This is a genomic window from Simplicispira sp. 125, from assembly GCF_003096555.1.
GTDB lineage: Bacteria > Pseudomonadota > Gammaproteobacteria > Burkholderiales > Burkholderiaceae_C > Simplicispira.
This window is the reverse complement of the sequence record NZ_QEKM01000001.1, coordinates 1,318,436-1,374,195: the sequence shown is the minus strand read 5'-3', so window position 1 is coordinate 1,374,195 and position 55,760 is coordinate 1,318,436. Positions and strand designations below refer to the sequence as shown.

Genomic DNA, 55,760 nt, shown 5'->3' with positions numbered 1-55,760 from the left:
CCGTGATCGACAAGGTATTCCCCTTTGAGTCCACCAACGAGGCACTGGTCCATGTGGACTCAGGGCGTGCCAAGGGCAAAGTGGTCATTCAGGTTCGGTAGGCCTGTTTCCCAGCATCCAAATTGTGGAAGTGTTCATGAAGACCGGTCACGCGTTGGTGCCCCTTTCCGGTGCCTCCTTTTACGCCCTTGTAACACCACACATTCTCTTAAGGCACCTGATATGAATCAACGCAGCTCCTGGTTTTTCGTCTCGGTGGCGGCGGCGATTCTCATGATCACCATGGGTTCGCGTCAGTCGCTGGGCCTGTTTCTCTCGCCGCTGAACACGCAAACCGGTCTGGGCGTTGCGAAGATCAGCTTTGCCATGGCGATTGGGCAACTGGTCTGGGGCGCCGTGCAGCCGGTGTTTGGTGCGGTGGCTGATCGTTGGGGACCGGGCCGGGTAATTGTGCTGGGCGCCGTGCTGCTCGCTGCAGGTTCGGCCATCACCACCCAGGTCACCAGCCAGTGGGGCCTCATCTTTGCCTTGGGTATTCTGAGCGCAGCAGGTGCGGGCGCGGGCAGTTTCTCAATCCTTATCGGTGCGACGGCGCAACATATTCCCGCCGAAAAGCGCTCGTTCGCCAGTGGCGTCATCAACGCCGGTGGCAGCATGGGGCAATTTGTTTTTGCGCCGCTTAACCAGGCGGTGATGTCGGCATTCGGATGGATGCACGCGATGTGGATGATGGCGATTTTGGCCCTCACCACGGCGCCCATGGCCTGGTGGCTTCGCGGCTCGCCAAAACAATCCTTTGCCAGTGCGGGCGGCGAGACCGGACTGACTTTGCGAGAGCAGCTGCGCATTGCCTCACGCAACAAAAGCTACTGGTGCCTGCACGCCGGATTTTTCACCTGTGGGTTTCACATTGCATTCCTGGTCACCCACATGCCCGGCGAGGTGAATTTGTGTGGGCTGAGCGCGAATGTGGCGTCGACCTCGCTGGCCATCATCGGTCTGGCCAATGTGGCTGGAAGTCTGGTGGCGGGGGCGCTTGGCACGCGGGTGCGCATGAAGATGATCCTGTTCTGGATGTACGCCTCGCGGGTGGTTGCCATCCTGCTCTACATGGCCGCGCCGAAAGAGCCTTGGACGTTTTATATCTTTGCCGCCGTGCTGGGTGCAACGTGGCTCGCAACGGTACCGCCCACGGCCGGTTTGACCGCCAAACTATTTGGCACCCGTTACCTCGCTACGTTGTTTGGCTTGACCCTGCTGAGCCACCAGATAGGTGGGTTTTTTGGCGCCTGGCTGGGCGGCGTGACCGTGGTGAACACGGGCAGCTATGAATGGATGTGGTGGACTGACGCTGCTCTGGCCCTTGTGGCGGCTTTGGTGAACTTGCCAATTCAGGAAGAGCGACCTGCGCGAGGAATGGCATTCTCATAAGCCAGAGGGAACCATTGCAACTGGCCAATGGCGTGAGGACAAGGCGGCGCCCGAGTGCTGACGTTTGGTGTACCGACCAACGCGGGTTTGTGGCGCCCCCCGTGGAGACACGGTCTCGGCAGACTCCTGCTCAAACGAAGTCAAAGCCCGCTTTAGGCCGACAGCGCTAGTCGTGTCGCTCGCTATACCCAACCGCCAAGTTCGACATGGGCGCTAACCCGCTGTCAGCCCTTCGCGGTATCCACACCCAAATACCCCTGCAACCTCGCGCTGCTGGTCGTGTACTCCAGCGGCAGCTTGTGCCCCGCCAGCCATTCCGCCGCGCCGAAGGCGGCCAGGGTGGCTTCGTGGAAGCCGCTCAGGATGAGCTTGCGCTTGCCGGGGTAGGTGATGGCGTCGCCCACGGCGTAGATGCCGGGCACGTTGGTGGCGAAGGTGGCGGGGTCCACCACGAGCTGTTTGCGCTCCAGTGCCAGGCCCCATTCGGCGACAGGGCCCAGGCGGGGTACCAGGCCCAGGCGCACGAGCAGCAGGTCCAGCGGCAGGCGCAGCGGCGTGCCCTCGGGGGTGGCCAGCTCCAGTGCAGTGAGGTGCCCGGCTTCTTCCACGATGCTGTTGGCCATGCCGATGGCGACCTCAATGCGGCCCGCTGCGCGCAGGGCTTGCAGTTGCTCCAGCAGGGCGGGTGGGGCGTCAAAAACGTCGCGGCGGTGCTGTAGCGTGGTGTGGGCGGGGCGCTGCGCCTCGGGGGCGGTGGCGCAGGCAATGGCTTGCTGCACAGCGGGCTCGTCGCCCCCGTGCACCACCACGCGCTGCCCGGCAAGGCGGGTGCTTTCGTCCAGGCGGTAGAGCAGTTGGCCGCCCTCGTAAGCGTCCAGCCCCGGCAGTTTGAGGGTGCGCGGCACGAAGGCGCCCACGCCGGTGGCAATGAACACGGCACGCGCCTGCAGTTGTGTGCCCTGTGCTGTGCCAACGCGCAAGCCGCCGGTGGGCAGGGCTTGCACGGTATCGACCTGCTGGCCCAGGTGCCAGTGGGGTGCGAAGGGGCTGATCTGGCCCAGCAGACGCTCGGTCAGCTCCTGGCCGGTGCAGACCTGGATGCCGGGGATGTCGTAGATGGGTTTGTCTGCGTACAACTCGGCGCACTGGCCGCCGGGGTGGGGCAGTGCGTCGATGAGGTGGGCGCGCAGGCCCTGCAGGCCGAGCTGGAAGACCTGGAACAGGCCGACCGGCCCCGCGCCTATGACGACGGCATCGGTGTGCAGGAGCGCAGGCGGGGTGGACAAGGCGGTGCGGGGTGCGCCGTGTGGCAGCGGGGTACCGTCGACCGCAGCAGCCATCAGCGGATAATGTCTTTGATCTTGCCGGGCTGGCCGTTCCACTCGTCGGCGCCCTCCAGCGCGGTCTTGCGCTTGGTGATGGGCTTCCAGCCGGGGGCGTTGGTCAGCTCGGCGTTGATCTTGATGAAGGCCAGCTCGGTGGGGGGCAGGTCTTCTTCGGCAAAGATGGCGTTGGCCGGGCATTCAGGCACGCAGACGGCGCAGTCGATGCACTCGTCCGGGTTGATGACCAGCATGTTCGGGCCTTCGACGAAGCAGTCGACGGGACACACGTCCACACAATCGGTGTATTTGCACTTGATGCAGTTTTCGGAAACGACGTGGGTCATGGCAATGCTTTGTGGGAATCAGGGAACACCCTCGATTTTAGAGGGTGTGGCAGGGGAACCGGGTGGCAGCCCCTGCCAATCAAATGGAAAACGTGACTAAGGTCAATTGACAAGCACGGCGCCAGCGGTTGCGTGGCTGGCCGTGTCCACCAAAATCAGCGAGCCTAGCACCCGGGCCTGGCCAAACGGTGCGGTGGGCAGGGGCTCTTGCAGCAGCAGTTCGACATGGCCGATGGCGTTGGGCTCGAGTTGGCTGGCGTCTTCTTCGGCCAGGGTGTTGATGTCCAGGCGGTGCACCACACGCTTGACCTTGGCCTTGACCCAGCGGTGGCCGTGCAGCGCCCAGTACACGCGGCCTGCCACCAGGGGTTCGTTGTCCATCCAGGCCACGGTGGTGTGCAGTTCGCGGCGACCGGGCCAGGCAGGCACCGTGGCGGGCGTGTCGAAGTCGTCTTCGGCCGGGGCGGCCTGCGTGGGGGCGGCCACGATCCAGTCGCCGCGCGAGACATCGACCTCGCGGTCGAGCACGATGCCGGCGCTTTGGCCCGCATCTACGCCGATGGGGCGGCGTGCGTGGTCGAGCACCTGGGCCACGGTGGCGGTCTGGCCACTGGGGAAGACTTGCACGGGCGTACCGGCTGCCACATGGCCAGCGGCGACCCGGCCCCAGAACACGCGGCGGCCCTGGGTGGTGTCGGCAGACGACGAGAACTTTTCGACCCACTGCACCGGGAAGGCCAGCGGCAGGCCGGTGTCGGCGGGCGTGTTGGGCAGCAGTTCGAGGATTTGCAGCAGGCTCGGGCCTTCGTAGCCGCACCAGCCGGGGTGGGCATCGACCACGTTCCAGCCCTTGAGGGCCGAGACGGGCACGGTGGCGCGCACCGCAATGCCGGCCTGTTGGGCAAAGCGCGCGAGCGCCGCGCTGATGTGCTGCCAGGCCCGTTCAGGGTGGGCCACGGCATCGAGTTTGTTCACGGCAAACACCAGCGAATGCACACGCAGCAGGTGCACCAGCAGGCTGTGGCGGCGCGTTTGCGGCAGCAGCGTGAGCTGTGGGTTCTCCCAGTCGAGCTTGGTGGCATCGACCAGCACGACAGCGGCATCGGCGCTGCTGGCCGCTGTGACCATGTTGCGCGTGTACTGCTCGTGGCCCGGTGCGTCGCCAATGATGAACTTGCGCGTTTCGGTGGCGAAGTAGCGGTAGGCCACGTCGATGGTGATGCCTTGTTCGCGCTCTGCAGAGAGGCCGTCGGTCAGCAGGGCCAGATCGGTTTCGCCCGCGCGCTGCACGCCCGCCAGATGGTCTTGCAGCACGGACTTGCTGTCCACCAGCAGGCGGCCAATGAGGGTGCTTTTGCCATCGTCCACGCTGCCGCAGGTGATGAACTTGAGGGCCGATATATGGTTATTTTGGACTGCAGCGCCTGATGGTATTGCGCTGGCAGCTATCGAATGAATAGTATTTGTCATTGGATTGATCTCAGTAATCCAGAGTGCTACGCACCGCTCGCATTGTTGGATAGGGCGCGGCCCAGGCTAGCGACCGCCGCGCAAGGGCCGCCCCGCCGCGCTGGCGGTGTCCCCCTTCCCGCGCGAAGCGCGAGAGAAGGGGGAAGGCGCGCAGCGACGCAGGGGGTTGCATTAAAAATACCCGTCTTTCTTGCGCTTTTCCATTGAAGCGTCAGAGGTTTTGTCGTCCATGCGTGTGGCTCCGCGTTCGCTCACGTCGGCGGCCAATGTCTCGATCACGATCTCGGCCGCGGTGGCGGCCAGGCTTTCGACCGGGCAGGTGCAGGTGATGTCGCCCAGGGTGCGAAACCGCACGTCGCGTGTTTCCAGCTGCTCGCCGCTGCGCAGCGGCGTGAGGGGCGTCACGGGCACCAGCAGGCCCTTGCGCTCGACGATCTCGCGCTGGTGTGTGTAATACAGCGACGGCAGGGCGATCTGCTCGCGTTCGATGTATTGCCACACATCGAGCTCGGTCCAGTTGCTGATGGGAAATACGCGAAAGTGCTCGCCCGGCTGCAGGCGGGTGTTGAACAGTGTCCACAGCTCGGGCCGCTGGGCCTTGGGCTGCCATTGGCCGAAGCTGTCGCGGTGGCTGAAGATGCGCTCTTTGGCGCGGGCCTTGTCTTCGTCGCGGCGCGCGCCGCCCATCAGCGCGTCAAAACGAAACTCTTCAATCGCTTCGAGCAGCGTGACCGACTGGTGCACGTTGCGCGGCTCACCGGGGTGCGCCAGGCGCACGGTGCCGCGTGCCATCGAGTCTTCGACATTGCGCACGATGAGCTCGGCGCCCAGTTCCTTGGCCCGCAAATCACGGAAATCCGTCACCTCGGGGAAGTTATGGCCCGTGTCGATCATGAGCAGGGGGTAAGGGATGCGGCCCACGCCGAAAGCTTTTTCAGCGCACTTGAGCATGACCAGCGAATCCTTGCCGCCCGAGAACAGCAGGGCGGGGCGCTCGAAGGCGGCGGCCACCTCGCGCAGGATGAAGATGGTTTCTTCTTCCAGCGCGTCGAGGTGGCGGTTGCTGAGGTGGTTCAGCACGGAGGTGTCAACGCGGGCGTTCATTGTTTATTCCATTCAAATCGGGCTGTAACGCTGATGGGGATTGCGCTGGCAGCTATAGGTTTCAGTGCGCCAGGTGCAAGCCGCACTCGCGGTTGTCTTCGCCCTTGGTCGGGTCCACGTAGTCGAAGTTGTTGGGCAGGCCGTGCTTGACGCAGTATTCGTGCAGGTCCTTGGACGACCAGTGCAGCAGCGGCGCCACCTTGATCAGGCCGTCGGGGTTGATGCTCACGGGCTCCATCTGCGCGCGTACGGCGGTGTCGGTGGCGCGCAGGGCGGTGAACCACACCTTGGGCGCCGTCTCGCGCAGGGCGCGGGCAAAGGGCTCCAACTTCACTTCTGCGGTGAAGGCCGCGTGGCGCGGGTCATCCAGCGTGGGCGTCAACCCTTCCACGGCTTCGCGGTGCGCGCGCGAGCGGCGCGGCAGGTAGATGTGCAGGTTCAGCCCCAGCTGCTTCGTCACTTCGTCGGCAAAGCGGTAGGTGGCCTCGGTGTTGTAGCCGTTGTCCATCCAGACGACCGGCACGTCGGGGTTGACCTGTGTGACCAGGTGCAGGATCACGGCCTCGAACGGGCGGAAGTTGGTGGTGACGATGGAAGCCTCGCCCAGGCCCAGCGCCCAGGTGACGAGGCCGGATGCGTCGTGGCCGAGTGTGGCGTTGACGTGTGCGAGGTCCAGCGCGGGGTTGGGAGTCAGTACGGCGCTCATGCCGACTCCAGCGCTGCATCGCGGGCGAACAGAGGGCGCGGCTCGTTCACGTCGCCCTGGTAGAAGGCGCCAAAGCGCGCAAACTGGCGCTCAGCAGCGGCGGCGTCTACACCCTCGGCCAGCACGGCGCTGCTGAAACCGCTGCGGTGCATGTGCACCAGCTGGTCGATCAGCACATCGCCCGTGGCGCGGATGTCGCCCGCAAATTTATAGCGTCGGCGCAGCAGCAGGGCCTGGCTGTAGGCGCGGCCGTCGGTAAATTTGGGGAACTGCAGTTCTACGCGCTGCACGCCTTCCAGCGCGCCGCTGGCGACCAGTTCGGCCAGTTCGGCATCGTTGGCAATTTGCAAGGTTTTTTCGGTATCAGCGCCCGTGAATAAAGCGCTAGCAGCTATTATTTTCATAGTCTTCAATCGCGGTCAGTCTTGTTCTGCCAGGGCTTCCTGGTCGGCCTTGGGGCGGCGGGCAGCGTTGGCGGCCTGCTTGAACGGGTCGTGGCCCAGGCGGCGCAGTGCGTCGATAAAGAACTCGCCGGGCTTGCGCAGCGCGCGGAAGGTGGCGAGCAGCGCCTCGATCACATCGGGCACTTCGGCTGCGGTGAACGAGGGGCCGACCACCTTGCCGCCAATCGCGGGGCCAGACAGATCGGTGCCGTCAGACCCGCCCAGCGTGATCTGGTACCACTCCTTGCCGTCCTTGTCCACGCCCAGGATGCCGATGTGGCCGCTGTGGTGGTGGCCGCAGGAGTTGATGCAGCCGCTCATGTGCAGGTCGATGGGGCCGAGGTCAAACAGCTCGTCCAAATCTTGATAACGGTCGGTCACGGCGGCGCCAATGTGCAAAGAGCGCGCATTGGCCAGCGAGCAGAAGTCTCCGCCGGGGCAGATGATCATGTCGGTCAGCAGGCCGATGTTGGGTTGTGCCAAGCCCAGAGCGCGGGCCGCTTCGTACAGCGCCGGCAGGTCGCCCTCATGCACCCAGGGCAGCATCAGGTTTTGCTCGTGCGTCAGGCGCGCCTCACCAGCGCTGAACTGCTCGGCCAGTTGGGCCAGGGCTTCCAGGGTGTCGGCGTCGGCATCGCCGGTGGCAAAGCCGGGGCGCTTGAACGACAGGGTGACGGTCTTGAGGCCGGGCAGCTTGTGGCCGCGCACGTTTTGCTGCAACCAGCGCTGGTACAACTGGCCTTGTGTATTCACCTTGGAGGGCAGGTTGGTGGCCTTCAGCTCGGGCACCACGAAATGGCTTGTGACCCGGTCAAGCTCTGCCTGCGTGATGGTGTGGGGCGCGCCGTCGAGGTTGACGATGTCCTGGTATTCCTTCTCCACCGCGTCGATGAACTTCTGGCCTTCGCTCTTGACCAAAATTTTGATGCGCGCCTTCCACTTGTTGTCGCGCCGGCCGTAGCTGTTGTAGGTGCGCACCACGGCTTCGATGTAGTTGAGCAACTGGTCCCAGGGCAGAAATTCGCGCACCACGCTGCCAATGATGGGTGTGCGGCCCATGCCGCCGCCCACTTTCATGGTGAAGCCCACGCTGCCGTCTTCGGCCCGGCGCGCTTGCAAGCCAATGTCGTACCAGCCAATGGCGGCGCGGTCTTCTTCGGCGCCGTTGAAGGCGATCTTGAACTTGCGCGGCAGGTAGGAGAACTCGGGGTGCAGCGAGCTCCACTGGCGCGTGATCTCGGCGAACGGCCGCGTATCGACGATGCTGTCCTCGGCGATACCCTCCAGCGCGTCGCAGGTGATGTTGCGGATGTCGTTGCCGCTGGTCTGGATGCCGTGCATGGAGACACTGGCCAGCAGGTCCATCACGTCGGCCGCGCGGTGGAGGGGAATCCAGTTGAATTGCACATTGGTGCGCGTGGTGAAGTGGCCGTAGCCGTAGCGCAGCGGCGGTGCGGCCAGCGTTGCGCCGGGCTGCGCGTCCTGCAATGCGTCTTGTGTGGCCTGGGCGTGTGCCAGCAGTTCAGGTGCGGGCTTGTCGTACTCGCGCGCAATGTGGGCCAGCGTGCGCAGTTGCGTGCTGCTGATTTCGCCATAGGGCACGGCAATGCGCGCCATGGGCGCGTAGCGCTGGATGTACCAGCCGTTTTGCAGGCGCAGTGGCAAAAGCTGTTCGTCGGTCAGTTCACCACGCTCCCAGCGCTCAAGCTGGTCGCGGAACTGCTCGGCGCGCAGCTGAACGAATTTCTTGTCGAAGTCGGTGTATTGGTACATGGGGCAACGAGCCTCTTAAATCAAAACAAGTTTGGCGCCCGCCCAGGCGAGCAGCAACGAAAGGGCAGAGCGGATCAGCCGCTCTGGGGTGCGGGTGACTAGGCGCGAGCCCAGCCAGATACCCGGCAATGAACCGGCCAGCAACTGCGCCAGCAAGGCCCAGTCGACCGAACCCAGCGATGCGTGGCCCATGCCGGCCACCAGTGTCAGCGGCACGGCGTAGGCAATGTCGGCGGCAATGATGCGCGGCAGCGGCAGGTGCGGAAAGACGAGCAGCAGCACGGTGACGCCAATGGCCCCTGCGCCCACCGAGGTAAAGGTGACCAGCGTGCCGATGACCGCGCCCAGCAGCACCGGCAGGCTCCAATGGCGCGGCTGCGTGGCGGCGGCGCCGCTGCCCTGGCGTGCGGCCTGTTCGGCGGCCTGGCGCTGGGCCGAAAACACCACCACCTTGTACAGCATGGCGGCGGCGGTGAGCAGCAGGGCCGCGCCCAGGGTTGTGGTCATGAGGTGCTGCACCTGCTCGCTGGCCGGGCCCAGGTGCTGCAGCAGCCACAGCGACGCCAGCGCCGCCGGAATGCTGCCCGCGCACAGCAGGCCCACCACGCTCCAGGGCACCAGCCGCTGACGGGCCAGACCGACCGTGCCGCCCATCTTGGTAAAGGCGGCAAACAGCAGGTCGGTGCCGATGGCCAGGTGGGGTTTTACGCCGAAAAAGAAGATCAGCACCGGCGTCATGAGCGAGCCGCCGCCCACCCCCGTCAACCCCACGATGAGGCCTACGGCAAAACCAGCGAAAACGAATGCAAATTCAGGCATGGCCGCGAATGTAGAGGGCCTGCTTATGAAAACAAACGATTGTTTTGTGCTTCCTATATGCGAATAAGCTTATTCCGCAGTCGGTGTGGGGTCCAAGCGTTCGGTGCCCATGGCACGGGCCAGGCGCGCATCCAGCGGCAGGGGCTCCCCTTGCAGGCGCGCCGCCAGTAGTTCGCCGCACAGCACGGCACGGGTCAGCCCGCGGGCGCCCATGGCCGTGCACACCCACAGCCCGGGCAGGCGGGCGGGGGCTACCGGGCCGACGATGGGCAGGCGGTCGATAGCGGTGCAGCGCACGCTGGCCCAGGCGTGCAGGCTGTTGGCTGCGCTGCCTTCAAACGCCGGGCGCAGTGCCGGGGTGGCGGCGGGTACCAGGGCCTGCAGGCGCTGCCAGTTGGTGGCGTGGGCGGCGGTCTGTTCTTCGGGTGGCAGGGGCAGCTGTTCCACATCGCGGTCAAAAGTGGAGCCCATGTGCCAGGCCATGCCGTTTTCGTGCGGCACATGCGCCACCAGGCCACCGTTGCCATTGACGGGGAACGGCGGCAGCCCGGTGGCGCCCGGTGGTTGCGGCCCCCAGGACAGCTGGCCGCGCACGGGCTGCAGGGGGAGTGCGGGGGCTTGCACCGTGGCCAGCAAGGTGTTGCAGGCGGGGCCTGCGGCCAGCACCACCACGTCGGCTTCAGCCAGGGGCTGGCCTGCGCTATCGAGCGCCTGCCAGGTGCCATGGGCGGTGCGCTGCAGCGTGGCTACTTGGCTGTGGGGCTGCCAGGTGATGCCCGGCTGGGCCAGCAGCTTTTGTACCAGGCGCGCGGGCCGCACCCAGCCACCGCGCGCATGCCAGCAGGCGGTGCTGTCTTCGGGCAGGCCCGCCGCGTGCAGGATTTGCGGGCTGGCGGGCAGGCCCCAGTCGGCGCCGGGGCCGTGCTCCCAGCCGCTGGGCAGGCCCAGGTTGTCGGGCGGGCGGCACTCCAGCACGCCGCCGGGGTTCCAGTCCAGGCCCGGCTGCAGCAGGGCGTGGGATTGCTGCAGCATGGCGCGCACGCCGCTGCGCGAAACGCGCGAAAAAATGTTGTCGTCGGGCGAGAGGTGGGGCGCAAACAGCCCCACGGGCAGGCCCGATGCGCCGCTGGCAGGTGCGGCGGCAGCATCCAGCACCTGCACGCTCCAGCCGCGCCGTGCCAGGCTGGCGGCGCTGGCGGCACCCGCCAGGCCCGCGCCAATGACCATGCAGCGCGCCGGGGTCGGGTGCTCGGCCGTGGTTTCGCTCGTGCGGCTGGTGCGTGGCTCCCACGCGGGGTTGAAGGTGGCGTGCAGGTTGTCGCGTTTGGGCGGCACGCCCGGCACTTTTTTCACGACAAAGCCGCATTGGGTGAGGGCGTCGCGCACCGCGCGGGCAATGGTCCAGGTGGCCAGGCGGGTGCCGCGGTGACAGCAGCGCGCCACGGCCTTGAGGGTGTGCAGGCTCCATATTTCGGGGTTGGCCTGCGGGCTGAAACCGTCGAGGTAGATCGAATCCACCTCCCAGTGCTGCTGGCGCAGCAAGGCCTGTGCGTCGCCGATGCACAGCGTGAGCAGCACGCGCCCGCCATCGAACCACAGGCGGTGCACACCCGGCAGCAGGCCCCAGTATTGCGCGCACAGTTCCTGTGCCAGCGGCTGTAGCTCGGGGTGGCGCGCGGCGGCGCGCAGCAGGTCGTCGGTGGACACGGGCCAGGCTTCGAGCGAGACAAAGTGCAGCAGCGTGGGCTGCTGCGGGTCGGCACGCCAGGCGGCCCAGGTGGTGAGGAAGTTCAGCCCAAAGCCAAAGCCCGTTTCCAGAATGCGCCACTGCGTCGCCCCGGCCCAGGCCTGCGGCAGACCGCAGCCGTGCAAAAAGACATCGCGCGCCTGCGCCATGCCGCCGTGCTCACTGTGGTAACGGTCGCCAAAGCGCGGGCTGTAGGGGGTTCCGTCGTCGAGCCAATCAATGCGTTCGGCCATGGTGGGGTGCTGCGCGTTCAAAAAATCAATGCAAAAAGGCGCCACGAAGGGCGCCGGAGTGTCTGCGCAAGCCGTTTTTCAGGCGCTGGGCGGCACGTAACCTTGCACTGCGTCGGCGCCGCCGCCAAAGAAATGCTGTTCCATCTGGCGTGCCAGGTATTGGCGCGCACGGGCGTCGGCCAGGTTCAAGCGGTTCTCGTTCACCAGCATGGTCTGGTGCTTGAGCCAGCCGGCCCAGGCCTCTTTGCTCACGCTTTGCCAGATGCGCTTGCCCAGGTCGCCAGGGTAGGGGGGAAAGTCGAGGCCTTCGGCTTCCTTGCCGAGTTTGATGCAGTGGACGGTACGTGCCATGAAAATTCCTTGTGGGTTGGTTCTATGCTTTTGGGTATAAAGAACTGAAATTTTATTCGTTTCAGTTTTTAAGATGGCCTTGCAGAATGCATTGCACCGGTGGCTTGCACCGTTTCCAACATTCTTCCGAGGCCCCCATGCAACTTCGCCGCCACTTTATCAAGTTTCCTTTTGCCACCGCCCTGGCCAGCGCCTTGGCCCTGACGGCATTGCCGTCGTTTGCCCAATCCGTGACCTTGCTCAATGTGTCCTACGACCCGACGCGGGAGCTGTATGTGCAGTTCAACCAGGCCTTTGCCCGCCACTGGAAGGCCACGAGCGGGCAGGACGTGGCCATCCAGCAGTCGCACGGCGGCTCGGGCAAGCAGGCGCGCTCGGTGATCGATGGCATCAGCGCCGACGTGGTGACGCTGGGCCTGGCGCCGGACATCGATGCGCTGGTGAAACACGGTGCGCTGGTGGCGCCGGACTGGCAAAAGCGCCTGCCGCACAACTCGGCACCCTACACCTCGACCATCGTCTTTCTGGTCAAGAAGGGCAATCCCAAGGCCATCCAGGACTGGGGCGATCTGGTCAAACCCGGCGTCGCCGTGATCACACCCAACCCCAAGACCTCGGCCGGCGCGCAGTGGAACTACCTGGCCGCCTGGGAATACGGCAAGCGCCAGGGCGGCGGCAGCGAGGCCAGCGCCAAGGACTTTGTCGCCCGCCTGTACAAGAACGTGCCCGTGCTGGACACCGGCGCGCGCGGCGCCACCATCACCTTTGCGCAGCGCGCCATGGGCGATGTGCTGCTGGCCTGGGAGAACGAGGCCTATCTGGTGCTCAAGGAATTTGGCGCCGAGAAGTTCGAAATCGTCGTGCCCTCCATCAGCATCCTGGCCGAGCCCGTGGTGGCGGTGGTCGACAAGAACGTGGACAAAAAAGGCACGCGCAAGGTGGCGCAAGCCTATCTGGCGTATTTGTATTCGGACGAAGGCCAGGACATCGCCGGCAAGAACTTCTACCGCCCCACGGGCGAGAAGGCCCGCGCCAAGTACGCGGCGCAGTTTCCCCAGTTGTCGCTGTTCACCATCGACCAGGCCTTTGGCGGCTGGGCGAACGTGAGCAAACTGCACTTTGCCGATGGCGGCCTGTTCGACCAAATTTATGCCAAAAAGTAAGGCCGTGCCGGCCCCCGCCGCACCCGCGGCCCCGGCGCCGCTGCAGCGCCTGCTGGGCACCACGGCCGCCGCCTGGCGGCTGCGTTGGCCCTTGGGCCGCACGCAACTTGTTGCAGTGCGCCATAATTGAGCCCCTGCAGCTTTTAGAGCCTAAACAGGCTCTAAGGCAATAACAGCAAGCGCTGACAGCTATGAAAAGCATAGTTGACAACCGCCGCCTGCCGTGTGCCCAGTGCTGCATCCTCTTTTTTTATACCTATTTATCCACGGGTTTTCGCAGCGCAGCCGGCGTGCGAGAGCCTGTTTTTCCCATGATCGAGTTACGGGGACTTTCCCAGACCTACCCGGGCCCTACGGGCCCCGTCGAAGCCCTGCGCGGCATCGACCTGCACATTCCGCCAGGCGAGGTGTTCGGCATAATCGGCAAGAGCGGCGCGGGCAAAAGCTCGCTGGTGCGCACCATCAACCTGCTCAACCGCCCCACCGCTGGCGCTGTCATCGTCAATGGCCGCGACCTGACCCAGCTGAACGACGCCAAGCTGCGCGCCGCGCGCCGCGACATCGGCATGGTGTTCCAGCATTTCAACCTGCTGTCTTCGCGCACCGTGTTCGACAACGCCGCGCTGCCGCTCGAACTCGCGGGCATGTCCAGGGACGAAATCCGCCGGCGCGTGGACCCGCTGCTCGAACTGGTCGGCCTCACCGCCCTGGCCGAGCGCTACCCGGCGCAGATCAGCGGCGGGCAAAAGCAGCGCGTGGGCATTGCGCGCGCGCTCGCCAGCCGGCCCAAGGTGCTGCTGAGCGACGAGGCGACCTCGGCGCTCGACCCCGAAACCACACGCTCCATTCTGGATTTGCTGCGCAAGGTGAACAAGGAGATGGGCCTCACGGTGGTGCTCATCACGCACCAGATGCAGGTCATCAAGCAGGTGGCCGACCGTGTGGCCGTGATCGACGCCGGCCGCATCGTCGAGCAGGGCCGGGTGCTGGACGTGTTCACGCGCCCGCAGCAGGCCATCACCAAGAGCCTGATCGACGAGATCGTGCCGCAGGAGCTGCCCGCCAGCGTGATGGCGCGCGTGCGCCAGCTCTCGGCCGGGCTCAGCGGCGGCGTCGGCCAGCTGCTGCGCCTGTCGTATGCGGGCGAGAGCGCCTACCAGCCCATCCTGTCGCACCTGATCCGCGACCTGGGGCTGGAGCTGTCCATCCTGCACGGCCAGATCGACGAGATCCAGGACCAGCCCTTCGGGTCGCTGGCGGTGTTTGCCAGCGGCGCGGCCGAACAGATTCAAAGTGCCGTTGCGCACCTGCGCCAGCATGGCGTGCAGGTCGAAGAAGTGCCGAGCAAGGATTGAGCGATGTTTGAAAATTTCTCTGAAATGATGCTGGAGCTGTTTGCCACCTCGCTGTGGGAAACCATCGTCATGGTCGGCATCTCGGGCGTCGTCGGCGCGCTCATCGGCATCCCGCTGGGCGTGTTCCTGCGCCTGACCGACCAGGGCGGCGTGCTCGAAAACAGCCCGCTCAACAAGACCGTGGGCTGGATCGTGAACGCCGTGCGCTCGACGCCGTTCATCATCCTGCTGGTGGCCATCATCCCGTTCACGCGCTTCATCACGGGCTCGTCGATCGGCACGGGCGCCGCCGTGGTGCCGCTGACGCTGGCGGCCGCGCCCTTCATCGCGCGCCTGGTCGAGACCGCGCTGCGCGAGGTCGACAACGGCCTGGTCGAGGCCGCCCAGTCGATGGGCGCGACCACCGGCCAGATCGTCTGGAAGATTTTGCTGCCCGAGGCGCTGCCTGGCATCGTCGCCGGCCTGACCATCAGCTTCGTGAGCCTGACCGGCTACTCGGCCATGGCCGGCGCGATCGGCGGCGGCGGCCTGGGCGACCTGGGCATCCGCTACGGCTACCAGCGCTTTCTGCCCGACATCATGCTGGCCGTGGTGGTGGTGCTGATCTTTTTCGTGCAGGCCATCCAGAGCCTGGGCGACTGGGCCGTGCGCCGCCTGAGCCACCGCTGAAACCCCTGTTTTGATAGCTGCTGGCGCTTGACGGATAAGCCCCAGAGGCTGATTTGGCCCTTGTTTTGCACGGCACCGCCGGAAAGAAAAGCAGCCGGCAAAAACGCAGCCTGATCCCGGCGCTGTGCGCCGAGGGCTGGCCCGGTGCGCGCGCGGCGGGTTGCTGGCTTGACCGGCCTGGTCCATGGGGGGAAGATGAAAATTCTTTTCACACCGAAAGCGGGGCGCACCATGGAAAAACCAGTCTGGGCGGTAGTGGCCAATGGTTCGAAAGCCCGTGTGCTGGAGCAGGACTCCACCAAACCAGGGCGCTGGACGGAAGTGGAGTGCTTGCTGCATCCGCAAAGCCGCTTGCACGGCGCCGACGCCGGCCATGAGCCGGCCGGGCATGCGATTGCCGGCCGCTCGGGTCTGGCGCCGCGCAGCAGTCCCCAGGAGCATGAACGCCGCATCTTTGCGCAGCAGATTGCCGATGCCGTCGGCGCGGCGGTCGCCGAGCAGCGTGTCGGAAGCATCGTGGTGTTCGCCTCCAACCCCTTTCTGGGCGAGTTGCTGGCGCACCTGGACAGTGGGTCCCGCCAACGGGTGGCGGACAGCCATGCGCTGGACCTGACCAGCCTGGGTCTGCAAGAACTTGCGCAGCGCCTGCACAGCGACTTCCAGCTTTGAAACGCCGCGGGTGACCACCATGACCGGGCCTGTGACCATGCGCGCCATGGTGCTGGAGCAAACGGGCCAGCCCCTGCGGCTGACCGAGTTGCCCATGCCCGTGCCGCAGGCGGGCCAGTTGCTGCTGGCCGTCGAGGCCTGCGGCGTCTGCCGCACCGATCTGCATCTGCGCGATGGCGAGTTGCCCGACCCGGTGTTGCCCGTGGTGCCGGGCCACGAGATCGTGGCCCGGGTCGCAGGCCTGGGGCCCGGTGTGCAGGGCTGGCGCCTGGGCCAGCGCGTGGGCGTGCCCTGGCTGGGTTGGACTTGCGGCCAATGCCGCTTTTGCACCAGCGGCCGCGAGAACCTGTGCGAGCGGGCCCGGTTCACGGGCTACCAGTTGAACGGCGGTTATGCCGAGTACACGCTGGCCGATGCGCGCTATTGCCTGGCCCTGCCCGAGGCGCCGGCGGCCGAGCATCTGGCGCCGCTGCTGTGCGCCGGCCTGATCGGCTACCGCGCGCTGCGCCTGGCCGGCGACCCGCGCCGGCTCGGTGTCTACGGCTTTGGCGCGGCTGCGCACCTCATCACCCAGCTGGCGCGCGCCCAGGGCCGCGAAGTCTTTGCCTTCACCCGCCCCGGCGATGGCGCCAGCCAGGGGTTTGCCCGCAGCCTGGGCGCGAACTGGGCCGGGGGAACCGATGAAGCCCCGCCGCAGCTGCTGGACGCGGCGCTGATCTTCGCCCCCGCAGGCCCGCTGGTGCCCATCGCCCTGCGGCACCTCGACAAGGGCGGCTGCGTGGTCTGCGCGGGCATCCACATGAGCGACATCCCCGGCTTCCCCTACGCCTGGCTGTGGGGCGAGCGCAGCATCCGCTCCGTGGCCAACTTGACGCGCGCCGACGGGCTCGCATTCTTCGAGGCGATCCGGCAGGCGCCGCTGCGCAGCGAGGTCACGGTGTTCGCGCTGGAGCAGGCGAACGAAGCGCTGGAGCAATTGCGCCAGGGCGCGCTGCAGGGCGCGGCGGTGCTGCGCATGGCCTGATCCGTCTCCAGCGCAATTTTTCACAGGAGGCAGCGATGGCATCGCCGTTGAAACCGCTGGAACAACTGGTGCGCATTCCCGTGGACCAGATCCCTATCGAGGGCCTGCTGGCGCTGCCCACCGCGCCCATCGGGCTGGTGCTGTTCGCCCATGGCAGCGGCAGCAGCCGGCACAGCCCGCGCAACAACTACGTGGCCGGGGTGCTGCACGCGCGCGGCGTGGGCAGCTTGCTGCTCGACCTGCTCACGCCCGAGGAGGACCAGGACTACCGCACCCGCTTCGATATCCCCCTGTTGACGCAGCGGCTGCGCGCGGCGACGCGCTGGCTGGGCCGGCAGCCGCTCACCCAGTCCTTGCCCCTGGGCTACTTCGGCGCCAGCACCGGGGCGGCCGCCGCCCTGATGGCCGCCGCCGCAGAGGGCCAGGCCATCCGGGCCGTGGTGTCGCGCGGCGGGCGGCCCGATCTGGCCGGGCCCGAGGCGCTGGCCCGCGTGGATTGCCCGACCCTGCTGCTGGTGGGCAGCCGCGACGAAGAGGTGCTGGAGCTCAACCGGCAGGCGGCCTCGCACATGCGCTGCCCGCACCGCTTGAGCGTGGTGCCGGGCGCCACCCATTTGTTCGAGGAGCCGGGCACCCTGGAGACCGTGGCCCGGCAGGCCGCCGACTGGTTCGAAAAATATCTGCCGCCTGCAGCGGCTGCTTGAGCGGGGCGGGCCTTCAGGGGCGGAGCAGGGCGATCACCTCGTCGTCCTCGACCTGGGCAAAGTCCCGGTAGAACTGGCCCACGGCCTGGAAGTCGGCGGGTGCCTGCAGGCACAGCACCTCGTTGGCCAGGGGGCGGACCATGGTGAGCGCTTCCGGCGACGACACCGGCACGGCGCAGACCAGCTTGGCGGGATGGCGCTGGCGCAAGCCGTGCAAGGCGGCGACCATGGTGGCGCCGGTGGCGAGCCCGTCGTCCACCACGATGACGGTGCGGCCCGCGGGATCGAGGGGCGGCCGTATCGGCGTGTACTGCACCCGCCGCTGGCGGATGACCTCCATTTGCCGGTGCTTTTCGGCGGCAATGTAGTCCTGGTCGGCACCGGCCGAAGCGGCGTAGGGCGACACATAGACCCAGCCGCTCTCGTCGACCGAGCCGATGGCCAATTCGGGCTCGTAGGGGGCGCGCAGCTTGCGCACCAGCACCACATCGAAGTCACCCTGCAGCGCCGCCGCCAGGGATTTGGCCATGGGCACCGCGCCGCGCGGTATGGCCAGCACCAGCGGCTTTGTGCCGCGATAGGCCTGCAGCCGCTCTGCCAGCCGGTGGGCGGCGTCGGCACGGTCGCGGAACAGATGGGGGCGGTCCGGGGGATTCATGGCGCACGCCCGGGTTGCACCAGATCGATCTGGAAATCCGTTTCATACGGCGGTACATGGCAATCGATGATGCTGCCGGGAGCGACTTGCAGCCGCACCCCCACCACATCGGCATGCACCGGCAGGCGTGCGACGCAGCGGTCCACCAGGACCGCGACCCGGATCTGCTGCGGCTGCTTGCGCGCCAGGTACTGCAGCACGCGCAACAGCGAATGGCCGGTGTACAGCACATCGTCCACCACGAGCAGGCTGTGCTCGGAGAGGTCCAGCTCGGCATGGCCGGCCGGTTCATCGAGCCGGGTCTCGGGGTAGAGCAGGGTGAGGTCGTCGGCATAGCGCTTGACGGAAAGGTCCAGCCGCAGCGGCGGGGCCATGCCGTGGCGCTGCACCAGCAGATCGGTCAGGCGCTGGGCCAGCGGCGCGCCGCGCCGCAGAATGCCGATCACCGCCAGGCGTTGCTGCGGTTGCAGCTGGGCTGCGACCTGGCTCGCCATGGCTTGCAGCACCGCATCCAGTTCGGCCTGGTCGTAAAGACAACTTCGGACTTCCGCAGATGGGTGCATGGCAACCTCCGAATGGTGGCCGCTCCAGGGCGGCGATCAGGCCAGTGTCGGCAACACGGCGGCAGAAGTCAATCACGCCGGCACGGCATCACGCCGCAGGCCCGCTCCGTGCGGTTTCGGCCAGGGGCAGCAGGTCGGCTTCGGTGAGCGTTTCCTGCGCCAGCAGTTTGTTGGCGCCTTCTTGTAATAGCGTGCGCCGCTCGGTCAGCACCGCGCTGGCGCGGGCAAAGGCCTCGTCCACCAGGGCGCGCACGGCCATGTCGATGCGCCGCGATGTGTCGTCCGACAGGCCGCGCTCCAGCGCCATGCCTTCGGGCAGGTCGAGAAAGCGCGGCTGCTGGCGCTCGTAGACCACCTGGCCGACTTCGGGCGACATGCCGTAGCGCGCGACCATGTCGTGCGCGATGTCGGTGGCCTTGACCAGGTCGTCGGCCGCGCCCGTGGACACTTCGCCTATCACCAGGGCTTCGGCCGCGCGCCCGCCCATGAGCACCGCCAGGCGGTTGCGCAGCTCGCTCGCGCTGGCCAGGTAGCGGTCCTCGCTGGGGCGCTGCAAGGTGTAGCCCAGCGCGCCGATGCCGCGCGGGATGATGGAGATTTTGTGCACCGGGTCGGTGCCCGGCAGCGCCATGGCCACCAGCGCATGGCCCATTTCGTGCACGGCCACGGTGCGCCGCTCCTTGTCGCCGAGCACGCGCTGGTGGCGCTCCAGGCCGGCGACGATGCGCTCCACGGCGGCGGTGAAGTCGGCCATCGCCACGGCGTCGGCGCCGCGCCGCGTGGCCAGCAAGGCCGCTTCGTTGACCAGGTTGGCCAGGTCGGCGCCGGCAAAGCCCGGCGTCAGCGCGGCCACCGCGTCGGGGTCGACATCGCCGCCGAGGTGCACTTTCTTGAGGTGCACGCGCAGTACATCGACACGGCCTTTGCGGTCGGGCCGGTCGACCAGCACCTGGCGGTCGAAGCGGCCGGCCCGCAGCAGGGCCGGGTCGAGCACCTCGGGGCGGTTGGTCGCCGCCAGAATCACCACGCCCGCACTGGTGTCGAAGCCGTCCATCTCGGCCAGCAGCTGGTTCAGCGTCTGTTCCTTCTCGTCGTGGCCCCCCGAGATCGGGCCCACGCCGCGCGCCCGGCCCAGGGCGTCCAGCTCGTCAATGAAGATGATGCAAGGCGCCGAGGCGCGGGCCTGCTCGAACATGTCGCGCACGCGCGCCGCACCGACCCCCACGAACATCTCGACGAACTCGGAGCCCGTGATGCTGAAGAAGGGTACGCCGGCCTCGCCGGCCATGGCGCGTGCCAGCAGCGTCTTGCCCGTGCCCGGCGGGCCCACCAGCAAAATGCCCTTGGGCATGTGCGCGCCCAGCCGGCCGTGGTCCTTGGGGTTTTTCAGGAACTCCACCGATTCGCGCAGCTCCGCCTTGGCCTCGTCCACCCCCGCCACGTCGTCGAAGCTGACCTTCACGTCGGTTTCCGAATGCAGCTTGGCGCGGCTCTTGCCGACGGACAGCAGACCGCCCATGCCGCCTTGCGCGGCAAGGCGCCGGCCGATGAAGCTCCACAGGGCCAGCAGCATCAGGCCCGGCACCACCCAGGACAGCAGCTCGCTCAGCAGTTTGTTCTCCACCACGCCTTCAAAGCGCACGTCGTAGGCAGACAACTCCTGGGCGAGGGCCGGGTCAACGCGCGTCGTGACGATGCGCGTGCGCCCATCGGCCTGCGGGGTCTTGAGCTGGCCCTCGATGAACTGGCTGCTGATCGAGATGGATTGCAACTGGCCGGCTTTCAGGTGCTGCAGAAACTCGCTGTACGGTATGGGCTGCACCTGGTTGGAGGTGACCCAGAGATCGCGCAGCCAGAACAGTGCCGTCAGCGCCAGGATCACCAGCCACAGCTTGCTGGGGTTCCACTGCCAGGGCGGCTGGGGCGCTGTGGGTGGTGGCTCGGGGCGGGATGGCTGGGGGAGCGGCATGGTGGGCTTTTCCTTCACCGAATGGGGCCTGCCCGCGCTTGGCTCGGCCCAAGCGCCCAGAATGGCAGAAAAAACGGAACCTGCCTACCGGCTTGTGCGTCTTTCTGGAAATTGCCCAGGCTACCAGCGCTTCTTGCCCGACGCCATGCTCGCCGTGGTGGTGGTGCTGAGCTTCTTCGTGCAGGCCATCCAGAGCCTGGGTGACTGGGCCGTGCGGCGCTTGAACCACCGCTGATTGCTATCGAATGGTGAGCTGTCAGCGCTTGACCAGTAAGCGTTAGAGCCTTGTTTTTATGTGCATTGAAGGCCCGGCTCAGGGCTGCTGTGCAGCGCCGGGCAATGCGTGCTCCAGGGCCTGCTGCAGGCGCAGGGCCAGCGCTGCGTTGCTGAAGGGCCGGTCGGCCAGTTCCGCGCACGAGACGGTGCGGCTGCGCAGCGCCGACACGTCTTGCGGCTGCCCCACGGCGTGGCACAGCAGCGGCCAGTCGGGCGCGGTGCCCAGCGTGCCCGCCACCAGCAAGACGCCATGGCGCTGGCGCCGCTGCGCCAGGCCGACCAGCTTGCGCCCCTGTTCGTCCACCAGTTCCCACGGCGCCAGGCTGCCATAGCAGGCCCAGTCCACCACCGGGCCCATGCGCGCATTGGCGCCGGCCACCTCGCTGGCCGGCAAGGCCCGCGCCGACACGCCCATGTCGGCCAGAACGGCGGCATGCAGCAAACCCAGCGGGCGGTAGCTGTCCACCAGGCTCTGGCCCACCCACGGGTGCTCGGGCGGCAGCACCACGGACACGCCCACCAGCCACGGCCCCGTCAGCACGGCACCGCCGCCCGAGGGGCGCTGCAGCAGCCCCTGGGGCTGCCGGGGCGCCATGCTGGCCAACAAGGCGCGCTGCGAGCAGCCCAGCACGATGGTCGGTGCGGCATAGCGCCAGACGCGAAAGCGCGGCGCCGCCACGGGCTCGGCCAGCTGGCGGCTATTCCAGTCCTGTTCTTCAGCGGCGGTGGTGGTGGCGGTCATGGCGCGTGCTCCAGTGTAGCTAGGGGGGCAGATCTTATCTGCGCCAGCGGTGATACTGCCAGTACAAGAACCCTTCGGAGACACCCCATGCACTTGCCATTCCAAGCACTCGACCCCTATTTGTTCACCCGCGCCCAGGCGCTGCTCGACGAAGAGTGGCTGCACAAGGATGCCGACCTGGCGCCCGTGCTGCCCACCGTGCTGGCGCGCAACGTCGGCCAGGACTGGCACAAGGCCGGCACCTTCCGCCACCACCTGGTGGGCGTGGCGCGCTCGCTCACGCAGTGGCAGCAGCCGCGCGACGTGCGCCTGCTCGGCCTGCTGCACAGCGTCTACGGCAACGCTTTTGTCGACCTGGTCAAGTTCGATGCGGCCAGCGAGCGCGGCCGCCTGCAAGCCCTGGTGGGCGAGAGCGCCGAGCACCTGGTCTACCTGTTCTGCACCCAGTCGCGCGCGCAGTTCGTGCAGCGCGTGCTGGCCGGGCAGATCGAGCCCGACGGCAGCGTGGTGCTCGACAAGAACGGCCAGCGCCACGTGCTCACGCCCTACGAGGTGGCGGCCTTCATCGTCGTCAGCATGGCCGACACCATCGAGCAGTGGTTCAGCTGGCAGGACGACATCTTCTCGTGCTTTCCGAGCGTGCCGCAGCGCCCGCAGGCCGTGCACTGGGCGGCTTCGCTGTGGCCCGGCCCGATGCGCCCCAGCGCCCGCATGCTGAGCCAGATCGCCGCCCTGGGCCAGGCGCTCCAGCACCCGGGCCTGCAAGGCCTGCTGCCCGTGCCGCCGGTGTTTGCGCACTGCACCCAGCCGCTCGCCGCTGCTGACGAGGCCGCCGCCACGGCGCTGTACTGGTCGGTGATCCAGCAAGAGCACCCGCTGGCCGACCTGGACGTGGCCACCGCCATGCTCGAGCAGGCCGTGCGCCTCAACCCCTGGGTGGGCGAGCCGCAGATGGTGCTGGCCCAGCTCTACCTGTCGGCCGGCCGCTCCGCCGACGCGCTGCAGGCCGCCGACAGCGCCCTGCAAGCTTTCAGCGCCTGGGGCAACGCGTGGGACAAGCGCGTGCAGTGGGACGCCTGGGTGGCCTGGACGCGCATCCTGCGCCAGTCGGCCAGCGAAGGCGGCTGGCCCGAGCGGCTCGATAAGCTCAACAACGTGGCGCTGCGCAGCTGATTCGTTATACCGATATTGCGTAAGGAAATGAAAACACAGTCGTTTGGGTTTGATAGGGTCAACCCTAAGATGCATGCCATCTCTGACTGAAAGGTTTTCCGTGAACAAACGCTCCCTGCTGCAATCCACCCTCGTTCTGGCCCTGGCCGCCGGCCTCAGCACCGGCGCCCTGGCGCAAGACAAGGTACTCAAGGTCGGCGTGACCGCCGGCCCGCACGCGAAAATCTTCGAGCAGGTCAAGAAAGTGGCGGCCAAGGACGGGCTGAAGATCCAGATCGTGGAGTTCAGCGACTACGTGCAGCCCAACGCCGCCCTGGCCGCTGGTGACCTGGATGCCAACGGTTACCAGCACCAGCCCTACCTCGACGCGCAGGTCAAGGACCGTGGCTACAAGCTGGTGTCCGTGGGCACCACGGTCAATTTCCCCATCGGGCTGTACTCCAAAAAGGTGAAAAACCTGAACGAGCTGGCCAACGGCGCGCGCTTTGGCATTCCCAACGACCCCACCAACGGCGGCCGCGTGCTGCTAGTGCTGCAAGCCAAGGGCCTGATCAAGCTGAAAGACGGCGCAGGCCTCAAGGCCACGCCGCTGGACGTGGTGAGTAATCCCAAGAAGCTCAAGTTCGTCGAACTCGACGCGGCCCAGCTGGCGCGTTCGCTCGACGACCTGGACGCCGCCGCCATCAACACCAACTTCGCCATCTCGGCCGGCCTGAACCCCAAGACCGACTCCATTGCGCAGGAAGACGCCAACAGCCCCTATGCCAACCTGATCGTGGTGCGCGAGGCCGACAAGGGCAAGCCCTGGGTGGCGCAACTGCTCAAGGCCTACCAGTCGCCTGAAATCCGCCAGTTCATTCAGACCGAGTTCAAGGGGTCGGTGTTGCCGGTTTTTTAACCTTTTAGGGTTCTAGCGCTTATCTGTAAAGCGCTGAATGCTATTGAAAGAATAGTCTATGGTGGCAAAGGGGGCGCGCTGTGCAGGGTGCGCCGCCGAGGTCTATCATGGCTTTGCCCGTGCTTTCACGGCCTTTTCCACGTTCCAAGGAGCATCCATGAGCCAGTTCCAGATCGCTGTCATCGTCGGCAGCCTGCGCAAGGATTCGTTCAACCGCCAGTTGGCCACGGCGCTGGCGCGCTTGGGGCCGGCAGACTTTCAGTTCACGCAGCTGCGTATCGATGACCTGCCGCTGTACAACCAGGATAGTGACGGCCAGCAGGCGCCGTCCGTGCTGCGGCTCAAGGGGGAAGTCAAGGCGGCGCAGGGCCTGCTGTTCGTCACGCCTGAATACAACCGCTCGATTCCTGGCGTGCTGAAAAATGCCATCGACAACGCTTCGCGTCCCTATGGCCAGAATGCCTGGGCCGGCAAGCCGGCAGGCGTCATCGGTGCGTCGGTCGGTGCCATCGGCACGGCGTTGGCGCAGCAGCATCTGCGCAACATCCTGGCCTACCTCGATGCCCCCACGATGGGCCAGCCCGAGGCTTTCATCCACGCCAAGGAGGGTCTGTTCGATGCCGATGGCAACATTGGCGAAGGCAGCAAAAAATTCCTGCAGGGCTGGATGGACCGGTATGTGGCCTGGGTCAAAAAGCACGCCTGAATGCTATTGAGTAAATAGCTGCTTGCGCAATACCACAGGGCGTTTGCGCTTGATTTTATGTAAATATAAGCCATCAAAAAACCCGGTATCGACCGGGTTTTTTGATGCGCGGCACGGCGGCCATGCCGCGCCGCTTCAGGCAGCCTGCGCCACCAGCGGCTGGTTGGCGGCCTGGTCGCAGATGGCCTGCGTGGCGCTCTCCAGCGCGGCGGCCTTGGCGGCCTCGCCCATCGCAACGCCTTCGGCGCGCACGAAACGCACGTCGGTCACGCCGAAGAAGCCCAGCACGGTCTGCAGGTAGCTCTCCTGGTGTTCCATGGCGCGGCCGCCTTCGCTGGTGGAATAGACGCCGCCCCGGCTCGACGCGATGATCACGGTCTTGCCCTTGGCCAGGCCTTCGGGGCCGTTGGCGGTGTACTGGAAGGTGCGGCCGGGCTGTGCCAGGCGGTCGATCCAGGCCTTGAGCTGGGTCGGGATGCTGAAGTTGTAGAACGGCGCGCCGATCACCACCACGTCGGCCGCCAGGAACTGGCTCACCAGCTGCTCGGAGACAGCGTTCTCGCGCTGCTGGCTTTCGCTCAGGTTGTCGGTCTGGCCGGTGCGCGGGGCCATGGCGTCCATGGTGAAGTGGGTCGGCGCGTTGGCCACGAGGTCGAGGTAGCTGACCTGCGTGCCGGGGTGGCTGGCCTTCCAGGCGGCCACGATCTGGGCGGTGAGCTGCCGCGAGACGGACTGGGCGCCGGTGATGGCGGAATCGATGTGAAGCAGTTGCATGGTGATCTCCGAAGGGGGTTAACCACAGCGTGTGGCGATGGATAGATTGTGGAGATCAGCGCAGTTTTTGATAAGTTGGCAGATTTACGATAGATTGTCCTGTTTGTAGAACAATGAAAGCGCCCGCCATGCAGGATCTCAATGACATGCTGTATTTCGCCGAGGTGGTGGAGCGGGGCGGTTTTGCCGCGGCCGGCCGGGCCTTGGGTATTCCGAAGTCGCGCCTGTCGCGGCGGGTGTCCGAGCTGGAGGCCCATCTGGGCGTGCGCCTGCTGCAGCGCACCACGCGCAAGCTCTCGCTGACCGATGTGGGCGAGGCCTATTTGCGCCATTGCCAGGCGCTGCGCGAGTCGGCCTTGGCTGCGCAGGACACCGTGGCACAGGTGCAGGCCGCGCCGCGTGGCACCCTGCGTGTGAGCTGCCCCGTGACCCTGGCGCAGACCGTGCTGGGCGAGGTGCTGCCGCAATTCCTGGCGCGCTATTCGCAGGTGCGGGTCGAACTGCAGGTCAGCAACCGGGTGGTGAACCTGGTGGAAGAGGGTGTGGACGTGGCCTTGCGTGTGCGCGCCTCGCTCGAAGAAAGCGGCAGCATGGTGGTCAAGCGCCTGGATCTGGCGCGCCAGGTGCTGGTGGCCAGCCCGGACCTGCTGATCCGCCAGGGCACACCGACCACCCTGGCCGACCTGGCGCGCATGGACAGCATTGCCATGTCGGCGCCCGACGGGCGGGCTACCTGGCATCTGACCGGTCCGGGGGGGGCGCAGCAGGTGGTGCAGCATACCCCGCGCTATGTGGCCGACGATCTGCTCACTCTTAAATTTGCGGCACTGGCGGGCACCGGGATTTGCTGGTTGCCCGACTACATGTGCCATGACGAAATCCACACACGGCGCCTGGTGCGGGTGTTGCCCGACTGGGCGCCTGCGGTGGGCATCGTGCATGCGGTCTTCCCGTCGCGCCGGGGTTTATCACCAGCGGTGCGGCATTTTTTGGATTTTTTGGGAGAAACCCTGCCGGGCCGCAGCAGCCAGGCCACCCGGGTGCTACAGCAGGCGCGTTGACGGCTGGACAAAATGGCCAGGCGATTCTTTGGGGATCTGTTTTGCCGCCACAATGCAAGCAATTGCAACAAAGCGGACAGGGTGGCGTGATGCGCCGCCTGGAATAGCCAGGAAGACGACGTGACCCCCCATCCGATTGACCAAGAGATACAGAACGCACGCCGAATCTCATCGGTGCGTGCCATCGTGATACCGCCGTGCCCCGAATCGTTGCTGCGCCTGCAGAGCATCCTGGCGCAACCTGAACCCGACGCGGGCGCCCTGGACCAACTGGCCTCGTCCGATGTGGCCATGGCGGCGGCGCTGATCCGCCAGGCCAACAGCCCGCTCTATGGCCTGACCCAGCCGGTACAGACCGTGGGCATGGCGCTGACGGTGCTGGGCCTGCGCCCGTCGGTAGAACTGCTTTCGGCCTTCATCACGCGCCATGCGCTGCAGGTGCGCTCCCCCTTGCTGGAGCATTTCTGGGAAAGCTCGCAACGCCGGGCCATGGCCTGTGAACACATGGGCCACCAGCTCTACAGCTTTGACCCGGGCCTGGGTTACAGCTTTGGCCTGTTCTGCCATGTGGGCATGCCGGTGCTGGTCAAGGCGGTGCGCGGCTACGCCAGCACGGTGACCGAGGCCCTGGCCCGCAAGGACCGCACCTTTACCCAGACCGAAAACGCCAGCCACCGCACCGACCACGCCGTGGTGGGCGCGATTGTGGCGCGCACCTGGCATCTGCCGGGCGATGTGGCGCAGGCCATCTGGTTGCACCATGACTTTAGCTGCCTGCGGGAAGAACGTTTTAGCGTGGTGGTGCGGCAACTGGTGGCGCTGGGCTTGCTGGCCGAATACCTGGTGAACCACCACGAAGGGCTGGAGCCCTCGCGCGAGTGGCATCAGCATGGACAGGCCTGCCTGCAGCACTTGCATGTGTCAGACGAAGAGCTGAACCACTGGATCGACGAGTTGCACCCCGCCTTCGAGGCGGTGCGGTTTTAAACCCTCAGCCTTTCGACCACACGATGCGCCAGGCCTGCCGGGCCGCACCCACGAGTGCCGCAGTCCAGGTGGCACAGGCCGCCACCAGGAAAACCGGTGGTAGCGCGCCGAGAAAGTCAAAACCCATGGCCAGCCGCATTTCCTGGGTGCTGGCGGCATACATGCCCAGCGGGAACACGGCGCCCCAATACAGTGGGTCATACCGTAGCCCAAACCGCTTCACGCCATAGCGCCAGACGGCCAGCACCAGCAGCATGGGGATCCACCAGGTGCCGGTGGCCCAGTAAAACACGGTGAAACCTTTCAGAAAAGGGAGCAGCGATGCCAGAAAAGGCGCGTCCGGCGTGTTGACGATGAGCAGCGACCCGGCCAAGGTCGAAATGGCCATTGCGCCCATGTTGATCCAGTAGGGCGGCGCCAGGTCCCCCGGGCTGAAGGGGAAGAAGGTATAGCGGTAGAAGATGAGCGACATCATCCAGATGTAGAGCATGCCGCCCCACAGCCACATGGAGAGCGCAAAAAAGTTCAGCTCCAGCCGGTAGGGCTGCCCAATGTGCGTGGCCAGCAGTGCGCTGAGCACGGCCACCGATTGCGTGGCGACAACAGCCAGCAGCCAGCCGCCGCTGATACCCCGGTCCAGCGTTGGCTTGTTCTCTTTGATCGTCAGCGCAGTGAAGATGGTGTAGGTCAGCAGCAGCCATAACCCCAGGCCCAAGCCCCAGAGCGCCAAGCCAGCGCCCGTCCAGCCCACCAGTAGCAGGCACTGGCTGCCCAGCACATTGGTTGCTGCCACTGAGGTAAAAAAGGCCGGGCCGCGCAAATGGCCCAGCAAGTCGTCCAGAAAACGTTGGCGAAACAAGGCCAGGCGCGCCAGGTACAAAACCCACAGCACGGCATACAGCCCCAGGTTGAGCGCAAACAGCGCCAAGGCAAGTGCGCGCAGCCCCAGCATGTGGGCGGCAATGGACACGATGCCGGTCGCCATGACCATGCCAAAGTTGGCGGGCGACATAGCCGCCAAAGCGGGGCGCCAACCGGGCATGGTGGGTGGAGCAAGCGCAGGGGTCACGGTGGGGGCCATAAGCAAGTGAGCGCCATCATCCTAGAAACGGCAGTTGACCGCTTTATATCTTTTGCCAAGCCGCATGAAAGCTATCGTTGATGGCTTCGATGGTGTTCACCTGATGGGTGAGAGCGTTATGCATCCGCCAGCACCGCGCTCAGGGCGTGCCATGCGGCGTTGTTCCTCTTTGCGGGCAGGAGCCCGCCGCGTCGTCTCATCTTGCCTGGCTCCCAGATCACGGCACCGGCGGACTCATCCAACTGCCGTTTCTAGGATCATAAAACGAGTCCCAATGACTGTCGCGTTTGATATGTGTTTTTGGAATGACTTTACAAACAAATATTCGTTTGAGTTTTAAAGCATGCTCCGCACAATGGTGCCATTCCCGTTTTTATAGCGCCCTGCGCGCTCTGCCCGCCATGAAAATTCGCCTCCTTCTTGCCAGCCTTGCCCTGGGTGCCAGCTCGCTTGCCTCTGCGCAAAATGCACTGCTCAACGTGTCCTACGACGTGGCGCGTGAGTTTTACAAGGACTACAACACCGCTTTCGTGGCTCACTACAAAAAAACGACGGGCCAGGACGTGAAGGTGGACCAGTCGCACGCAGGCTCCAGCGCCCAGGCGCGCGCCGTGAACGATGGCCTGGCCGCCGATGTGGTGACCATGAACACCACCACCGATGTGCAGTTTCTGGCCGACAACGGCGTGGTGGCCAAGGACTGGGCCAAGAAGTTTCCGCACGACGCATCGCCCACCACCTCGACCATGCTGTTCCTGGTGCGCAACGGCAATCCCAAGAACATCAAGGACTGGGACGACCTGACCAAGCCCGGCGTGCAGGTCATCGTCGTCAACCCCAAGACCGGCGGCAATGGCCGCTATGCCTATCTGGCCGCGTGGGGCGCCGTGCGCGAGAAGGGCGGCACCGAGGCGCAGGCGGCCGAGTTCGTGGGCAAGCTCTACAAGAACGTGCCGGTGCTGGCCAAGGGCGGGCGCGATGCCACGGCCACCTTCCTGCAGCGCAACATTGGTGATGTGCTGATCACGTTTGAGTCGGAAGTGGTGTCGGTCGAGCGCGAGTTTGGCAAGGGCAAGGTCGACGTGGTATACCCCTCGGTCAGCGTGGTGGCTGAAAACCCCGTGGCTGTGGTGGAGCGCACCGTCGCCAAAAAAGGCACGGCGCAGCTGGCCAAGGCCTACCTGGACTACCTGTACTCGGAAGAGGCGCAAGAGATCGCGGCCAAACACGCCATTCGCCCGCGTTCGGAAGCCGTGCTCAAAAAATACGCCAGCACTTTCAAGCCACTCAAGCAGTTCACCGTGGCCAAGTATTTCGGCAGCCTGACCGAAGCGCAGAAAGTGCATTTCAACGACGGCGGCCAGTTCGACAAGCTCTACACGCCGGGTGCCAAGTAATAGTGAACACCCCCCAAGTCGCCTGCGGCGCCTTCCCCCTCTTTGCTTCGCTGCGCTCGCGGAGGGTGAACGCCACCAGTGCTGCGGGGCGGCGTTTGCATGGTGGCCGCTGGCCTGGGGTGCGCCAGTTTCCGTCGGCGGTGGGCAACGAATAAATTCCTATGAATGACAAGAGAGGCACTCGCAGGAGTGCCAAACGGGTGCTGCCCGGTTTCGGTCTGACGCTGGGTTACACCCTGTTTTATCTGAGCATCATCGTGCTCATCCCGCTGTCGGCGCTGGTGTTCAAAACCTTCACGCTCACCTGGGACCAGTTCTGGACAGCCATCAGCGCGCCGCGCGTGCTGGCCTCGTACCGGCTCACGTTTGGCGCGTCGTTCATCGCCGCTGTGGTGAATCTGTTTTTCGGGCTGCTGATCGCCTGGGTACTGGTGCGCTACCAGTTTCCGGGCAAAAAAATCATGGATGCACTGGTGGACTTGCCGTTTGCCTTGCCCACGGCAGTGGCCGGTATCTCGCTGACTGCTTTGCTGGCGGGCAATGGCTGGGTGGGGCAGTACCTGGAGCCCATGGGCATTCAACTCGCGTTCAAGCCTGCTGGTATCGTCATCGCGCTGATTTTCATTGGCTTGCCCTTTGTGGTGCGCACCGTGCAGCCCGTGCTCGAAGACGCCGAAAAAGAACTGGAAGAAGCCGCCACTTGCCTGGGCGCCACGCGCTGGCAGACCTTCACCAAGGTCATCCTGCCCTCGATCACCCCGGCCTTGCTCACCGGCTTTGCCATGGCGTTCGCGCGGGCGGTGGGTGAATACGGGTCGGTCATTTTCATCGCGGGCAACATGCCCATGGTGTCCGAGATCACGCCCCTCATCATCATCGGCAAGCTCGAGCAATACGACTATGCGGGCGCCACGGCGGTTGCGGTGGTGATGCTGATGATTTCGTTTGTATTGCTGCTTGTCATCAATGCGCTGCAGGCCTGGCAGCGCCGAAAAGCATGAAACACCCCCTGAATCGCTTCGTGCCATCCCCCTCTCCTTCGGGAGGGGGACGCACCCGGTGGCCTGGCAGAGCCCGTTCCACGGGTGCATTGGCCTGGGCCGCGTCTGCTCCAAGCACAACGTGCCATGGAACGCTGATATGAATACCCGTACTGTTCGCCGCGCACGCGCCGGCACCACCGAGGCACCCTGGGTGCGCTACACGTTGATCGCGGTGGCACTGCTTTTCATGCTGCTGTTTCTGGTGTTGCCGCTCGCGGCCGTGTTTGCCGAGGCGCTGCGCAAGGGCTTTGGCGCCTACCTCGAAGGCCTGCGCGAGCCCGATGCCTGGTCGGCCATCAAGCTCACGCTGATCACCGCGCTCATCGCCGTGCCGCTGAACCTGGTGTTCGGTGTGGCGGCGGCCTGGTGCATCGCCAAGTACGAGTTCAAGGGCAAGGCCTTCCTGACCACGCTGGTGGACCTGCCGTTCTCGGTGTCGCCCGTGGTGGCGGGCCTGGTGTATGTGCTGATGTTTGGTGCCAACGGCTGGATCGGGCCGTGGTTGCAAGAGCACGACATCAAGATCATCTTTGCCGTGCCGGGCATCGTGCTGGCCACCGTGTTCGTGACCTTTCCGTTCATCGCGCGCGAGCTGATCCCGCTGATGCAGGCGCAGGGCAACGACGAGGAGCAGGCCGCCATCGTGCTGGGTGCCACGGGCTGGCAGACCTTCTGGTACGTGACGCTGCCCAACATCAAGTGGGGCCTGTTGTACGGGGTGATCCTGTGCAATGCGCGCGCTATGGGCGAGTTCGGCGCGGTGTCGGTGGTGTCGGGCCACATTCGCGGGCAGACCAACACCATTCCGCTGCATGTCGAAATCCTCTACAACGAATACCAATCCGTGGCCGCATTCGCCGCCGCCTCGCTGCTGGCGCTGCTGGCGCTGGTCACCCTGGTCATCAAGTCGATTGCCGAGTGGAAAAGCGAACAGGAATTGAAGGCAGCGGCCGAGTCGCCACCCGAGCGCCCCGCGCCCACCGTTGCAACGCCCGCGCGCTGAAGGAATAAAACAATGAGTATCGAAATCCGCAACGTCAGTAAACAGTTTGGCGATTTTCACGCCCTGCGCGATGTAAGCCTGGACATTGCGTCGGGCGAACTGATTGCACTGCTAGGGCCGTCCGGCTGCGGTAAAACCACGCTGCTGCGCATCATCGCCGGGCTGGAGACGGCCGATGCGGGCACCATCCATTTCAGCGGCGAAGACACCACCGACGTACATGTGCGCGAGCGCAACGTGGGCTTCGTGTTCCAGCACTACGCCCTGTTTCGGCACATGACGGTGTTTGAGAACGTGGCCTTTGGCCTGCGCGTCAAGCCCCGCAGCGAGCGCCCGAGCGAAGCCCAGATCAAAACCAAAGTGATGGACCTGCTCAAGCTGGTGCAGCTCGACTGGCTGGCCGAGCGCCACCCGTCGCAGCTCTCGGGCGGCCAGCGCCAGCGCATTGCGCTGGCCCGCGCCCTGGCGGTGGAGCCCAAGGTGCTGCTGCTCGACGAGCCTTTTGGCGCACTCGACGCCAAGGTGCGCAAGGAACTGCGCCGCTGGCTGCGCCGCCTGCACGACGAGCTGCACGTCACCAGCATCTTTGTCACCCACGACCAGGAAGAGGCGCTGGAAGTGGCCGACCGCGTGGTGGTCATCAACCAGGGGCGTATTGAGCAAAGTGGCGCGCCCCAGCAGGTGTGGGACCACCCGGCCAGCCCGTTTGTGTATGGGTTTCTGGGCGATGTGAACCTCTTCCACGGCCGGGCACATGAAGGACAGGTGCACCTGCAGGGCATGCAGATGGATGCGCCTGAACACAGTGCGGCGCAAAACGCCCCCGCTTCTGCCTATGTGCGCCCCCATGACCTGGATGTGCAGCGCTACACGCCGGGCACCGGGCAGCCCCTGGGCATCGTTGCGCGGCTGGACCGCGCCATTGTGGTGGGGCCCATCGCACGGCTGGAACTTATTCCCGTGGTCGCCACCAAAGCAGCGGACAATGCGAGCCCTGAAGCCCTGATTGAAGCGCACATCCCCGCGCAGCAGTATCGGGAGATGGGTTTTTCTGAGGGGGATGAGCTGGTGGTGACGCCGCGCCGTGCGCGGGTTTTTCTGGACCAGGCCTCCGGTATCTAATGAAGCGCCCCAGGGCGCTGGACAAGGCGATGAATGATTGCAAACTGGTTTGATAACGCGCCCCGCCGGGTGCTGGCGCTGATCAGCGTGGCCTGTGTGGCCATGCTGGCTTTTGGCATGTACCTGCAGCATGTCGTAGGCCTGGAGCCCTGCCCGATGTGCATCGTACAGCGCTATGCTCTCATTTTGGTAGCTGTCTTCGCAGGTTTGGCAAGCCTTGGAGGCAAAAAAGGCTGGTGGATGTCGTTTGCCGTGCTGGCGGTGGTGTCCAGCGGTTTTGGCGCCTTTACCGCCGCGCGCCAGAGCTGGCTGCAGTGGTATCCGCCCGAGGTGGCCACATGCGGGCGCGACTTCTACGGCATGATCGAAAACTACCCCATCAGCCGGTCGATTCCCATGATTTTCCGCGGCTCGGGCGACTGCTCGGCCATTGACTGGACCTTCCTGGGCGGCTCCATTGCCAACTGGTCGTTCGTCTGGTTCGTGGTGTTCGGCCTCGCCATGCTGTGGCTGCTGGTGCGCGGTCTGCGTGCCGGCCGGGCCTGAATCCCCCCATGACGGCCATCGCCCAGCCTCTGCGCCTGCTGCTTCTGGGCGCCACGGGCGCGGTGGGCCGCGAAGTGCTGGCCCAGGCCCTGGCCGACTCCCGGGTGGCCCAGGTCATCGCTCCCACGCGCCGCCCGTTGGCAGCGCATGAAAAGCTGCTCAATCCCGTCACCGATTTTGCACAGCTGGATGCCACCGCGCCGTGGTGGCGGGCCGATGCCGTGGTTTGTGCGCTGGGCACCACGATCAAGGTGGCGGGCTCGCAACCAGCCTTTGCGGCCGTGGACCGCGACCTTGTCATCGACACCGCGCGGCTGGCCCGGCAGGCCGGTGCCACGCGGATGGCTCTCAACTCTTCGCTGGGGGCTAGTGCCCAGGGCAATTTCTACCTGCGCACCAAGGCGCAGGCCGAAGACGGCGTGCGTGCACTGGGCTACCCATCGCTCACCATCGTGCGGCCCTCGCTGATCAATGCCGACCGCGATGTGGCGCGGCCGGGTGAGGTGGCGGGCCTGTGGGTGGCGCGCGCGTTCGGGCCACTGGTGCCCTGGCGCTACCGGCCCGTGACAGCGCAGCGCATTGCGCAGGCGCTGCTCGACGGCGCATTGCAGGGCCTGCCCGGAGAACATCTGCTGGAATCTGAGCAGTTGTAACGGGCGGGGCGTTTGCCTCTAACATGGCAGCCAATCCAGCCTGCGGAGGCTGGCAATGAAGGCATCGCCATGGGCAAAACATCAGCAATGAATCTGTTCCGCCGCCTGGAGCAGCTCAACGGCATCGGCGCAGCGCTCTCGCGTGAGCGCGACATCGAACGGTTGCTGGAAAACATCCTCGAAGCGGCCAAAACCCTGACCGGCGCTGATGGCGGCACCCTCTACAGCGTGACGGACGACCACACGGCCCTGCATTTCGAGATCATGCGCACGGATTCCCTGGGCATTCGCCAGGGAGGCACCACAGGGCAGTGCATTGCCTTGCCTGACCTGCCCCTGCGCCATGCCGACGGTTCGCCCAACGATGCCCTGGTGGCGGCGCATTCGGCCCTGCACGACCGTACGGTGAACATTGCCGACGCCTATGCCGAGGAGGGATTCGACTTTTCTGGCACGCGCGCCTTTGACCAGCGCACGGGCTATCGTTCGCAGTCGTTTCTGACCGTGCCCATGAAAAACCACGACGGCGAGCTCATTGGCGTACTGCAGTTACTCAACGCCCTGGACCCGGAAACGGGGCAGGTGGTGGCTTTCTCGGAGGCCGACCAGAGCCTGACCGAATCGCTGGCCTCGCAGGCGGCTATTGCGCTGTCGAACCGGTTGCTCATTTCGCAGCTCGAACGTTTGTTCGAGTCTTTCGTCAAACTCATCAACATCGCCATCGACGAAAAGTCGCCCTACACCGGCGGGCATTGCGAGCGTGTACCCGCGCTCACCATGATGCTGGCCGAAGCCGCTGATGCCACGACCGAAGGGCCGCTGGCTGAGTTTCACATGACCGAGCGCGACCGCTACGAACTGCAGATGGCGGGCCTGTTGCACGATTGCGGCAAGATCACGACGCCGGTGCACGTGGTGGACAAGGCGACCAAGTTGCAGACCATTTATGACCGCATCGACCTGGTGGACACGCGCTTTGAGGTGCTCAAGCGTGATGCCGAGCTGGCAGCGCTGCGTGCACAACTGGCCCTGCGTCCGGTGGTGGATGCGGGGGCCGAAGCGGTGGCCCAGTCGAACCTGCAGCGCAAGCTGCAAAGTATCGAGGCCGATCGTGATTTTTTGCGGCGCTGCAACAAAGGCGTGGAGTCCATGCAGCCCGCCGACCAGTTGCGCGTGCGTGCCATCGGTATGCAGCGCCAGTGGCGCAATGTGGAGGGCGTGCAGACCACCTTTCTCACGGCCGAGGAAATGGAAAACCTCACCATTCGTGCAGGCACCCTCACACAGGCCGAGCGCGACACCATCAACTACCACATCGTCGCCACCATCAAGATGTTGGAGACACTGCCCTGGCCGCGGCACCTGAAAAACGTGCCCGAATATGCCGGGGGGCACCATGAGCGCATGGACGGCAAGGGCTACCCGCGCGGGTTGACGCGCGAGCAGATGTCGGTGCAGGCCCGCATGATGGGCATTGCCGATATTTTTGAGGCGCTGACCGCTGCAGACCGGCCCTACAAGAGCGGCATGAAGCTGTCGCAGGCGCTGGACATCATGGAAAAAATGACCCGCAACGGGCACATTGATCCCGATCTGTTTGCGGTGTTTGTGGCCCAGCGCGTGTACCTGCGCTATGCAGAGCGGTTTCTGGACCCCACGCAGGTCGATACTGTGGCTTGATGCTCTGTTATTTGTAGCTATTAGCGCTTGATGGTATTGCGCTAGATGCCAAAAATGCTCAAAGTTTTTTGACCAGCACCTGGCTGCGCCGATCCCAGTTGTATTTGCGTTTGCGGGCCTCGGGCAGCCAGTCGGGGTCTACCTGCACGAAACCGCGCTTGATGAACCAGTGCATGGTGCGCGTGGTGAGCACGAAGATGCTGGACAGGCCCATGGCGCGCGCCCGTTGCTCGATGCGCTTCATCACCTTTTCTCCGTCGCCCTGGCCCTGGCTTTGCGGTGACACGGTCAGCGCTGCCATCTCGGCGGTCTTGGCTTCGGGGTAGGGGTAGAGGGCGGCGCAGGCAAAAATGACGCCATCGTGCTCGATGATGGTGTAGTGGTCGGCATCGCGCTCGATCTCGGTGCGGTCGCGCTTGACCAGGGTGCCGTCTTTCTCAAAGGGCTCGATCAATTGCAGGATGCCGCCCACATCGTCGGCGGTGGCTTCGCGCAGGCTCTCGAGCTTTTCGTCGATGACCATGGTGCCAATGCCATCGTGCACATACACCTCTAGCAGCAGGGCGCCGTCGGTGGCAAAGGGCAGGATATGGCTGCGCTCCACGCCAGCTTTGCAGGCCCGCACGCAGTGTTGCAGGTAAAAACCAGTGTCGGTGGGCTGGTGGGGCGACGAAATTTGGGCGAGCAGGGCTTCTGCGGCAGCCAGCGGCAGCTCGGTGTCGATAGGGTTGTCTTCGCTGGCCGGCGCGTCGTGCTGGATGCGGATACCCGGAATTTCGGTGAGAAAAATCAGCTTGTCTGCCTGCAGCTCGCTGGCGACGCTGGTGGCCACTTCTTCCATGTTCAGGTTGAAGGCCTCGCCGGTTGGCGAAAAACCAAACGGCGACAGCAGCACCAGCGCGCCCATGTCCAGCGAGCGCATGATGCCTGCGACATCCACCTTGCGCACGAGACCCGTGTGCTTGAAATCCACGCCATCGACGATACCCACGGGCCGGGCAGTGAGGAAATTGCCCGAGATAACCCGCACCGTGGAACCCGCCATGGGTGTGTTGGGCAGCCCCTGGCTGAAGGCGGCTTCGATCTCGTAGCGCAGCTGGCCTGCGGCCTCTTGCGCGCAGTCCAGTGCCACGGAATCGGTGATGCGCATGCCATGGGAGTAGCGGGCTGCATGTCCTTTGGCTTGCAATTGTTCGTTGACCTGGGGGCGAAAACCGTGCACCAGCACGATGCGCACTCCCATGCTCTGGATCAATGCCAGGTCCTGCACGATGCCGGGCAGCTTGCCCGCGGCAATGGCCTCGCCCGCAATACCCACCACGAAGGTCTTGCCCCGGTGCATGTGGATGTAGGGTGCCACCGACCGGAACCAGGGGACGAAAGTGAAATTGAAAACGGTGGACATGCGGCAGTGTGGGCGGTCAGAAGGGTGAAAAACATCCGACGGAGCGCCGGTGCGCGATTTTCACCGAATTTGACGGAGCCTACGACGGCGTCGGATTTGCACCCGGCAAGTCCGAGGTCTGACTGCCTCCCCGTCAGGCCGCCATGGCGATCGCTCAGGTCGGCCCGGTGCACGGGGCCAGCATGTCCAGCTTGCCGTCCAGTGCCGTGGTGCCGACACGCGCCAGCCCCAGCATGGTGTGGAACAGATTGTCGTGCGACCAGGGCTGTGCGGCCTGGCCTTTCAGGCATTCCAGGCGCAAGCCTTGCGTGTGCTGCAGTGACTTGGACGCCCATGCCAGCATGGGTACATGCGTTTGTTCTGTCGGGGCCATGCGGTACGGCATGCCGTGCAGGTACAGGCCCTTCTCGCCCAGCGATTCACCGTGGTCCGACACATAGACCAGCGCGGTGGGGCGCTGCAGGGTCTGCAGCCAGCGCACCGTTTGGGCCAGCAGGTGGTCGGTATTGCGCAGCGAGTTGTCGTAGGCGTTCTGGAGCTGTTCCGGTGGGCATTCCTGCAGCGCATTGCTGTTGCACTCGGGCTGGAAGAGCTTCATAGCAGGGGGCGAGCGCTTGTAGTACGCCGGGCCGTGGCTGCCCATCTGGTGCATGACCACCACGGTGCCCCGGGCGCGGCGCTCGGGGTCGAGCCGGGCCAGTTCATCGGGCAAGGTGCGCAGCATGGCTTCGTCGAAGCATTCACCGTCTGGGCAGATGTCGGGCAGATTCAGGTTGCGCGTATCGGTATGGGGAATGCGGTCGCATACGCCCTTGCAGCCCGACTGGTTGTCGAGCCACAGCACGGCCAGGCCGGCGCGCTGCAGCACATCCAGCAGGTTTTCCTGGTGGCTGTCGGCGCCTTCAAAGCGCTCTCGCCCCTGAGAGGAAAACATGCAGGGCAAGGAGGTTTGTGTGTTGGTGCCGCAGGAGCTGACGTTGGAGAAATACACCAGATCACCCTCGGCCTGCAGTTGCTTGAGCTGGGGCGTGGTGTCGCGCGCGTAACCACCCAGGCCAAAATTGGCCGCGCGTGCGGTCTCGCCCACCACCAAAACGATCAGGGGCGATGTGTCGACCGAGTTGCCCGGTGCCGTAAGGTGCGCATCCATACCGATAGGTTCCAGCACTTGCTGGGCCTGTGCGGCACGGCCTACCGATACCCGCGCCACGGCATACACCGAATTGAACGGGTTGATCATGTAGCGCAGCGTTTTGTGGTTGCGCATGAGAGAGGCCACGTCCTGGAACGACATCCACAGCATGGCAACTGCCACCAGCAGGCCCAGCAACCCCACGCCGAGCTGCTGCAGCACCAGCCGTCCGGCGCCCACGCGGCGCACGGGCTGGCGCCACCACCAGATGCCGGGCAACACCGCGCCCAGGGCCAAGGTCACCACCAAAGGCCAGGACAAGAGGTCCATCGCCTCGCCCATGTCGGTCTGGACCACGTTGGTGAGCATGGTGGGATCGATCACGATGCCGTAGCTGGACATGAAGTAGCTGCTGGATGCCGTGATGAGCAACAGCGCAATGCCTGCCGGCTTGAGCCAGCGCGGCCAGAGGAATAGCCCCAGCAGCAGTACGGTGGCGGCCAGCACCACCAGTACCAGAGAACCCAGGGTAATGACGGCCTGCAGTCCATGGGTTTCCGGAAGCCTCCAGAGGGCCTTCCACAGCGGGAGGTTGCCCACAGTGGCCAGCCACAGGGACAGGATCAGGAGCAGGGCAGTGGGGTGCCAAGGGGCGCGGTTGGTAGGGGACATCAGGCTGGCAGGGGGAATCGGAGTCGGAAATCCAAGGATTCTTGCCAACCCGCCTTATCCGAGTATTAACCGGCCCACGACAAGGTGAAGCGGTGGTTCGTCGCAGGTGTGCCCGGCGTGTGTTCCAGCGCGATGCCCTGCGCGTCGGCCATGCGCTGCACCAGGTTCAGACCCACGCCCATGCCGGGGTTGGCGCTGGCGTGCGCGCCATCGCGTGCACCGTTGTCGCTTACCGACAGCGAGCAGCGGCCATGCGGGGTCTGCGTCACGCGCACTTCAACCAGGGTGCCTGGGGGGGTGTGGCGCAAGGCGTTGTCGACCAGGTTGCGCAGTATCAGTTCGACCATCGTGGCGTGGCCTTGAACCTGCACGGGACGGGACGGCGCATCCAGTGCCAGTTCCTGGTGGCGCTCGTAGGCCAGGGGGGCATGGTCGGCCAGAACCCGCTGCGCTACGGCGCACAGATCTACCGTCTCCGTGGCCAGGGCTTCCAGGCTTTGGGCGCGTGCCAGGTCCAGCAACTGGCCCAGGATATGCCCCGCGCGCAGGGCGTCCTGCTCAATGGTCTGCAGTGCCTGTGCGCGGTCGGCAGGGTTGTCCGCTTCGCGCGCCCGCCGGGCCTGCAGCAGCATGGCGGTCAGCGGGGTGCGCAACTCGTGCGCCACGTCTGATGTGAAGCGCCGTTCGCGCTGCAATTGCAACTGCTGGCGCTGCACCAGGGTGTTGATGGCGTCCACCGCGTAGGCCAGTTCCCGAAAAGGTTGTTGCTCGGGCAGGGTTTGCCCGGCGTCCAGGTCCAGCGCGGCAATCTGGTCAGACAGGCGTTCGAGCGGCAGCAGGCCCCGGCGGATGGCCCAGGCCATCAGCAGGGCCACCAGCGGCAGCAGCACCAGCGAGGGCCGAACGATGTCTTCGGCCAAGTCGGTGCCCAGGTGCTGGCGCCAGCCCATTTCGGTCAGCACGGCCACCCGGCGCGCTGTGGTGGCGTCTGCGGGAGCATCGGCGACAAAGACCCGCCATGTGGATGCCGGGCGGGAGGGGTCCAGCACCAGTGTGTGGTGGCCTTGGGCCAGGTTGGCTGGCAGGAGGGCAGCAATGCCATGGGTGTCCCACACCACGCGCTCGTCTTCCCAGACCACCAGGCGCAGCTCGGGCGCGTAGACCGTGGCGTAGGGGCTTCTCATGGGGAGGGGGGCGGACTGTGGCGGGGCTTTGAGCAGCCGGGCAGCGGGGTGCAGCAGCGGTTCTGCAACGGAAACCAGGTGGCCGTCCAGGATTTCGTCGGCTTCGTCCAGCCCGGTGTAGTAAGCCACGGCGGCCAGCGCCAGCCAGACAATGGCCAGCGTCAGCAGGGCCCAGGTCCACAGATAGCGCCGCAGCAGGCGCGGCGAGGGGGAGGGCAGTGGCTTCATGGCGTAGCCTTCTGCGGGGTGGCGTCGTTGTCCGGGCGTGGCACAAAGTAGCCCACGCCCCGCACGGTTTGCAGCAACTCGCTGCCCAGCTTGCGGCGCAGGTGGTGGATATGGACTTCCAGGGCGTTGCTCTCCAGGGCGTCATCAAAGCCGTACAGGGCTTCTTCCAGCCGCTGGCGGGTGAGCACCTTGCCGCTGGCGCGCAGCAGGGCCAGCAGCAGGGCAAATTCCTTGGCACGCAGGGGCACCAGCGTGCCATTACGGTGCACGGTGTGCGCTGCCGGGTTCACCACCAGGTCGCCGTGCACCAGCAAGGGGGATGCCCGGCCCTCGCTGCGGCGCAGGGCCACGCGCATGCGCGCCAGCAGTTCTTCGGGGGCAAAGGGTTTGACGAGGTAGTCGTCTGCGCCTTCGTCCAGCCCGGTGACACGGTCGGTGAGGGCGTCGCGGGCGGTCATGATGAGCACGGGCAGCATGCGCCCCTCCTGGCGCAGGCTGCGCAGCCAGTCGATGCCGTCGCCGTCGGGCAGGCCCAGGTCGAGCAGCACCATGTCGAACGATTCGGTGCGCAGGGCCGTACCGGCGCGGGCCAGGCTGTCGCAAATGTCCACGGCATAACCGGCACCCCTCAAGGTGGCGGCCAGGCCGCTGGCAATGCCTGCGTCGTCCTCGACGATCAGAATTCGCATCCGTGTTCCCCGTGCTGTGTTTGCGGGTGGATTGTCTCGCACGCAGGCGAATCTGCGGGCGGTGGGCCCTGCGCTATCGATAATGGCGGGCTATGTCTTTTTCTGATGCGCCCCCACCGGCCCCTGTTCGCCCCTTCGTCCTGGAGTTTCCGGAGTCTTTGCCTGTTTCGGGGCGGCGCGACGAGATCATGGCGGCCCTGCAGGCCCACCAGGTCATCATCGTGTGTGGTGAAACCGGCTCGGGCAAGACCACGCAACTGCCCAAGCTGGCGCTGGCCATGGGCAGGGGGCGCGCCAATGCACGCCCGGGCGAGCGTGGGCAATTCATTGGCCATACCCAGCCGCGCCGCATTGCGGCCAGCAGCGTGGCCAAGCGCATTGCCCAAGAGCTCAAGACAACGCTGGGCGAAGTGGTGGGCTACAAGGTGCGTTTTCAGGACCGCCTGAGCCAGGGTGCCTCGGTCAAGCTGATGACGGACGGCATTTTGCTGGCCGAGACGCAGACCGACCCGCTCCTCAAGGCCTACGACACGATCATCATCGACGAGGCGCACGAGCGCAGTCTGAACATCGATTTTCTGCTCGGCTACATCCGCCAGATACTGCCGCGTCGGCCCGATTTGAAAGTGGTGGTGACGTCTGCCACCATCGACGCCGACCGGTTTGCCAAACACTTTGAAAGTAAAAACGGCCCGGCGCCCGTCATGTTGGTCTCTGGCCGCATGTTTCCGGTGGAGCAGCGCTGGCGCCCGTTCGAGGAGTCGCGTGACTATGGCCTGAATGAGGCGATTGCCGATGGCGTGGACGAGCTGTGGCAAGGCAATGCGGCCGGGGATATATTGGTTTTCCTGCCTGGAGAGCGCGAAATCCGCGAGGCGGCGGACCATTTGCGCAAGCACCTCGCGCACAACCCGGTCACGCGCAATGCCGAAGTGCTGCCGCTGTTCGCGCGCCTCTCGCAGGCCGAGCAAGACCGCATTTTTGACGGCCACACCGGCCGGCGCATCATCCTGGCCACCAACGTGGCCGAGACTTCGCTCACGGTGCCGGGCATCCGCTATGTGATCGACTCGGGCACCGCGCGGGTCAAGCGCTACAGCCTGCGCAGCAAGGTCGAGCAATTGCTGGTCGAGCCCATCAGCCAGGCGGCGGCCAACCAGCGCGCCGGGCGCTGCGGGCGCGTGGCCAGCGGCATCTGCATTCGCCTGTACGACGAAAAAGACTTTGCCGGGCGGCCGCGCTTTACCGACCCGGAAATTTTGCGTTCATCGCTGGCCGGCGTCATCCTGCGCATGAAGTCGCTGCGCCTGGGCGACGTGGCGCAGTTCCCGTTTATCGACGCGCCCTCGGGCCGTGCGATTGCCGATGGTTACCAGTTGCTGCACGAGCTGGGTGCCGTGGACGAGTACAACGAGTTGACCGCCATGGGCAGTGCGCTGGCGCGCCTGCCGGTGGACCCGCGCGTGGGCCGCATGATTTTGGAAGCGCGCGAGCGCGGCGCCTTGAATGAGGTCCTGGTGATTGCCAGTGCACTCAGTCTGCAGGACGTGCGTGACCGTCCTATGGAAGCACAGCAGCTGGCCGACCAGCAGCACGCCAAGTTTGACGACGAAAAGAGCGAATTCAGTGGGTATCTGACGCTATGGAACTGGCTGCAGCAGGCGCGCGGCGGCAGCATGCCCACACTGGCTTCGGCCCGCGTGCAACAGGTGCAGGCGCGCAAAAAAGCGCCCAACCAGGCGTTCTTGCCGGTGGCGCAGCGCGCCTCGGGCGCCCAGCCACAGCCTGCACTGCCGTCGGCGCTTGCAGATGCCGCCCCCACCCACAAGCTCAGCAACCGCCAGTATGAGCAGTTGTTGCGGCAGAACTTCATCAATGTGCGCCGCGTGCGCGAGTGGCGCGACGTGCACAGCCAATTGCTTACCGTGGTGGCCGAGCACCGATGGGAGCTCAATCCCCAGCCTGCGAGCTATGAGGAACTGCACAAATCCATGCTCGCAGGCCTGCTGGGCAACCTCGGCTTCAAGCCGGAAGAAGAGGATGTGTACCTCGGCGCGCGCGGCATCAAGTTCCACCGCCACCCCGGCGCGCACCTGCGCAAGAAGCCCGGCCGCTGGATCGTCTGCGCCGAACTGGTGGAGACCACCCGCTTGTTCGGGCGAGGCATTGCCAACATCGACCCGCAATGGCTGGAGGAGGTGGGCGCGCACCTGCTGAAGAAGCAATTGCTCGATCCGCACTGGGAGAAGAAAGCCGCAGAGGTCGTCGCCTTTGAGCGCGCCACGCTCTACGGCCTGGTGGTCTACAGCGGGCGGCGCAAGCCTTTCGACAAGGTGGATCCGCACGCTGCGCGCGAGATGTTTATCCGCCAGGCACTGGTGGCGGGCGATGTGCTGCCCGACTGGGGCAAACGCCTGCCGTTCCTGGCCGCCAACGAAAAGCTCATCGCCAAGGTGGAGGAGCTGGAGCACAAGTCGCGCCGCCAGGATGTGCTGGTGGACGAAGAACTCATCTTCGCCTTCTACGACCAGCAGGTTCCGCAGGACATCACCAATGGCCGCGCCTTTGAGCACTGGTACCGGCAGGAAGTGGCCAAGCGCCCCGAGCTGCTGCGCCTCACCCGCGATGAGCTCATGCGCCATGAGGCCGCGGGCATCACCACCGCCGCCTTCCCCAAAATGATCCGCCTGGGCGGCGTGGACTGCCAGGCGAGTTACCTGCACAAGCCGGGCGATGCGCGCGACGGCGTCACGGTGACGGTGCCGTTGTTTGTGCTCAACCAGGTGAGCGAAGAGCGCTGTGAATGGCTGGTGCCCGGCATGCTCAAGGACAAAATCCAGGCGCTGCTCAAAAGCCTGCCGCAGCGCCCGCGCAGCCGCTTTGTGCCGCTGCCCGAATCGGCTGCGCGCCTGGCCGAGCTGCTGGGCACGCCCGACCGCATCGGGCACGTCGGCCTGGTGGACGCGCTGCTCAAACAGGTGCGCGATGAAACATCGCTCGATGTGAAGCGCGCCGACTTCAAACTCGACATGCTGAGCACGCACCTGTTCATGAACCTGTGCGTGGTGGACGAGCACGGCCGCCAGCTCGGCCAGGGCCGAAGCTTAAGCGCGCTCAAGGCCGAGTGGGGCGCCAAGGCACGCGGGGCCTTCCAGGCGCTGGCGGGGCTCAAGTTGAGCAGCAACGCTCAAGAAGCCAAAAAATTAGAGACAAATGAGCCTCCAGCGCTTACTGGTCAAGCGCAAGCAGCTATCAAAAGCAAAGCAAAACCTGCGGTGCCCACGGTACACGCCGAGGCGCGCTATACCCATTGGACCTTTGGCGAGCTGCCCGAGTTGATGGAAATCGGCCGGGGCGGGCAGCAGCTCATCGGCTTTCCTGCGCTCATTGACGCGGGCGATGCCGTCACCATCGAAGTGTTCGACGAGCCCGCGCTGGCCGGTACCAAGCACCGTGCTGGGCTGCGCCGCCTTTTTGCACTGCAAATCAAAGATGCCCTCAAGTACCTGGAAAAGAACATTCCCGACCTGCAAAAGATGGCCGTGGCCTACATACCGCTGGGCACGCAGGAGGAGCTGCGCAGCCAGATCCTCGACGTGGCGATGGACCGCGCGTTTTTGCTGGAGCCCTTGCCCACCAATGCGGAACAGTTCGAGCGCCGCGTGCAGGAAGGGCGCGGGCGCCTCACCTTGATTGCCAACGAAGTGGCGCGTCTGGCGGGCACCATCCTTATCGAATACGCAGCAGCAGCGCGCAAGATCAAGGACATCAAGATTGCGCCCGATTCTGTGCAGGACGCACAACAGCAATTGCAACGCCTGGTACCGAAAAACTTTTTGACAGCCGCGCCCTGGCCGCAGCTGGCGCACTTTGCCCGCTACCTCAAGGCCATCATCGCACGCCTGGACAAACTGCGCGCCGACCCAGCCCGCGACGCCGCCAAGCTGATGGAGCTGCGCCCACACGAGCAGCGCTACTGGCGCCTGGTGGCCGAGCGCAAGGGCGCAGTCGACGCGCGCATGCAGGAGCTGCGCTGGCTGCTCGAAGAGTTGCGCGTGAGCTTTTTTGCCCAGGAGCTGCGCACCCCGCAGCCTGTCAGCGTGAAAAGACTCGACAAGCTCTGGGTGCAGATCAACAATTGACAGAATTTCTAGAAAATCAACTAGTCTTACTGTGTCATAAAAGTAGCTTTTCACTCACACTGATGCCGTCGCAGCAAGGGCACAGTCCCAGACGGGCTATGAGTGCATAACTCAGCAGATGGCGCAAGCTTGTGATCGAGTTGTCCACGCGCCTCTGAGCGCGCAGGGCTGCCACGGACGATGTAATCCTCGGGAAAGGCAGGCACTTGGCGTTCGAGGAAGTTTTTTTTGCCGCTGACTGGTTTGTCAGCAATCAGTCGTTCAGCCATGAGGAACCCGTAGGCTGCGATGCCCAGGCTTGCATGGTGATGGAACCCTCGCCAGCCGCGCCCTTCGTAGTGCCCCAGTCCGAAGTCCTGCTTGAGATCTTGGTAGTCGCGCTCAATGCGCCATCTCTGGTAGGCCGAGCTGACCAAATCTTTGAGCGGTGTGCTCTCAGGCAGCGTTGACAAAATGTATTTGACCGGCTCGGCTTGAACCGCCCCGGCTTTCGCGGAGGCTGTTTGGTTTAAGTCAGGCCGCCACCTCGGTGACCTGACTGGCGAGTTGCCGGTAGTAGTTTGCCTCAGCCTCTGCAGGCGGGATGTACCCGATGGGTTCGAGCAGGCGATGGTGGTTGAACCACGATACCCATTCGAGCGTTGCGAACTCGACGGCTTCTTTGGTTTTCCATGGCGCCCGGCGGTGAATCAACTCGGCCTTGTACAGGCCATTGATGGTCTCAGCCAGGGCGTTGTCGTAACTGTCGCCCTTGCTGCCCACCGAAGGCTCGATGCCCGCCTCGGCCAGCCGCTCGGTGTAGCGAATACTGACGTATTGCGAGCCTCTATCGGAGTGACAGACCAGGCTGCCATTGCGCTCAGGCTGCCGGGCATACAGGGCTTGCTCCAGCGCATCGAGAACAAAGTCCGTGCGCATCGAACTGCTCACCCGCCAGCCGACGATGCGCCTGGCAAATACGTCGATGACGAAGGCCACGTACAGCCAGCCCTGCCAGGTCGAGACGTACGTGAAGTCGCTGACCCACAACTGGTTCGGCCGCTCGGCATGGAACTGCCGGTTGACACGGTCCAGCGGGCAAGGGGCCTTGGCATCGCCGATGGTGGTGCGTACGACCTTGCCACGCATCACCCCGCGCAGCCCCATGCTGCGCATCAGCCGCTCGACCGTGCAGCGGGCTACGGTCACGCCTTCGCGTGCCAGTTGCCTCCACACCTTGTTGGCGCCGTAGACCTGCATGTTGGTCTGCCAGACACGCTGAATCTGAGGCATCAGCATCTCGTCGCGCAATGCTCTCGCACAGCGTTTGTGAGGCTCGCGCAGCAGCGCGGCATGACGTCGATACGCCGACGGGGCAACCTGCAAAACCTTGCAAAGCGGCTCGACCCCGAAGGCATTGCGGTGCTTGTCGATGAAGGTCCTCAAGACTTCAGTCGGCGGTCGAGCTCCGCCTGGGCGAAAAAAGCGCTGGCCAGTTTCAATATCTCGTTGGCCCGGCGCAGTTCCTTGACCTCGCGCTCCAGGTCTTTGACCCGCTGGGTCTCGCTGGTCGTGACGCCTTCGCGCACGCCCGTATCGACTTCCACGCGTTTGACCCACTCGTGCAGCGTCTGCGGCACGCAGCCAATCTTCGGCGCGATGGATTCAATGGCTGCCCACAGCGATGGGTATACCCCTCGCTGCTCCTGCACCATCCTCACTGCGCGCTCACGCACCTCAGGCGAGAACTTGTTCGACTTCTTCATGGCTCAATCCTCTCAGAGAAAAGAGCCTCCTCAAAACCCGGGGCGATTCAGCCCCGTATCGTCGATGATCCACCAGCCACCTCAGCTGAAGTCCATGTGTGGCACAACCCATTGGCAGACCCGGCGCAGCACTTGCGCGTCAGACCATTGCGCATTTGCCACAAAGTGATGCAGCGCCTGGTGCCTGGCGCTGGCATGAAGCGGGCCCACCCGTGCAGCCATGGGTTCCACGCTCTTGCGCGACAGCGGCAGCATCAAACCTGTGCAGTAGCCCTTGAGCCCCGCGTGGCGATCCGCATGCCCAAGTCCCTGTGACAGGTGATCCATGTACCGGTCAAACCGTTCGCTCGCATCCATCGTTCCTCACGCAAAGAATGAAGAGATGCACATAATGCCTTGATTTTTGTGACACGGTAAGACTAAGTGGGTCAGTTTTCGGTCGACGGCAACACAGTGGTTCAAGGAACATGAGGGCGAGCTGTACGACTGGCAGCTCATCTTGGGTTTCGTGTCCTGGGTGATTTCGCACAAGGTGCGGCGCTGGACCTGCAGCGAGTCCTGCGCCGCTGCACTGGGCATGCCCGAGGGCGATGCATGGCGCTTCGACCCGGCAAACCTTCACGCCGCTGGCGGCGCCTGGTTGTAAGGAGGCGCGTCACATAAGAAAAAAAGCTCGTTTAGCTCGAGCCTTAGGTTTCAATCCAGTGATCAGTAGTAATTAAAAGCGTGGTAGCTGATGATGTTGCGAGGATCACCCCATTGCGGATCGGTGCGTGCGATCGCGCCCTTGAAATCTGCTCCGGGCGGGAAAAACGCGTCGACTACGAACCCGACTGCTGCCTCCTGGAGAAGCACGGATCCACTAGCCGTTTCTTCAACCAACGATGCCTTCAACAACGCAAATTGAGGATTGTTTAGCTGGTGCGTGATCGATATGCGCACCCAATAGGCAGTACCTCGCTTCAAGACAAAGTTCTCGTTCGGATTGCCTGTGACAAAGCCAATTCCGTTGTTGTAGTTCACCAAAGTCACACCTGCAGGCTCGGTCGTCGGATTGGAATTTCCGCCCAGAGCCTTCTTGCTCCACCACCACGCTTTCCCTTGTTGGTGCCAGAGCTCAATATTCAAACCTGTGGTGGGTTGCACGAACGCGCCGACGCCGGTGTTCCACAGCCTTTGCCCTTCCACATTCCAAATTGCAGGATTCTCTCCGTGCACATACGCCACGATGGCATGTTCATTGCTGGCGCCGTTGAGCTGGCCGGTTCCATTCCAAACAAAACGGGCTTGCAATCTCACCTCTCCACCCGAGCGGATGCTCGACGCTGGGTTGGTGAACTGGCTGTGGTAGAAAAAATCCAGATTAGGATCAATGTTCACGCCGCCATCAAGCTGGCTTTCCGGGGTTCCATAGGGGGCCGCAAACGACAGCGCTGACACAGCAGCAAACAACACACCAGCAACTATTCTTTTTAGCATTGGGTTTTTCCTCCAAGAGTGGATAAGTGCTTGTCATCAAGCGAAACCAATATAAGCGGGGCGTGATGACACCACATTGCCATAAGACAGGGTGTTTCGACTTATACGTATTGATGCAAATGAGTTTGCTGTCACACAATGCAATTCCATTTTATGGATTGCAATTGTGTTGAGTTGGATATCGCAATTGGGCTGAGCCAGTTTTCGCGTCGCGCTTCACGTGTGCGCTTTCGGAGGCCGACGTTGATGCAGAAATTGAACCGGACGTTTGACCCTGGCGACGGAGTTGTTGTGTTTGAAATGAGAGCTATTCTCATTTAATATCGTGCCTGTCCTTTCTACAGCAGGCCAGCACCATGCGCTCCATCCCCATCCTTTCGCCCGCAACCACGGTCCCGCAAGAGCATGTGGTGCTCTGCCGCGCTTACGGCGCTGCGCAGGAGCGCTGCAGCCGCATCATGGCGCAGCAACAGGCCGAAATTGAGGGTCTGCAGGCCCAGGTGCTGCGCCTGCGGGCGGCTGTGGTAGTGCGCGATACGGCGCTGGCGGTAGAGCGGGAGCGGGCAGCGCAGCGTACGCTCGAAGCGGCGACGCCCAAAGCCGCACAACCCCACCCCACAGCACTGCCGTTGAAGGCGCGCATGCGCGCCTGGCAATGGCTGCAGCCCTGGTGGCGCCAGGGGGGCGCTGCACCGGAGCCGACCCGGGATGCCTTGGGTGTGGGCCAGCGGCGGGCGCGTCTGGCAGCGACGGAACTGCTGGGCTGCCAGGGGAGCTGGCTAGGCCCGGGTGTCGATTGGTCTGGGTAAGAGGCTGTCGGACTTGGAAATCGTTGGCTGCAAATCGGCCGCAGCGGTCCATTTTTGGCTTCGCCGCTCTTCGAGAACACCGTCTTTTTGCCCCATAGCCGGGCTATGGGGCGGCAAATCCGGCAAAAACTGTCCTCGCTGGGGCCGATTTTGGTGAAACCTTTGGTTTTCGCTTTCAACGCTCCAAGTCCGACAGCCTCCTAGCGCCGCCTTCCACAGCACACCCACCACACTGGTGCCAAACAATGCCAGCAGTACGCCCAGGTGCGGCAGCACATCGGCCAATGGGGCGCCCAGTTGGTTCAACCGCAGTGAGGCCTGCACGCCCGCCGTGCTGGGCAGCAGCCAGCGCAGCCATTGCAGCGGCAGCGGCAGCGCTTGCACCGGCCACGAAAATCCCGCCATGAAAGCCATTGGCAAGGTGGTAAACAGCAGCACCTGCAGCGCGCGCTCGCGGTTGCCCATCCACAGGCCCAGCAGCATGCCCAGAGCGGCGTTGGTGGGCACGTAGCACAGCAGCAGCACCAGCGCACCCCAGGGGTTGCCGCCGCGCGGGTAGTCTTGCCAGATGAAGATCCAGCCGAAATACAGCAGGCCGCTGACCATGCCCAGTGTGCACAGTGCCAGCAGGCGTGCCCACCAGGTGCCGGGGCTGGCGCGGTGCTGCCCTGTCTCGACCCAGGTGCCGGCGAGCATGGCAGCACCCATCAGCAGCGTCTGTTGCAGGATCAGCAGCGCCACGGCGGGCACCACGTAGCTGCCATAGCCCTCGGTGGGGTTGAACAGCGCTACGGTGTGTAGTTGCACGGGATTGCGGCTAGCCTGCGCCTGCAGGGCGCTCTGGCCGTGCGCTTGCAGCATGCGGATTTCCACCGCCGCCGATGCCGTACCCACGGCTTCGGCAAAGCCGCGCTGCACCGCCTTGTTGATGAGGGTGTAGGCACCGTTGCCTTCGACGTTGACCACGGCCGCTTCGCTGCGCAGCACCTTGCGCTGCAGGTCGGCGGGGAGCACGGCGTAGCCGCCAATGGCGCCGTTCCAGAGCGCCTCGCGTGCCTCTTGCTCGTTGCCCGTGACGAGGGTTACGGCGATGTTCGGGTCGGCCTGCGCCAGGCGCGTGATCTGGCGTGAGAGGCTGGAGTGGTCCAGGTCCACCACGGCCACTGGCACTTGCGTGACCACTTCGGTGGCGTAGAACCAGGGGTAGAAAAAACCGTACAGCACGGGTGCGGCGACCAGAAGCAGCAGTACGCCCTTGTCGCGCACCACCACCGCCAGGGCATCGCGCCACGCCGCCAAGGTGCGGGTCCATAAATGGTTCATCAACGTTTTCCCCAGGTCTGTGGCTGGCCTAGCGCCGCCTGCAGCAAGGGCACGCACAGCAGCAGTGCCAGCACGGTGGCCAGCAGCAGCCCTGCCATGGTGCTTGCGCTGGCGGCAATGGGCGCGCCCATTTGCAGTTGCGCGGTTTGCAGGGCGATGTAGTGCGTGAACGGCATGGCCAGCGCCCAGGCCCGTGCGCTGGCCGGCATGGCCAGCAGCGGAAACGCCACGCCGCTGAAGGCAAATGCAGGTGCCGAGAAAAAGCCAACGCCCGAGAGCGCCATGCGCAGCGAGCGCGTCAGCGCCGCCAGCAGCGCACCCAGCGCCACCGACAGGCCCACCAGCAGCGCCAGTGCTGCAGCCACCCAGGCGATGCTGCCACTGGGGTGCCAGCCGCGCCCCCAGGTCAACCCCACCAGGGACAGCAGGCCGACGAGCGTGAGGCTGAGCCAGGGCCAGAACAGCTTGCCCAGCAGCGCGCCGGTGGTGCGGGCCGTGCTGGCGCTCTGCCCGAGCCAGTCACCCAGGCTGCGGTCGCGCAGCTCGCGGCCCACGGCCCAGGCACCGGCGGTCATGGCCAGGATGTGCAGCAGCGCGGGAATCAGCCCGGTCGCCAGAAACTGCTCATAGTTGCCCGCCACGTTGAACAGACCCACCAGTTGCGTGTGGATCGGGTCCATGGCCACCCGCGCGGCCTGTGCGGATTCGCCGCGCTTGGCGCGCGCAGACAACTCCACCCCGGCCGAAAGCGTGCCCACGGCCGCGCGCACATCGCGCTGGATCAGGCCCGAATGCGTGCCCAGCTGCGCGTTGTGCAAGAGCGTGACGTTGCCCACGTGGCCTTGTTTCACATCGCGCGCAAAGTCGCGTGGGATCACCACGACGGCGTAGATATCGGTGCTGCGCAGGGCGGCTTGCGCCTCCAGGCTGCCGCTGATCGGCCGCGCCACGTGCAGGCCGGGCGTTGCGTCCAGCATGCGGGTGAGCTGGCGCGAGAGGGTGGAATGGTCTTCGTCCTGCACGCCAATGGGCAGGCCGTGGGGCACACCGGCAGAAAAAATCCACCACAGCAGCGCAACGGCCAGCAGCGGTACCCAGGTGATCATGGCCAGGTCCCAGGGGCTGCGGCGCAGGCGCCCGGCTTCACGCTGGGCACTGTGTACTATTGAATTCATAGCTGGTAGCGCTTATGGATAAAGCGCTGTAGGTCAATTTGTTATAAATTTTTGACCAACACGCTCATGCCGGGGCGTGCGCCGGGCAGGGCGGTCACGGGGCGGGCACGCACCTCGAAAGTGCGCACATCAAAGCCCTGGCCAGCGCGCGTGGCGCGCCAGGTGGCGAAGTCGGGCAGTGCGCTGTTGGCGTACACCTTGAAACGCACGGGCTGATCGCCGAGGGCCGGCAGGGTGGCATCAAACTCGGTGCCCACGGCAAAGCGTTGCAGGCGGTCTTCGCGCACGTTGAGCACCACCCATTGGTCTGACAGATCGACCACCGACACCACGGCCACGCCCTGGGGCGAGAGTTCACCCACGCGCGCCAGCACCTTGGCCACTTCGCCAGCCATGGGGCTTTTGAGCTCGGTCTCGGCCTGCGCGGCCTGCACTTCGGCCACCACGCCGGCCACCTGGCGGGCCTGGGCGGCGGCGGCGGCCTGGTCTTCGGGGCGGGCACCGGCGCGGGCCATGTCGTACTGCGCCTTGGCGGCCAGCGCCTGGTCGCGGCTGGCTTTGCGGTGGGCATCGGCCTCGTCGCGTTTTTGCGTGGCAATCAGGCCTTCGCGGGCCAGGCCTTCAACGCGTTGGAACGAGGTGTCGGCCAACTCGGCGGCGGTCTGGGCGCGCAGCCAGGTCAGGCGCGCCATTTCGATCTCTTGCGGGCGTGCGCCGTTCTCGGCTTTGCGGGCCACGGCCTGGGCTGCGGCCTGGGCGGCCGTGGCCTGGGCCATCTTGGCGGCGACTTCGGGGCTGTCCAGGCGCACCAGCGGTGTGCCCACGGTGATCTGGTCGCCTTCTTTCACCAGCACCTGCGCAATGCGGGCGCTGAGTTTGGGGGCAATGTCGGCTTCGCGCGCTTCCATCTGGCCCTGGAACACTTCAGGTGCGGGCTGCCCTGCCTGCCACAGTCCATAACCCGTAAAGGCGGCAACAGCCAGGCCCAAGGTGACCGCTGCGGCGGTTTTTGTCTTTGCGTTCATCTCAATCCACCTTCACATCGGCTTGCGCCATGTAGTTTGCAAATTCATCCGACAGGCCGCTGCTCTCGAGCAGGGCGGCCAATGCCAGCACGTAGTCGTGGGCGGCCTGTGCGCGTTCGGTTTGCACCTTGGCGTTGTTCAGTTGTGCATCGATCAGGTCCAGCGTGGTGCTGGTGCCCTCGCGCAGGCCCGCTTCGCGCAGGCGCAGCACTTCGGCGGACAGGTCCACACCGGCCTGCTGCGCGAAATATTGGCGCCGCGCCTGCTCCAGCGCCAGCCAGTTTTTCTCGACCAGCAGGGCGATGTCGCTGCGCGCCTGGGCGCCGGTGCGCTCGGCCTGCTCCACCTGCGCCTGGGACGAAGCGGCCAGGGCTTTGCGGTCGATGGAATCCCACAGCGTCCAGCGCACGGCAATACCGGCCACCCAGTCGGCGTTGCCGCTCTTGATCTGGCGCTGCCCAAAGGCATACACCTGGGGGCGGCGCAGGGCCTCATCGGCGGCGTGCAACTGGCTGGCCTGCGCCTTTTTGGCGGCGACTTTTTCCAGGCCCGGGTGGTGGGCCAGTGCGGCGTCAATGAAGTAGTCCAGCGGCTGCACGGGTTGGCTGTTGACGAACAGTGGGCTGGTGGGTTGCACGCGCTCTTCGGCGCGGGCGGTGCGGGTCAGCGCGGTGGTGGCCAGGTCGGCATCGTCGCGCGCTTTGCGGGCATTCTTGCGGGCGTCTTCCAGGGCCGAGCGTGCTTGCAGGCGCTCGACCTTGGCAATCACGCCTGCGTCCAGCATTTTTTGCGCGGCCGCGTCGTGCTTTTCGATGCTCTGCAGCGCTGTTTCGCGCAGCACGGCTGCGCGGTCGGCCAGTTGGGCGCCAAAGTAACGCTGTACCAGCAGCGAGGCCAGTTCGTCGCTGACGCGCGCATTGTCGGCCTGGGCCTCGCGGGTGCGGGCATCGGCCAGGCCACGTGCGGCGTTGTCAATACCACCCATGTAGAGCGGATAGACGGCATTGACCGAGGCCGTGACGTCCGTCTTGTGGCGGTTGAGCGTGTAGCTGGCGGGCAGGTGCGGCAGCTGCGCCACCATGCCTCCCAGCTGGGGCGGCAGCTGTGATGCGATGCCGGGCAGGGCCTGGCTCAGCGGGTTCAGGTCCACGTCGAGGTTGACGTTGTAGGCATAGGCAGCGCCGGTCAGGCTGACACTCAGACCGCCCAGGCTTTCGACCGCGCGGCGCTGCCAGGCGGCGCTGTCCACGGCCTGGCGCGATGCAGCGAGGCGGTCGGACGATGCTGCCATGTGCTGCAGTGCGGTGCCGAAGTCCATGGGGGCCGCGAGAGCGGGCTGGGCCAGCAGGCACAGCGCAGCGACGCTGGTGAGAAAGTGCGCACGGGGCGTGAGATGCGGTGTCATGGGTGGGCCGTTGGGCGGTGATTCAACGAGCGGTACTGACTAGTACCAAACGACACGAATCATCGAAGAAAGTTGTGGTACTGTCAAGTACCGATTGTTCCGGGGAATGAAATGACCATGAACGCAGACTGCAACGATCCCACCGGGCACCGTGCCCGCCTGCTGGACGGCATGGCGCGCTGTGTGGCGGAAAAAGGCTACGCCGAGACCACCATTGCAGACGTGGTGCGCGAGGCCAGCGTGTCGCGGCGCACTTTTTACGAGCATTTCGCCGACAAGGCTGAATGCTTGATGGCGCTGTACGTTGCAGCCACCGACGAGGCCACGGCCGCGCTGCGCGCTGCGATCGACCCGCACAGCGAATGGCAGGTGCAGGTGGAGCAGGCCATGGCGGCCTATCTGGCGGCGCTCTCACGCCGCCCGGTGCTGCTGCGCACGCTGTTCATCGATATCCTGGGTTTGGGCGCTGCGGGACTGGCGGTGCGCCGCCGTGTGCATGGCCAGTTGGCCGACCTGATGCTGGAGGTGGTGAACCAGCGCCCCGGCGCACGCCTGCGCAAGTCACCGCTGCAGCCCACCATGGCGCTGGCGGTGGTGGGTGGCATTCACGAACTGGTGCTGCAGGCCATCGAGCAAGGGCGCGTGGACGACATGCAAGTATTGGTCGCCCCGGCGAGTGCCTTGCTACAGGCGGCCATTTCTTCAGAGTTTTAGGCCGACAAAAGAAGCTGCGCGAGGCGCCGATGGGTGATGCACATGCACCGTGCGTGAAAAGCCGGCTACTCGCCTGTGTCCAGGCTGTTGCGCAGGGCGGCTTGTGCCACGGCGTCGAGCGCGCCCGCCACCACAGTCTGCCCGGAAATGACCCGCAGGGAGCCACGGGCGAGCAGCTTATCGAGCAGTCGCCTGGTCATCGATTGGGTATGGCCGTAGGCGTTGGTGAACAGGAACAGGTTGCCATGGGATCCTATCCACGATAGCTGCGTGCGCTCCCATTTGTCCTCCACCAGGAGGTTGACCCAGGTTCCGACATCGATCTCCAGGCCTTGCACAGCGCCCATGGCCGGGCTGTGGGCTGTTTCGCCGCCAGGGTTTGTTGGCTGGGTGCCCGAGGGTTCGTCCATGAACCCGGATTCCGCCACTTCAGACGGTGCAATCCAGGGTTCGTCCGCCTCCAGCGTGGGCACATTTTTGTGTGCAGGGGCTGAGGGCGTGTGGGGCGGGATTGGTGCCGTGCTGCCGGGTACAAAGGCCTGCTGGTGCAATTGCATCAGCAGCTCGAAGAACGTGCGCGTCTTCGCAGGTGGGTAGTCAATGGCGTTAAGGCCTTCATGTAGTCGGGAGAGCAGCTTGGGCAAGAGGCGGGCGAGGCGGGCCACGTTGATGCGGGTGAGCTGGGGTTGTGCACTCCAGATCAGCGCGTCCACCGCCTCCCGGAAGCGGCCCGGGTCGTTGCTGCCGCTGTGGTCATCCAGACGGGCCTGGGCCATCACCTGGATCCAGGGGCCCAGCAGAAAGCGCGCCACTTCGGCCGGGATCGCGTCGATTTGGGGCAGTAGCCGAATCTCCCGCGCCATCCTGGCGGCGAGCAGGTTGCGTTGCTCGGCATGGCGCAGGGCTTCGATGGCACGCAGGCGCTCGTCTTCGTGCTTTTTCTCGCGCGCGGCCCAGGCGCCCAGCAATTG

At 65.0% G+C, this 55,760-nt stretch carries 52 protein-coding genes, 3 pseudogenes and 1 other annotated feature (2 of these 56 running past the window's edge); of the genes and pseudogenes, 26 read left to right on the top strand and 29 right to left on the bottom strand.

What is annotated here, in order from left to right:
- Both C8D04_RS06240 and C8D04_RS06235 read left to right on the top strand, forming a co-directional pair.
- Positions 1–101, top strand: the 3' end of a protein-coding gene (locus tag C8D04_RS06240) for an NADP-dependent oxidoreductase (protein WP_116004070.1). It extends 901 nt beyond the left edge of the window; only the last 101 of its 1,002 coding nucleotides appear in the window; its start codon lies off the left edge, out of view; it ends in the stop codon at positions 99–101.
- Positions 102–222: 121 nt separating this feature from the next.
- Positions 223–1,431 (top strand): MFS transporter, encoded by a 1,209-nt coding sequence (locus C8D04_RS06235; RefSeq protein WP_116004069.1) that lies wholly within the window; start codon positions 223–225, stop codon positions 1,429–1,431.
- Positions 1,432–1,655: 224 nt separating this feature from the next.
- Here the strand turns inward: C8D04_RS06235 and C8D04_RS06230 are convergent, their stop codons facing one another.
- The 10 genes from C8D04_RS06230 to C8D04_RS06185 form a co-directional block, all read right to left on the bottom strand.
- Positions 1,656–2,717, bottom strand: coding sequence for an NAD(P)/FAD-dependent oxidoreductase (locus C8D04_RS06230; RefSeq protein WP_233521124.1), 1,062 nt, complete (start codon positions 2,715–2,717; stop codon positions 1,656–1,658).
- Between the two features lie 53 nt (positions 2,718–2,770).
- A complete protein-coding gene (gene fdxA / locus C8D04_RS06225; protein WP_116004067.1) occupies positions 2,771–3,100 on the bottom strand; it encodes a ferredoxin FdxA in 330 nt (109 codons plus the stop codon).
- 102 nt (positions 3,101–3,202) lie between these two features.
- Positions 3,203–4,570, bottom strand: a complete 1,368-nt coding sequence (locus tag C8D04_RS06220; RefSeq protein ID WP_116004066.1) for a GTP-binding protein — start codon at positions 4,568–4,570, stop codon at positions 3,203–3,205.
- Positions 4,571–4,741: 171 nt separating this feature from the next.
- Positions 4,742–5,674 (bottom strand): sulfate adenylyltransferase subunit CysD, encoded by a 933-nt coding sequence (gene cysD, locus C8D04_RS06215; RefSeq protein ID WP_116004065.1) that lies wholly within the window; start codon positions 5,672–5,674, stop codon positions 4,742–4,744.
- Between the two features lie 61 nt (positions 5,675–5,735).
- Positions 5,736–6,380 (bottom strand): phosphoadenosine phosphosulfate reductase family protein, encoded by a 645-nt coding sequence (locus C8D04_RS06210; protein ID WP_116004064.1) that lies wholly within the window; start codon positions 6,378–6,380, stop codon positions 5,736–5,738.
- Positions 6,377–6,784 (bottom strand): DUF934 domain-containing protein, encoded by a 408-nt coding sequence (locus tag C8D04_RS06205; RefSeq protein WP_116004063.1) that lies wholly within the window; start codon positions 6,782–6,784, stop codon positions 6,377–6,379. The genes C8D04_RS06210 and C8D04_RS06205 overlap by 4 nt, the downstream gene beginning before the upstream one ends.
- Positions 6,785–6,799: 15 nt before the next feature.
- Positions 6,800–8,596: a nitrite/sulfite reductase gene (locus C8D04_RS06200; RefSeq protein ID WP_116004062.1), complete on the bottom strand. Its 1,797-nt coding sequence runs from the start codon at positions 8,594–8,596 to the stop codon at positions 6,800–6,802.
- 15 nt (positions 8,597–8,611) lie between these two features.
- Positions 8,612–9,415, bottom strand: coding sequence for a sulfite exporter TauE/SafE family protein (locus C8D04_RS06195; protein WP_116004061.1), 804 nt, complete (start codon positions 9,413–9,415; stop codon positions 8,612–8,614).
- A 69-nt stretch (positions 9,416–9,484) separates the two neighbouring features.
- Positions 9,485–11,395 (bottom strand): FAD-dependent 5-carboxymethylaminomethyl-2-thiouridine(34) oxidoreductase MnmC, encoded by a 1,911-nt coding sequence (gene mnmC / locus C8D04_RS06190; protein WP_116006055.1) that lies wholly within the window; start codon positions 11,393–11,395, stop codon positions 9,485–9,487.
- A gap of 78 nt (positions 11,396–11,473) precedes the next feature.
- Positions 11,474–11,746, bottom strand: coding sequence for an oxidative damage protection protein (locus C8D04_RS06185; protein WP_116004060.1), 273 nt, complete (start codon positions 11,744–11,746; stop codon positions 11,474–11,476).
- A 137-nt stretch (positions 11,747–11,883) separates the two neighbouring features.
- Here C8D04_RS06185 and C8D04_RS06180 point away from each other — a divergent pair, with 137 nt between their 5' ends.
- From C8D04_RS06180 to C8D04_RS06155, 6 genes are all read left to right on the top strand, one after another.
- Positions 11,884–12,909: a sulfate ABC transporter substrate-binding protein gene (locus C8D04_RS06180; protein WP_116006054.1), complete on the top strand. Its 1,026-nt coding sequence runs from the start codon at positions 11,884–11,886 to the stop codon at positions 12,907–12,909.
- A gap of 311 nt (positions 12,910–13,220) precedes the next feature.
- On the top strand, positions 13,221–14,264 hold the full coding sequence (locus C8D04_RS06175) for a methionine ABC transporter ATP-binding protein (RefSeq protein ID WP_116004059.1): 1,044 nt from the start codon (positions 13,221–13,223) through the stop codon (positions 14,262–14,264).
- A 3-nt stretch (positions 14,265–14,267) separates the two neighbouring features.
- Complete coding sequence (locus C8D04_RS06170; RefSeq protein ID WP_116004058.1) at positions 14,268–14,933, top strand: methionine ABC transporter permease; 666 nt, start codon at positions 14,268–14,270, stop codon at positions 14,931–14,933.
- A 231-nt stretch (positions 14,934–15,164) separates the two neighbouring features.
- On the top strand, positions 15,165–15,602 hold the full coding sequence (locus C8D04_RS06165) for a host attachment protein (RefSeq protein WP_116006053.1): 438 nt from the start codon (positions 15,165–15,167) through the stop codon (positions 15,600–15,602).
- Between the two features lie 37 nt (positions 15,603–15,639).
- Positions 15,640–16,626, top strand: coding sequence for a zinc-dependent alcohol dehydrogenase family protein (locus C8D04_RS06160; protein ID WP_116006052.1), 987 nt, complete (start codon positions 15,640–15,642; stop codon positions 16,624–16,626).
- 35 nt (positions 16,627–16,661) lie between these two features.
- A complete protein-coding gene (locus C8D04_RS06155) occupies positions 16,662–17,330 on the top strand; it encodes an alpha/beta family hydrolase (protein WP_116004057.1) in 669 nt (222 codons plus the stop codon).
- A 13-nt stretch (positions 17,331–17,343) separates the two neighbouring features.
- On the opposite strand, the gene C8D04_RS06150 is transcribed toward C8D04_RS06155, so the two are convergent.
- The 3 genes from C8D04_RS06150 to ftsH form a co-directional block, all read right to left on the bottom strand.
- Positions 17,344–17,988 carry a phosphoribosyltransferase family protein gene (locus C8D04_RS06150; protein ID WP_116004056.1) on the bottom strand — a complete coding sequence of 215 codons (645 nt, stop codon included), beginning with the start codon at positions 17,986–17,988 and terminating at the stop codon, positions 17,344–17,346.
- On the bottom strand, positions 17,985–18,551 hold the full coding sequence (locus tag C8D04_RS06145; protein ID WP_116004055.1) for a phosphoribosyltransferase family protein: 567 nt from the start codon (positions 18,549–18,551) through the stop codon (positions 17,985–17,987). Before C8D04_RS06145 ends, C8D04_RS06150 begins: the two co-directional genes overlap by 4 nt.
- An 88-nt stretch (positions 18,552–18,639) precedes the next feature.
- Positions 18,640–20,520, bottom strand: a complete 1,881-nt coding sequence (gene ftsH / locus C8D04_RS06140; protein WP_116004054.1) for an ATP-dependent zinc metalloprotease FtsH — start codon at positions 20,518–20,520, stop codon at positions 18,640–18,642.
- Between the two features lie 118 nt (positions 20,521–20,638).
- Here ftsH and C8D04_RS06135 point away from each other — a divergent pair.
- Positions 20,639–20,755: pseudogene (locus C8D04_RS06135) on the top strand (DL-methionine transporter permease subunit); the annotation flags it as partial.
- Between the two features lie 78 nt (positions 20,756–20,833).
- Here C8D04_RS06135 and C8D04_RS06130 read toward each other — a convergent pair.
- On the bottom strand, positions 20,834–21,538 hold the full coding sequence (locus C8D04_RS06130) for a ligase (RefSeq protein WP_116004053.1): 705 nt from the start codon (positions 21,536–21,538) through the stop codon (positions 20,834–20,836).
- An 87-nt stretch (positions 21,539–21,625) separates the two neighbouring features.
- Here C8D04_RS06130 and C8D04_RS06125 point away from each other — a divergent pair, with 87 nt between their 5' ends.
- The 3 genes from C8D04_RS06125 to C8D04_RS06115 all read left to right on the top strand — a co-directional run bounded on the left by C8D04_RS06125 (position 21,626) and on the right by C8D04_RS06115 (position 24,315).
- Positions 21,626–22,711 (top strand): DUF6817 domain-containing protein, encoded by a 1,086-nt coding sequence (locus C8D04_RS06125; RefSeq protein WP_116004052.1) that lies wholly within the window; start codon positions 21,626–21,628, stop codon positions 22,709–22,711.
- Positions 22,712–22,784: 73 nt separating this feature from the next.
- Positions 22,785–23,609, top strand: coding sequence for a MetQ/NlpA family ABC transporter substrate-binding protein (locus C8D04_RS06120; protein ID WP_116004051.1), 825 nt, complete (start codon positions 22,785–22,787; stop codon positions 23,607–23,609).
- 157 nt (positions 23,610–23,766) lie between these two features.
- The gene (locus C8D04_RS06115; protein WP_116006051.1) at positions 23,767–24,315 is read left to right on the top strand and encodes an NAD(P)H-dependent oxidoreductase; all 549 of its coding nucleotides are present in this window, start codon (positions 23,767–23,769) and stop codon (positions 24,313–24,315) included.
- Between the two features lie 135 nt (positions 24,316–24,450).
- Here C8D04_RS06115 and C8D04_RS06110 read toward each other — a convergent pair whose 3' ends face one another.
- On the bottom strand, positions 24,451–25,089 hold the full coding sequence (locus C8D04_RS06110; protein WP_116004050.1) for an FMN-dependent NADH-azoreductase: 639 nt from the start codon (positions 25,087–25,089) through the stop codon (positions 24,451–24,453).
- A gap of 128 nt (positions 25,090–25,217) precedes the next feature.
- On the opposite strand from C8D04_RS06110, the gene C8D04_RS06105 reads away from it, so the two are divergent.
- Positions 25,218–26,150 carry a LysR family transcriptional regulator gene (locus C8D04_RS06105; RefSeq protein WP_116701325.1) on the top strand — a complete coding sequence of 311 codons (933 nt, stop codon included), beginning with the start codon at positions 25,218–25,220 and terminating at the stop codon, positions 26,148–26,150.
- 120 nt (positions 26,151–26,270) lie between these two features.
- Positions 26,271–27,137 carry an HDOD domain-containing protein gene (locus tag C8D04_RS06100; RefSeq protein WP_116004049.1) on the top strand — a complete coding sequence of 289 codons (867 nt, stop codon included), beginning with the start codon at positions 26,271–26,273 and terminating at the stop codon, positions 27,135–27,137.
- 4 nt (positions 27,138–27,141) lie between these two features.
- Here the strand turns inward: C8D04_RS06100 and C8D04_RS06095 are convergent, their stop codons facing one another.
- Complete coding sequence (locus C8D04_RS06095) at positions 27,142–28,179, bottom strand: tellurite resistance/C4-dicarboxylate transporter family protein (RefSeq protein WP_233521123.1); 1,038 nt, start codon at positions 28,177–28,179, stop codon at positions 27,142–27,144.
- A 440-nt stretch (positions 28,180–28,619) separates the two neighbouring features.
- On the opposite strand from C8D04_RS06095, the gene C8D04_RS06090 reads away from it, so the two are divergent.
- The 8 genes from C8D04_RS06090 (at position 28,620) to C8D04_RS06060 (ending at position 35,662) form a co-directional block, all read left to right on the top strand.
- Entirely contained in the window at positions 28,620–29,615 is a 996-nt protein-coding gene (locus C8D04_RS06090) for a sulfate ABC transporter substrate-binding protein (RefSeq protein WP_116004048.1), read from the top strand.
- A 2-nt stretch (positions 29,616–29,617) separates the two neighbouring features.
- The gene (locus C8D04_RS18655) at positions 29,618–29,770 is read left to right on the top strand and encodes a hypothetical protein (protein WP_158550288.1); all 153 of its coding nucleotides are present in this window, start codon (positions 29,618–29,620) and stop codon (positions 29,768–29,770) included.
- 6 nt (positions 29,771–29,776) lie between these two features.
- Positions 29,777–30,616 carry a sulfate ABC transporter permease subunit CysT gene (gene cysT, locus C8D04_RS06085; RefSeq protein WP_116004047.1) on the top strand — a complete coding sequence of 280 codons (840 nt, stop codon included), beginning with the start codon at positions 29,777–29,779 and terminating at the stop codon, positions 30,614–30,616.
- 139 nt (positions 30,617–30,755) lie between these two features.
- Positions 30,756–31,661, top strand: a complete 906-nt coding sequence (cysW, locus tag C8D04_RS06080) for a sulfate ABC transporter permease subunit CysW (protein ID WP_116004046.1) — start codon at positions 30,756–30,758, stop codon at positions 31,659–31,661.
- 12 nt (positions 31,662–31,673) lie between these two features.
- Positions 31,674–32,783 carry a sulfate ABC transporter ATP-binding protein gene (locus C8D04_RS06075; RefSeq protein ID WP_116004045.1) on the top strand — a complete coding sequence of 370 codons (1,110 nt, stop codon included), beginning with the start codon at positions 31,674–31,676 and terminating at the stop codon, positions 32,781–32,783.
- 33 nt (positions 32,784–32,816) lie between these two features.
- The gene (locus C8D04_RS06070; protein ID WP_116004044.1) at positions 32,817–33,329 is read left to right on the top strand and encodes a disulfide bond formation protein B; all 513 of its coding nucleotides are present in this window, start codon (positions 32,817–32,819) and stop codon (positions 33,327–33,329) included.
- Positions 33,330–33,358: 29 nt separating this feature from the next.
- Complete coding sequence (locus tag C8D04_RS06065; RefSeq protein ID WP_116006049.1) at positions 33,359–33,982, top strand: NAD(P)H-binding protein; 624 nt, start codon at positions 33,359–33,361, stop codon at positions 33,980–33,982.
- A 69-nt stretch (positions 33,983–34,051) separates the two neighbouring features.
- Positions 34,052–35,662 (top strand): HD family phosphohydrolase, encoded by a 1,611-nt coding sequence (locus C8D04_RS06060; RefSeq protein ID WP_116004043.1) that lies wholly within the window; start codon positions 34,052–34,054, stop codon positions 35,660–35,662.
- Positions 35,663–35,720: 58 nt separating this feature from the next.
- Here the strand turns inward: C8D04_RS06060 and argA are convergent, their stop codons facing one another.
- The 4 genes from argA to C8D04_RS06040 form a co-directional block, all read right to left on the bottom strand.
- Positions 35,721–37,067 carry an amino-acid N-acetyltransferase gene (gene argA, locus C8D04_RS06055; protein WP_116004042.1) on the bottom strand — a complete coding sequence of 449 codons (1,347 nt, stop codon included), beginning with the start codon at positions 37,065–37,067 and terminating at the stop codon, positions 35,721–35,723.
- A 154-nt stretch (positions 37,068–37,221) separates the two neighbouring features.
- On the bottom strand, positions 37,222–38,871 hold the full coding sequence (locus C8D04_RS06050; RefSeq protein ID WP_165829122.1) for a phosphoethanolamine--lipid A transferase: 1,650 nt from the start codon (positions 38,869–38,871) through the stop codon (positions 37,222–37,224).
- Positions 38,872–38,936: 65 nt separating this feature from the next.
- A complete protein-coding gene (locus tag C8D04_RS06045) occupies positions 38,937–40,283 on the bottom strand; it encodes a histidine kinase dimerization/phospho-acceptor domain-containing protein (RefSeq protein WP_116004041.1) in 1,347 nt (448 codons plus the stop codon).
- Positions 40,280–40,972: a response regulator gene (locus tag C8D04_RS06040; RefSeq protein ID WP_116004040.1), complete on the bottom strand. Its 693-nt coding sequence runs from the start codon at positions 40,970–40,972 to the stop codon at positions 40,280–40,282. Before C8D04_RS06040 ends, C8D04_RS06045 begins: the two co-directional genes overlap by 4 nt.
- 92 nt (positions 40,973–41,064) lie before the next feature.
- Between C8D04_RS06040 and hrpA the strand changes: the two genes are divergently transcribed.
- A complete protein-coding gene (hrpA, locus tag C8D04_RS06035; protein WP_116004039.1) occupies positions 41,065–45,114 on the top strand; it encodes an ATP-dependent RNA helicase HrpA in 4,050 nt (1,349 codons plus the stop codon).
- A 50-nt stretch (positions 45,115–45,164) separates the two neighbouring features.
- On the opposite strand, the gene C8D04_RS06030 is transcribed toward hrpA, so the two are convergent.
- From C8D04_RS06030 to C8D04_RS06020, 3 genes and pseudogenes are all read right to left on the bottom strand, one after another.
- Positions 45,165–45,683 carry a transposase gene (locus C8D04_RS06030; RefSeq protein ID WP_233521236.1) on the bottom strand — a complete coding sequence of 173 codons (519 nt, stop codon included), beginning with the start codon at positions 45,681–45,683 and terminating at the stop codon, positions 45,165–45,167.
- Positions 45,628–46,859 (bottom strand): IS3 family transposase gene (locus C8D04_RS06025; RefSeq protein ID WP_116004037.1). Its coding sequence is split into 2 segments (ribosomal slippage): positions 45,628–46,580 and positions 46,580–46,859, totalling 1,233 coding nucleotides; the frame shifts between segments, so codons are not numbered across the junction. Before C8D04_RS06025 ends, C8D04_RS06030 begins: the two co-directional genes overlap by 56 nt.
- Positions 46,465–46,581 (bottom strand) — a sequence feature (AL1L pseudoknot). (Overlaps the previous gene by 117 nt.)
- A gap of 84 nt (positions 46,860–46,943) precedes the next feature.
- Positions 46,944–47,216 (bottom strand): annotated as a pseudogene (locus tag C8D04_RS06020) (transposase); the annotation flags it as partial.
- Between the two features lie 151 nt (positions 47,217–47,367).
- Here C8D04_RS06020 and C8D04_RS18650 point away from each other — a divergent pair.
- A complete protein-coding gene (locus C8D04_RS18650) occupies positions 47,368–47,505 on the top strand; it encodes a hypothetical protein (protein ID WP_158550287.1) in 138 nt (45 codons plus the stop codon).
- A 62-nt stretch (positions 47,506–47,567) separates the two neighbouring features.
- Here C8D04_RS18650 and C8D04_RS06015 read toward each other — a convergent pair whose 3' ends face one another.
- Positions 47,568–48,338: a hypothetical protein gene (locus C8D04_RS06015; RefSeq protein ID WP_133243608.1), complete on the bottom strand. Its 771-nt coding sequence runs from the start codon at positions 48,336–48,338 to the stop codon at positions 47,568–47,570.
- A gap of 356 nt (positions 48,339–48,694) precedes the next feature.
- Between C8D04_RS06015 and C8D04_RS06010 the strand changes: the two genes are divergently transcribed.
- Positions 48,695–49,147: a hypothetical protein gene (locus C8D04_RS06010; protein ID WP_116004035.1), complete on the top strand. Its 453-nt coding sequence runs from the start codon at positions 48,695–48,697 to the stop codon at positions 49,145–49,147.
- A 204-nt stretch (positions 49,148–49,351) separates the two neighbouring features.
- Here C8D04_RS06010 and C8D04_RS06005 read toward each other — a convergent pair.
- The 4 genes and pseudogenes from C8D04_RS06005 to C8D04_RS05990 form a co-directional block, all read right to left on the bottom strand.
- Positions 49,352–50,470 (bottom strand): annotated as a pseudogene (locus tag C8D04_RS06005) (ABC transporter permease); the annotation flags it as partial.
- Positions 50,470–51,645: an ABC transporter permease gene (locus C8D04_RS06000; RefSeq protein WP_116004033.1), complete on the bottom strand. Its 1,176-nt coding sequence runs from the start codon at positions 51,643–51,645 to the stop codon at positions 50,470–50,472. The pseudogene C8D04_RS06005 and the gene C8D04_RS06000, both read right to left, overlap by 1 nt.
- Positions 51,646–51,686: 41 nt before the next feature.
- On the bottom strand, positions 51,687–52,670 hold the full coding sequence (locus C8D04_RS05995; protein ID WP_116004032.1) for an efflux RND transporter periplasmic adaptor subunit: 984 nt from the start codon (positions 52,668–52,670) through the stop codon (positions 51,687–51,689).
- Position 52,671: 1 nt separating this feature from the next.
- Positions 52,672–53,988, bottom strand: a complete 1,317-nt coding sequence (locus C8D04_RS05990; RefSeq protein ID WP_233521235.1) for a TolC family protein — start codon at positions 53,986–53,988, stop codon at positions 52,672–52,674.
- A gap of 204 nt (positions 53,989–54,192) precedes the next feature.
- Between C8D04_RS05990 and C8D04_RS05985 the strand changes: the two genes are divergently transcribed.
- The gene (locus tag C8D04_RS05985; protein ID WP_233521122.1) at positions 54,193–54,789 is read left to right on the top strand and encodes a TetR/AcrR family transcriptional regulator; all 597 of its coding nucleotides are present in this window, start codon (positions 54,193–54,195) and stop codon (positions 54,787–54,789) included.
- A gap of 65 nt (positions 54,790–54,854) precedes the next feature.
- Here the strand turns inward: C8D04_RS05985 and C8D04_RS05980 are convergent, their stop codons facing one another.
- Positions 54,855–55,760, bottom strand: partial view of a DUF1631 family protein gene (locus C8D04_RS05980; protein WP_116004030.1) — the 3' end only. It continues 1,416 nt past the right edge of the window; the window shows 906 of its 2,322 coding nt (coding positions 1,417–2,322); the start codon falls outside the window, past its right edge; the stop codon is at positions 54,855–54,857.

Bases quoted from the DNA above. Each gene is read 5' to 3' on its own strand.
- C8D04_RS05985 (WP_233521122.1), top strand. From the start codon at position 54,193: ATGAACGCAGACTGCAACGATCCCACCGGGCACCGTGCCCGCCTGCTG.
- C8D04_RS06235 (WP_116004069.1), top strand. From the start codon at position 223: ATGAATCAACGCAGCTCCTGGTTTTTCGTCTCGGTGGCGGCGGCGATT.
- C8D04_RS06195 (WP_116004061.1), bottom strand. From the start codon at position 9,415: ATGCCTGAATTTGCATTCGTTTTCGCTGGTTTTGCCGTAGGCCTCATC.
- cysT (WP_116004047.1), top strand. From the start codon at position 29,777: ATGAATGACAAGAGAGGCACTCGCAGGAGTGCCAAACGGGTGCTGCCC.
- C8D04_RS06040 (WP_116004040.1), bottom strand. From the start codon at position 40,972: ATGCGAATTCTGATCGTCGAGGACGACGCAGGCATTGCCAGCGGCCTG.
- C8D04_RS06185 (WP_116004060.1), bottom strand. From the start codon at position 11,746: ATGGCACGTACCGTCCACTGCATCAAACTCGGCAAGGAAGCCGAAGGC.
- C8D04_RS06205 (WP_116004063.1), bottom strand. From the start codon at position 6,784: ATGAAAATAATAGCTGCTAGCGCTTTATTCACGGGCGCTGATACCGAA.
- ftsH (WP_116004054.1), bottom strand. From the start codon at position 20,520: ATGCCGCTCCCCCAGCCATCCCGCCCCGAGCCACCACCCACAGCGCCC.
- cysW (WP_116004046.1), top strand. From the start codon at position 30,756: ATGAATACCCGTACTGTTCGCCGCGCACGCGCCGGCACCACCGAGGCA.
- C8D04_RS06165 (WP_116006053.1), top strand. From the start codon at position 15,165: ATGGAAAAACCAGTCTGGGCGGTAGTGGCCAATGGTTCGAAAGCCCGT.
- C8D04_RS06130 (WP_116004053.1), bottom strand. From the start codon at position 21,538: ATGACCGCCACCACCACCGCCGCTGAAGAACAGGACTGGAATAGCCGC.
- C8D04_RS06125 (WP_116004052.1), top strand. From the start codon at position 21,626: ATGCACTTGCCATTCCAAGCACTCGACCCCTATTTGTTCACCCGCGCC.
- C8D04_RS06160 (WP_116006052.1), top strand. From the start codon at position 15,640: ATGCGCGCCATGGTGCTGGAGCAAACGGGCCAGCCCCTGCGGCTGACC.
- C8D04_RS06120 (WP_116004051.1), top strand. From the start codon at position 22,785: ATGCCATCTCTGACTGAAAGGTTTTCCGTGAACAAACGCTCCCTGCTG.
- C8D04_RS06150 (WP_116004056.1), bottom strand. From the start codon at position 17,988: ATGAATCCCCCGGACCGCCCCCATCTGTTCCGCGACCGTGCCGACGCC.
- C8D04_RS06095 (WP_233521123.1), bottom strand. From the start codon at position 28,179: ATGCCCGGTTGGCGCCCCGCTTTGGCGGCTATGTCGCCCGCCAACTTT.
- C8D04_RS06180 (WP_116006054.1), top strand. From the start codon at position 11,884: ATGCAACTTCGCCGCCACTTTATCAAGTTTCCTTTTGCCACCGCCCTG.
- argA (WP_116004042.1), bottom strand. From the start codon at position 37,067: ATGTCCACCGTTTTCAATTTCACTTTCGTCCCCTGGTTCCGGTCGGTG.
- cysD (WP_116004065.1), bottom strand. From the start codon at position 5,674: ATGAACGCCCGCGTTGACACCTCCGTGCTGAACCACCTCAGCAACCGC.
- C8D04_RS06050 (WP_165829122.1), bottom strand. From the start codon at position 38,871: ATGTCCCCTACCAACCGCGCCCCTTGGCACCCCACTGCCCTGCTCCTG.
- C8D04_RS06010 (WP_116004035.1), top strand. From the start codon at position 48,695: ATGCGCTCCATCCCCATCCTTTCGCCCGCAACCACGGTCCCGCAAGAG.
- C8D04_RS06045 (WP_116004041.1), bottom strand. From the start codon at position 40,283: ATGAAGCCACTGCCCTCCCCCTCGCCGCGCCTGCTGCGGCGCTATCTG.
- C8D04_RS06175 (WP_116004059.1), top strand. From the start codon at position 13,221: ATGATCGAGTTACGGGGACTTTCCCAGACCTACCCGGGCCCTACGGGC.
- mnmC (WP_116006055.1), bottom strand. From the start codon at position 11,395: ATGGCCGAACGCATTGATTGGCTCGACGACGGAACCCCCTACAGCCCG.
- C8D04_RS06155 (WP_116004057.1), top strand. From the start codon at position 16,662: ATGGCATCGCCGTTGAAACCGCTGGAACAACTGGTGCGCATTCCCGTG.
- C8D04_RS06210 (WP_116004064.1), bottom strand. From the start codon at position 6,380: ATGAGCGCCGTACTGACTCCCAACCCCGCGCTGGACCTCGCACACGTC.
- C8D04_RS06115 (WP_116006051.1), top strand. From the start codon at position 23,767: ATGAGCCAGTTCCAGATCGCTGTCATCGTCGGCAGCCTGCGCAAGGAT.
- C8D04_RS06170 (WP_116004058.1), top strand. From the start codon at position 14,268: ATGTTTGAAAATTTCTCTGAAATGATGCTGGAGCTGTTTGCCACCTCG.
- fdxA (WP_116004067.1), bottom strand. From the start codon at position 3,100: ATGACCCACGTCGTTTCCGAAAACTGCATCAAGTGCAAATACACCGAT.
- C8D04_RS06090 (WP_116004048.1), top strand. From the start codon at position 28,620: ATGAAAATTCGCCTCCTTCTTGCCAGCCTTGCCCTGGGTGCCAGCTCG.
- C8D04_RS06105 (WP_116701325.1), top strand. From the start codon at position 25,218: ATGCAGGATCTCAATGACATGCTGTATTTCGCCGAGGTGGTGGAGCGG.
- C8D04_RS06015 (WP_133243608.1), bottom strand. From the start codon at position 48,338: ATGCTAAAAAGAATAGTTGCTGGTGTGTTGTTTGCTGCTGTGTCAGCG.
- C8D04_RS06075 (WP_116004045.1), top strand. From the start codon at position 31,674: ATGAGTATCGAAATCCGCAACGTCAGTAAACAGTTTGGCGATTTTCAC.
- C8D04_RS06200 (WP_116004062.1), bottom strand. From the start codon at position 8,596: ATGTACCAATACACCGACTTCGACAAGAAATTCGTTCAGCTGCGCGCC.
- hrpA (WP_116004039.1), top strand. From the start codon at position 41,065: ATGTCTTTTTCTGATGCGCCCCCACCGGCCCCTGTTCGCCCCTTCGTC.
- C8D04_RS06000 (WP_116004033.1), bottom strand. From the start codon at position 51,645: ATGAATTCAATAGTACACAGTGCCCAGCGTGAAGCCGGGCGCCTGCGC.
- C8D04_RS06220 (WP_116004066.1), bottom strand. From the start codon at position 4,570: ATGACAAATACTATTCATTCGATAGCTGCCAGCGCAATACCATCAGGC.
- C8D04_RS05990 (WP_233521235.1), bottom strand. From the start codon at position 53,988: ATGGACTTCGGCACCGCACTGCAGCACATGGCAGCATCGTCCGACCGC.
- C8D04_RS06110 (WP_116004050.1), bottom strand. From the start codon at position 25,089: ATGCAACTGCTTCACATCGATTCCGCCATCACCGGCGCCCAGTCCGTC.
- C8D04_RS06145 (WP_116004055.1), bottom strand. From the start codon at position 18,551: ATGCACCCATCTGCGGAAGTCCGAAGTTGTCTTTACGACCAGGCCGAA.
- C8D04_RS06070 (WP_116004044.1), top strand. From the start codon at position 32,817: ATGATTGCAAACTGGTTTGATAACGCGCCCCGCCGGGTGCTGGCGCTG.
- C8D04_RS06060 (WP_116004043.1), top strand. From the start codon at position 34,052: ATGGGCAAAACATCAGCAATGAATCTGTTCCGCCGCCTGGAGCAGCTC.
- C8D04_RS05995 (WP_116004032.1), bottom strand. From the start codon at position 52,670: ATGAACGCAAAGACAAAAACCGCCGCAGCGGTCACCTTGGGCCTGGCT.